Here is a 46,845-nt window from a genome sequence, read left to right on the forward strand (position 1 = left end):
GGCGGGCGGCCGGGTTGGCGCCTTCGGCCAGCAGCTCGGCGGCGATTTCGCGGGTATCCCAGGTGCGCACGCCGCGGGCCTCGGCAGCGGCGACCAGCGGATCGTTGCCGCCCATCAGGCCGGTGCCGCGCACCCAGCCGATCTGAGCGTGCACCAGGCCCACGCGGTTGGCCCAGGCCGGTTCGCGGCGCCAACGGTTTGCGACGGCATCGAGGGCCGCTTTGGCCTCGCCGTAGGCGCCGTCGCCGCCGAAGCGCCCGCGGTTGGGGCTGCCCGGTAAGACGACGTGGACGTGCTCCGAGATCTCGGCGGTGTCGGCGATGAGCCGCTCCACCGACCACAGCAGCAGGCGCATCTGGCGCTCGCTGCCCGCGCCCGCCTCGGCCAGGGTGCCGGCCACGCGCGGCGCGGCGAACGGGAAGAGCAGGGTCGGCGTCAGCGCCGGCTTCACCAGGCGCACCTCGGCGCCGACGGTGCGGGTGTGCTCGCGGCCCACCCAGTCGGCCAGGGCGTCGACATCGGCAAACGATGCCACATTACACGGCACGACCCACAGCGCCGCCTGGCCGCGGGCGTGGTCGCGGTAGAGGCGGGTAAAAAAGTCCAGGCGCGCCTGGTCCAGCCGGGAGCTGGTCGCCACGACGGTCGCCCCGCCCCGCAGCAGCTCGGCGGTGATGGCCGCGGCAATGGAGCCCGGCGCGGCGCCGGTTATCAGCGCGCAGTCGGCGGCGTAGTCGAGGCCGGCCGGGTCCGTCCGGGCCGCGGCGGCGAGCTCCGGGTAACCGGCGTACTCGGCGATGCGGGCGACCTCCTCGCCGGTCGCCGTCACATCGCCGCGGCCCTGAGCGGCGTCCTCGCGCGCCGAGGCCCAGCGGTCGTCGAGCAGGAGTGCCCGCGCCGGGTCGAAGGCTGGGCGCACGAAGTCGGCCCAGCCCGCGCCCAGCTCGCGGTCGACGGCTTGGGCGAGTTCGCGCGCGTTTTCGCCTCCCGCGCCGACACCATCATCCTGGCCCTCCGTGCTGGCTGCCTCCGGATCCAGCCGCTCGACGAGGTCGCGGGCGTTGGCGGTTAAGGCATCGGTGAGCTCGCGCAGGGCGGCCGGGTCAGCGGTGGCAGCCGCGGCCGCGGCCGGTTCCGGCAGCTGGGTGGTGATTCCGGCGGTGTGGACGGCGGCATCGATAGCCGCGTCGAGGCCGGCGGGCAGGCTGGCTAGCTCGCCGCCACGCAGGGAGGCGCCGGGGCGGGTGCCGTCGACCAGGTGGGCGAGCACGCGGTCCAGCCAGCCGGGGCCCAAGCCCCAGCGGCCGCGCACGCGTTCGGAAACATACGAGGTCGGCTGCGCGGCCGGGCCGGTGAGATCGCGCAGGCAGGCCTCCACCTGCGGGTGGAGCACCGGCCCGAAGGCCTGGTAGCCGCGGGCCTGCCGGTCGACTAGCTCGCCCAGGCTGGCCAGGTCGAGGTCGGCGGCGCCATCGATGGCGGCAATCCCCAGTTCGGTCGAGATATCCAGCAGCAGCTGGTTGCGCCTGGACGACTGGCCCTCCACCAGGGACTCGATGGTGTCTTCCGGCCGCAGCTGGTCGAGGCGCACCTTGGTCCAGGCGGCCACCAGCAGGCGGAGGGCGTCGCTGGCCAGCAGCGGCCGGTCCGCCGGAGTGTCTGTGGCGGCCGGCTGCTCTGGTGCGGTCGCCGGCGCGGCTACCGGCTCCGGCTCCGTCTCGGGCTCCGGTTCTAGTTCCGGCTCCGGTTCCGGTGCGGGCTCGGGGTCGGCATCGGTGGCAAAGACGACAGCCTGGTCGCGCTCGGCATTGAGAACCTCCACCCGTGCCGCGCCCGGGTGCTGGCGCAGCATATTGGCCAGGGTGGGCGCGCTGGCCACGCCGATTTCGACAAAGCGCTCAACTCCCAGCGGCCCCAGCGCCAAATCCTGGGTCTCGATCCAGCGCACCGGGGAGGCGAACTGCCAGGCCAAAAGCTCCACCAGAAGGGTGCGGCCGCGCTGCTGGGCCGGCTGCGTGCGGGCCACGGACAGCCACGGCGAGTCCACGACCTCCTCCATGGCCTGGATGAACTCCTCGCCCAGGTCGAAGGGGCGGGCCACCAGGTTGGGGATGTAGCGGCCGATCAGCCGGTCCAGGTCTATATCCGCCGGGATGAGCTGGTCCAGGTGCCGGCGGAAATCGTCCACCCCGTCGCGCAGGCGGGAGGAGTGGAAGGGCACGTCCGCGCCGGGGATGAGGACGAAGGCGCGCTCGCCGCGGGAGGCGGCATCGGCTTCCAGGGCGCGCAGCCCGGCGCGCGTGCCCGCCACGGCGTACTGCTTGCCCTTGACGTTGTAGTTGACGATCTCCAGGAACTCGCCCGTAATCGCCGACAGCTGGCCGACGTAGTCGAAGACGTCCGTGTCCGACATGCCCATCTTGTGCGGGCGCAGCGCCGCCAGCCCGTAGTTGGAGTTGCCGTCGCCGTCCCGCGGGACAAGACGGTGCATGGTCAGCCCGCGCTGGTAGACGATCTCGATGACCGCCTCCACCGAGAGCACGTCCGCGAAGGCGGCCAACGCGTTGTACTCGCCCACCGAGTGCCCCGCGAAGAAGGCGTGCTCGGCCAGCACCCCGGCCTCGCGCAGCTGGGCGACCTGCGCGCAGCCCAGCGTGGCCATGGCCACCTGGGTGAACTGGGTCAGGTACAGCACCCCGTCGGGGTGGGAGAAGCTTTCGCCGGCCACCTGCACCTCGTGCGGGTTGCGGCGCACGATGTCCAGGATGGAAAAGCCCAGCGCCTGCCGGGTATGTGCGTCGGCGCGGTCCCAGACCGCGCGCGCGGCCGGGGACGCGGCATAAGCTGCCATCCCTATGCCGGGCGACTGGATGCCCTGCCCGGGGAAGGCGTACCACGTCACCGGTGCGGCCAGCTGGGCGGTCGCCTCCAGCACGGGAATGCCGCCCACGGTGGCGGTGACGGTGCGCACTTCCCCGCCGGCGGCCTGCCCGGTCCGCGCGGTGGAAAACTCCACGGTCTGCCCCGGCAGGACCGGGGCCAGCAGGCGCGCGTGCCAGCCCACGATGTTCTCCCCGGCGGCCAGCTGCGCCAGCGCCGAGGTCCACATGCCGTGGACAATCGGGCCTTGGGGCAGGCCTGCCGCCCGCGCCAGGTTCTCGTCGGTGTGGATGGGGTTGAAGTCGCCGGTGACCTGGGCGAAAGGCCGCATGCTCTCCGGCGCGATAACCGCCACCTGGCCGCGGCTTAATAGCGGGGTCGGGCGGGCGGCCGGGTCCGTGACGTCCAATGCCGGCAGCTCGTCGGCCCCAGCCGTGCCGGGGATGAGGAAGCGCTCGGTCAGCGTTGCCAGGTGCTGGTGCCCGCTCACGATGCCGACGTGAACCTCCAGCACCCGTCCCCGCGCGGTGGCCAGGTCACGGGTCAGGTGGGCCTTGGCGCTGACCTGCGCGCCGTGCTGCGGAAGCTCGGAGTGCAGGCGCACCGCGTGCTCCAGGTGTACCAGCCGCAGCAGCCCCTCGACGGCGTCGGTGTCCGCGATGACCGCGAAGATGGCCGGCCAGGCCGGCCCCACCAGCGCGTCGGCGGCCGGACCGGAGGCGCCAGCCGGGCCGCTCTCGTCCGACAGGTAGCCCGCGGTCACGGTCTGGTAGTCCACGGTGTTCAGCGTCGTCGACCACGCCGCCGCCCCGCCGACAACCTCGGGCAGCTGCCCGCCGGCGGCCCGGCGCGCCAGCTCCCGCATGGCCCCACCAGCCGAATCCGCGCCCACGACGGGCACGGTCGCCGCCTCCGGCAGCGCCACCGTAACTCCCAGGCCGGGCACGCGGAATCCCCCGTCGAGACCTGCTTCCAGGCCCAGCCGGCGCGCCGGGTTGGCCACCGGGTGGCCAGCCCAGTCCCAGGCCGGCGCGGACAGGATGCGCTCGCGCTCGCTCGCCGCGGGGCAGGTGAACTCCGCGCGGGCGGCCGCGGCGGCCACGAACCGCCCCAGCAGCTCGGCGACCGGCTCGTCCACGCGATCAATCCCGGCCACGGAGCGCGGCGACGGGATGATGGAGACGGCATCTGCCGGGTAGCGGGCATCGTGGGCCTGCCACAGCGAATCCGTGCGCCACCACCAGCGCACGTCCTCGTCGATGACCGGCACGAAGTTGGCGGGCTTGCCGGGGCCTTTGAGGAGATCGATAAACCAGGCGGCATCGGTAGCGCTCACGTGCTGGGTGTCGGCCTGCGGGTAGGTCGCCAGCAGGTCGGCCAGGTTTCCGACGTCCAGCTCGCCGGCGGGCAGCTGGGAGGCGAACTCGCCGTGGTCGGCGGGGTGCAGGCGGGCCTCGGCGCGCAGGAGCATCTGTGCGAAGCGGGCGCGCCAGGAGTCGTCCGCCCACTCGCCGCGGTGGGACAGCTCGAGGTAGCGCTCCAGCCAGCGCCGGTAGGTCAGGCTGGTCAGGTCCCCGAAATATGGCTTGCAGGTGGCGTCCAAGGCGCTAATGATTTCAGCGCGGTGGGCGCGGACGGCATCGGCGTCGCCGGCCACGGCGTCCAGCAGCCGGCCGGCCTGGGCAAAGGAATTGTCCACCTCGTGGATGTCGGCGCCCAGCTGCGAGCGGCCCGAAGACATGCCGGCGCGGGCGGTGCCGGCCGCGATGAAGCCCTCTGTACCGGCGGCTGCGACGAGGGCGCGCTTGACAGCCGGGGACGTGGTCGCCTCCCGAGTGGCCATGGCGGCGGTGCCGACCAGGATGGCGTCGACCGGCATGTCCGGACGCCCGTAGGCGCGCGCCCACTCGCCGGTCAGGTAGTCCGCACCGCGCTCCGGCGTGCCGATGCCGCCGCCGACGGCCAAGTAGACGTTCTCCGCGGCGCGGATGCGCGCGTAGGTGGCCAGCAGCAGCTCGTCTAGGTCCTCCCAGGAGTGGTGCCCACCGGCCAGGCCGCCCTCCAGCTGCATGATGACGGGGGCGGGGGCCACCGCGCGCGCGATCTCCAGCACCTTATCGACGTGGTGCACCGCGCCGGGCTTGAAGGCCACCCAGGGGATGTTGCCCTCCCGCAGGCTCCGGTAAAGCTCCACCGCCTCGTCCAGCGGCGGGATGCCCGCCGAGCACACGATGCCGTTGACCGGCGCCCCGTTCGCCCGCGCGGTGGGCACCTGCCGCTTGCCCGCCACCTGGTGGCGCCATTGTCGGGGGTTGAGGTAGAGCGCGTTGAACTGCGCGTTCACGCCCGGGGCGAGGTGCTCGCGCAGGTAGTCGAGGTTGTCCCCGAGCAGTTGGTCCGTGACCTGCCCGCCGCCGGCGAGCTCGGCCCAGTACCCGGCGTTGGCCGCGGCCGCCACGATGGCCGGGTCCACCGTGGTAGGCGTCATGCCGGCCAGTAGCACGGCCTGGTAGCCGGTCAGGCGGGTAAAGCGGGTCACCAGCTCGCCGCCCGCAGTGATGCGCGGGGCGAAATCGCGGTACGGGCGGGGCGGGGCCAGCTGGTGACCGGGGTCGATAAGGCGGGCCTGCCCTTCCGCGGTGCCGACCGCGAGCACCCCGATGCCGCGCCCCTCCACGATCTTCTCGGTCAGGGGGCGCACGCCTTCTTCCGGGCCGATCTCCAGGATCCACCGCGCGCCGGCGTCGACGAGGCGGCCGACCTGCGCCGGCCAGTCGATGACGTCGGTGAGCACCGCGCGGGCGGCCCGCTCGGCCAAGCCCGTGTCCAGGCCCACCTGCTGGGCCCAGTCCACGACCTGCTCCACGGCCTCACTCATGCGCGGGTGGTGGAAGGCCGCGGCCACCTTGAGCGGGCGCGCCTCTACCCCCAGGGCGCGGGCGACGGCGAGGTTGTCGGCGGGCGGGCCGGACAGGACGGCATCGCGGGCGCTGTTGTGCAGGCCGATGACCGTGTCCGCGCCGGTTTCGCGGAGGGCGGCGGCGATGTCGTGCGGGTCCGCGTTGATAGCGACCATGGGGGCCGCGGCGCGGTCGCGGACCAGGCCGTAGCGCCGCGCCGTGTGCGTCATCGCCGCGCCGATGAGCTGGGCTATAGCCAGCATCTCCGCGCGGCCGGCGGTGCCGTCCAGGCCGTCCAGCGCGAATTCGGCCAGCCGGCCTTGGGAGTGGCCGGCGACGGCGACGGCATCGTTAAGCTCCAGGCCCTGGGCGGCCAGGGCGTCGAGCAGGTTCAGCTGTGCCAGGAAGATGCCGGGCACGGAAACCTCGGGGGCGCTGAGATCCCAGGCCGGCGGCTGCTGCGCCCAGTCGAAGGGGTGGAAGCCGCGTGGGCGCCGACCGGCCAGCTCGGCGGCCAGCGGCTCCAGGATCTGCGCGGCCTGGTCCACCGTGGCGCGCAGGTCGGCGCCGGCGCCGCGTAACGAGTCGGCCCAAGAAAAACCCTGTCCCGAAAAGGACAGGGCGAAAGGTTCACGAGGATTCACGGTGAGCTGCTCCTTTTACAGGTTGGTGCTCACCTAAGGCTAGTGGAGATTCCGGCGCGCCGGAAAAACAAACTCACTAGTCGTCGTTGCGCCACTCCCCGTGCTTGTCGCGCAGCGCCTGGAAGGCGTCGCGGACGGAGTGGATACCGTTCTCGTTGGCCCAGTCGGCGGCCTGACCGCGCACGTCGCTGGTACTCGGCAGGCTGGGCTTTTGGGCAGGGCTGGCGGAGCTGGTCTCCCGCTCCGGGTTGCTGCGGGTGCGCGGGCGTTGGCTGGAAGAAGACTTGTTCGGCTTGTCCAGGCTGTCCAGGGCGTGGTTGCTCATCAGCACGTCGCGCATTCCCTCGAAAAGATCCCCCATGCCGGCCGGGTTGGACGGCATGTAGAGCACGGAGGCGTTGCCGTTGGAGGAAACGTCCACCATGGCGTCCAGGTACTGGGAGACCAGCATGAGGGCCTCGGGGGATTCCTCGACGCCGGCGTTGCGCAGCATCTCGTACTGGGCCGCGATGCCCTCGACGATCTCCTTGCGCTGGTCGGCCACGCCGCGGCCCTGCAGCTTGCGGGCCTCGGCCGCGCCCTCGGCTTCCTTGACCACGCGGATTTTTTCGGCCTCCGCCTGGGCCACGGCGGCCTCCCGCTCGCGCTGGGCGGCGTTGATGGAGTTCATGGATTCGCGCACACGCTCGTCCGGGCGGATGTCGGTGACCAGGGTATTGACGAAGTGCCAGCCATAGGCCGCCATGTTGTCACGCAGGGACTCGGCCACGTTCTGGGCGATGGTGTCCTTGGAGGAAAAGGAGTCATCCAAGTTCATGTTCGCCACGGAGGAACGCACGTTGTCCTGGACGTAGGCCACGATCTGCTGGTCCGGGCTGGACAGGGTGTAGTAGGCCTCGCGCTCGCGGCCCTGGACGACCTGGTACTGGACCGCCACGGGGATCTGGACGAAGACGTTGTCCTTGGTCTTGGTCTCCACCATCACGTCGAGCTGGCGGACCTGCAGGTTAATCTTTTCGCGTACCCGGTCGACGAAGGGGACCTTGAAATGCAGACCCGCATGCGCCACCCCCTGGTACTTGCCCAGCCGCTCCAGGATGGCGGCCTCCTTGGTGCGGACGATGAAGTATCCGTCGAACAACGTCAGAATGACGATGAGGACGATGATGCCAATTAGGAGTAGCGTGCTCACGCGCGGCCTTTCTGCTTTCGGTTCGGGTTTTCGGAGCTGTTTTCGGAGAATTCTATTGCACCGATCAACTCTCAGTCTGGCACATTCGCCGCCGATGCGCGAGGGAGCCCCGCCCAGCGCGTACGCCGCGCACAGCCGGGGCTGCCCTACCCGGATGGGGTGTGGCTCCGCAATGGATGAACTCAACGTCCACTCGACGGAGGGCTTTGACATGATCGAGTCCATCACCCCGGGCGAGAACGACAAGCAGGTCGTCATCAAATTCAAGCAGACCTACCCGTGGTGGCAGGACACGTACTCCTTCCTGCTGCCGCCGCAGGTCGACTCGGCCGGCGAGTTCGACGCGACCGGCTGGCCTCCATACACTCCAACGACCTGGACTACGAGGAGGACCTGCCGGGACTCCTTCGGCGAGCTCATCTCCTTCGATCCGGAAAAGGCCAAGCAGCTGCTCGACGATGCCGGCTGGGCCCCAGGCTCCGACGGCACCCGCGAGAAGGACGGCCAGCCGCTGGCCCTGCGCTACGTGCTCACCTGCGACGGCCCGGGGATCAAGGCGGAGGCTTCCGCCACCCAGAAGGCCAACCAGTTGGAGAAGGAGGCGCTGGCCAACTTCGGTGCCAAGTCCCTGGGCAGCGTCGAGGTCGAAAACGTCGGCTACGTCAGAGAATAGTAACCTAGCCACCCGCAAACGCCGAACACCCGCCCGCTGCCTCCTAGAGACTAGGAGAGCTAGCGAGCGGGTGTTTGCGGGTTATAAGGGAATTAGTAGACCGTGAAGCCTTTGGCTCGGAAGACGTCGCGGATAGCTTCGACATCCTCTGCAGCCGGGGGCTTGGTGTCTTCCAATGTGTAGGGATAACCCAGCTCACGCCACTTGTCGGCGCCCATGTTATGGAACGGAAGGACCTCAACGCGTTCCACGTTGTTGGGCCACCGTGCCACGATGTTGGCGACGTTCTGGACGTTTTCTGGGCTATCCGTCAGGTCGGGGACGACCACAAAGCGGATCCACACCGGCTTGTTTGCTGCCGAGAGCCGGTCACCGAAATCGATGGTCGGCTGCAGTTCACGCCGCGTGACTTCTTTGTAAGTCTTCTCATCGCCTGCCTTGACATCCAGCAGAACCAGGTCGATGTTGTCCAGGTCCTCGTCGCGCACGCGCGCCCCGAGGAAACCGGAGGTATCGATGGTGGTGTGGATGCCGGCATCATGCACTTCCTTGAGCACCCGGCGGGTGAACGCCGTCTGGAACAGCGCCTCCCCACCGGAGATGGTCAACCCGCCGCCGGAGGCGTCGAAGATGGGCTTGTAGCGCTTGACGCGCTTGACCACGTCTTCGACTTTCTCCAGAGAACCGGTCTTCATCTCGAAGGTGTCAGGATTGTGGCAGTACTGGCAGCGGAGCGGGCAACCGGACATGAACATGGTCATGCGGGTACCCGGACCGTCGACCGAGGTCACCAGTTCCCACGAGTGCACCAAGCCGACGTCGCCAGTGCGGCGGGCTTCCATGAGCTCGGGGCGGGTGATTTGGTCGAGTTCGTTGTCCCCACCCAGGCCCGCGGCGACGCCGCGAACCTTTTCGCCTTCTTCTGGTTGGAGGGTAACAACACCAGTAACGCCATCAGCCATGGTTTTTTACGAACCCTGGTGGAAGGTGCGGGAGATGACGTCCAGCTGCTGTTCCTTGGTCAGCTTGACGAAGTTGACGGCGTAGCCGGAGACGCGAACGGTCAGGTTCGGGTACTTCTCCGGGTGCTCAACTGCGTCCTCCAGAGTGGACTTGTCCAGCACGTTGATGTTGGCGTGGTACAGGCCGGAATCCATGTTGTGCTCTGCACGACGGGACTTCATTGCCTCGAGACGCTGATCGAAAGTCGGGGTTGCCATGATGATTTCTCCTTCTACGAGATTCGGGTTTGGGTGGTCTTACTTGTCCATGATGAAGCCGGCGTCCAGGACGCCCACCAGGTTGGTGATGCGCTCATCCGGGGTACGGCCCAGGCCAGACGGCGTGATGGTGTTGGTCAGCGAGATGCCGTCCAACGCATCCTTGTAGTCCAGCTTACCGACGGACAGCATGGATGCGACCATGCCGTGGCTGTCGGCGCCGTTCTCCGGGTTTGCGCCCGGCGCGAACGGGGTGCCGGCCTCGTGGCCTGACGGGAAGGCGCCAGTGGCCTTGCCGTAGACCACGTTCGAGGTGATGGTCAGCACCGACTGGGTCGGGATGGCGTTGCGGTACATCGGGATGGCCTTAATCTTTTCCATCACGGTGTGGACGATGGTTGCGGCGATGTCGTCGGCGCGGTCGTCGTCGTTGCCGTAGACCGGGAACTCGCCCTCGGTCTTGTAGTCCACAATCAGGCCGGACTCATCCCGGACCGGGGTGACCTTGGCGTACTTGATGGCGGACAGGGAGTCGGCGACAATCGACAGGCCGGCGATACCGCAGCCCATCGAGCGCACGATGTCGGAGTCGTGCAGGGCCATCTCGATGGCCTCGTAGGCGTACTTGTCGTGGCTGTAGTGGATGATGTTCAGGGCCTCGACGTAGGTGCCGACGACCCAGTCAAGCATCTCCTCGTACTTCTGCCAGACCTCATCGAAGTCCAGCGGCTCGTCGCCCTGGATGGCCTCATAGCCGTCCACGACCTGCTTGCCGCTGACCTCGTCGCGGCCGCCGTTGATGGCGTACAGCAGGGCCTTGGCGGCGTTGACGCGGGCGCCGAAGAACTGCATCTGCTTGCCGACGCGCATCGGGGACACGCAGCACGCAATGGCGGCGTCGTCGCCCCACTGCTCACGAATCTGGCGGTCGGACTCGTACTGGATGGACGAGGTCTCAATCGAGATGTGGGCGCAGAAATTCTTGTAGCCTTCCGGCAACTTCGGGTCCCAGAAGATGGTGATGTTCGGCTCCGGGGACGGCCCCAGGTTAATGAGGGTCTGGAGCAGACGGAAGGAGGTCTTGGTGACCAGCGGGCGACCGTCGTCACCGAAGCCGGCGTCGGACCAGGTGGCCCAGTACGGGTCGCCGGAGAAGATCTGGTCGTAGTCCTCGGTGCGCAGGAAGCGGACGATGCGCAGCTTCATGACCAGCGCGTCGATGATTTCCTGAGCGTCTTCCTCGGTGATGGTGCCGTTGGCCAAGTCGCGCTCGAAGTAGCAGTCGAAGAACGCGGACAGGCGGCCGATGGACATGGCGGCGCCGTCCTGGGACTTGATGGAGCCCAGGTAGCCGAAGTAGGTCCACTGAACAGCTTCCTGCGCGGTGGTAGCCGGGCCGGAGATATCGAAGCCGTACTGCTCGGCCATGACCTTCAGCTTCTTCAGAGCCTTGATCTGCTCGGAGTGCTCCTCGCGGAAGCGAGCCCAGTGCTCGGAAAAGCCGGCGTCGGCGACGGAGTCGCGGGAAGCCTGCTTTTCCTCGATGAGGTAGTCAACACCGTAGAGGGCCACACGGCGGTAATCGCCGATGATGCGGCCGCGGCCGTAGGCGTCCGGCAGGCCCGTAATGATGTGGGAGGAACGGGCAGCGCGGATGCGCGGGGTGTAGATATCGAAGACGCCGTCGTTGTGGGTCTTGCGGTAGCGGGTGAAGATCTTCTCGACCTCCGGGTCCACTTCCTTACCCGCTTCCTTGATGGCCTGCTTGACCATGCGCCAGCCACCGAACGGCATCATGGCGCGCTTCAGCGGGGTATCGGTCTGCAGGCCGACGATGACGTTGTCATCCTCGGAGATGTAGCCGGCCGGGAAGGCGTCGATGTCGGACGGGGTGTGGGTGTCGACGTCGAAAACGCGCTGCTTGCGCTCGACGGACAGGTACTTGTCTTCCAAGTGCTGGAAGGTGCGCTTGGTCTTTTCGGTCGGGCCGGCCAGGAAGGACGAATCCCCTTCGTAGGGGGTGTAGTTGCGCTGGATGAAGTCGCGCACGTCAATGCCCTCAGTCCACGGGCCGGTCTCAAAACCCTTCCAGGCATCAAACTTGAGGTCTTGGGTTGCGGTGGTCACTGTCGGTGACTCCCTTCTGTGTCTATAAGTTCCCTTATATCTTGGGGCGCGCTCGCCATTCCCAATTCCCAATCCACCTTGTAACCTGTATATTTTCTCGGGTTTCGATGGCCTTGAGCTTCTCTAGCGGCAAGCCCCGTTGAGTCCCAGTGTAGGGGTTTGTTAGGTGGTTACTCCAACCCAGAAAGTGTGCAATGGCCCACACATCTGATGTCTGACTCTAGTGCGCTGCTCAGGCATTTTTAGTAAAACGTCCGTCCGGTTTAAGCTTCGGCAGCCGGCCGGAATTCTGGTCATAACCGGAGGATTTTGCTGCGGTTTCCCGAAATCTGCGCCGCCCTTCTACGCTTGAGGGGTACGAATTAGACCCCTTTTTTGCTTCGCCCCACACTGGAGGACTTCGTGGCTGCCCAAACTAGCACCCAGCCCAAGCGCACACACCCCGTCGACCAAGTTCCGGCCCCCGGCAAACTCGCCGCACTCGGCCTACAGCACGTTCTCGCCTTCTACGCCGGGGCGGTCATCGTCCCGCTGCTGATCGCGGGCTCGCTCAACCTGGATACCGCCACCACCATCCACCTCATCAACGCGGATCTGCTCACCTGCGGTATCGCGACCATTATCCAGTCGGTCGGCATCGGCAAGCACGTGGGTGTGCGGCTGCCCATCGTCCAGGGCGTGACCACCACTGCGGTCGCGCCGATCATCGCCATCGGCCTGGGCGCGACCGACGGGCAGGGCGGTGTCGCCTCCCTGCCGGTCATCTACGGCTCCATCATCGTCGCGGGCCTGTTCACCTTCTTCATGGCGCCGCTGTTCGGCCGCTTCCTCCGCTACTTCCCGCCGGTGGTCACCGGCACCGTCCTGCTCGTGATGGGTACGTCCCTGCTGGCCGTCTCCGCCAACGACTTCACCAACTACGCCGAGGGCGCACCGTTAGCCCGTGACCTCTGGTACGGCTTCGGCACCCTGGCCGTCATCGTCCTCGTCCAGCGCTTCTTCCGCGGCTTCCTGGGCACCCTGTCGGTGCTACTGGGCCTAGTGCTGGGCACGGGCGTCGCCCTTGTGGCCGGCGATGCGAGCTTCGCGGAAGTGGGCGAGGCCGATGCTTTCGGCATTACGACCCCGTTTTATTTCGGCATGCCGCAGTTCGACCTAGTCGCCATCTTCTCCCTGCTGATCGTCATGGTGATCACCATGGTGGAGACCACCGGCGACGTCTTCGCCACTGGCGAGATCGTCAAAAAGCGCATCCGCCGTGCCGACGTCCAGGCCGCGCTGCGCGCCGACGGCGTGTCCACCGTCATCGGCGGCGTGATGAACTCCTTCCCCTACACCTGCTTCGCCCAAAACGTCGGCCTGGTCCGCCTGACCGGCGTGAAGTCCCGCTGGGTGGCCGTGGCCGCCGCCGGATTCATGATCGTGCTGGGCCTGCTGCCCAAGGCCGGCGCCGTGGTCGCGGCGATTCCAGCGCCGGTGCTGGGCGGGGCATCGTTAGCGCTGTTCGCCAACGTCGCCTGGGTGGGCCTGCAGACCATCGCCAAGGCCGATATCAACGACGGGCGCAACGCCGTCATCGTGACCACCGCCCTGGGTCTGGCCATGCTCGTGACCTTCAAACCGGACATCGCCGCGGTCTTCCCGGAGTGGTCGCAGACCTTCGTCTCCTCGGGCATGTCCATCGGCGCCATCACCGCCATCGGGCTGAACCTGCTGTTCTTCCACACGGGCCGCTCCCGCGGCGGGGACGTCGCCCGCACCGGCGGCACGGGCGTTTCCCTGGACGAGCTCAACGCCATGGACCGCGACGACTTCGTGGCGACCCTGCGCCCGCTGTTTAACAACGAGACCTGGCCGCTGGAGACCACCTGGGAGTCCCGCCCCTTCGACAACGTCGGGCAGCTGCGCGAGGCCATCCAGGTCGCCGTGCTTACCGCCGACGTCGAGCGGCGCGAACAGCTCATCCACGACTACCCCGCCATGGACGAGCTCCTGCTGGCCGACGACGAGGGCGCCGCGGCGATCTCCGCCGACCGCGGCTCCCTGGGCCTCGGCGAGCTCGACGACGTCCAGACCGAGCAGATCACCCAGCTCGCCGCCGATTACCGCGAGCGCTTCGGCATGCCGTTCGTGGCCTACCTGGACACCAACGACACCTTCGAGCGTGTCCTCGACGCCGGCGTGCGCCGCCTGGCCAACTCCGCGCCCCAAGAGCACCGCGTGGCGCTGAGCGAAATCGTCGAAATCGCCGGCGACCGCTTCGACATCCTGCTGGCCGACGCTAACCCCATCCGCTCGGCGTGGGACCGGAAATTCACCGAGGTGGAGTAGGAAGACACAAAAATGCCGAGGTCCCTGCTGCGATGACCTCGGCATTTTTAGCCTGGTGCGCCCGGTGAGACTTGAACTCACACGTCCTTCGGACACTAGAACCTAAATCTAGCGCGTCTGCCAATTCCGCCACGGGCGCTTAACGCGATTGATACTACCGGATGGATTCCGGCGGGTTCTAATCGGGGCGGTGGGCGTTTTCGCTCACTACTGACTTTGGCGCCCCGCTGCCAGTGGGTAGGCTAGGACTCGTGAGCACGCAAGAAACCGGCAAGCGCCAGAGGATCCGAGTACGGTGGTGGCATATTGTCCTCATCGCCGTGCTCGTGGTCGCCTTCTTCGCGCTCGCCTACTGGCAGTGGACCCGCTTCCAGTCCGGTTCCGGCACCTTCCAGAACCTGGGCTACGCCCTCCAGTGGCCACTGTTCGCGGCGTTTGTCATCTACGCCTACCGGACCGCGCTGCGCAGCGAGAACGAACGCATCGCCGCCGAAAACGAGGCGGAGGACCTCGACGGTTTCGCCTACGAGGCCCCGGAGGTCACCAAGACCAAGCCGACCACCATCGACGAGGACTTCCTGCCCAGCCGGCCCCAGCTAGACGTCGAGGAATTCAACGAGCTTAACCGCCCGCGCCGCGGACATCACGAGGTCAACCCCGACCTCGACCGCTAAGGCCTGTCCGGCACAACCATTGAAAGCTAAGCTAGATTACCGCTATGACTTCTGAGAACACTTCTGCTTCCACCGCGCCGAAGCGCATCCACCCGGCCCGCCAGGCCCGCGTGCGCACCGCGCTGACCCTGTTCACCGTCGCCGCGACGGTCACCGGTATCTTCCTGCTGGTGCTGACCACGCGCATGGTGCTGGAATACATCGTCGGCATGGACATGCCCGAGTGGGCCACCCACATCGCCCAGATCCACGGCGCCTTCTACGTTTTGTACCTGCTGTCCATCCTGAACCTGGCGCCGAAGGCCCTGTGGCCGCCGATGAAGTGGTTCACCACGGCCCTGGCCGGCACCATCCCGTTCTTCTCTTTCTACATGGAGGTCAAGCGCCGCCGCGAGGTGCAGCGCGACTTCCAGCTCTAGCCTGGTGCGCTAGTTTTTCTGCAACGCCGCTACCACGTCAACCAGCTGCCGCAGCGCCTGGCCCCGGTGGGAGACGGCGTTTTTCTCTTCCGGGGTCATCTGCGCGGCGGAGCGCTCCTCGCCGTTTGGCTGGAAGAGCGGGTCGTAGCCGAAGCCGCCCTCCCCGCGCGGGGCAGTCAGCACGCGCCCGGGCCAGCGGCCTTCTACCACGTGTTCCTGCCCGGCCGGGGTGACCAGCGCGCACACGGAGATGAACGCCGCGCTGCGGTGCTCCTCCGGTACGTGGGCCAGCTGCCCCAGCAGGAGCTCGTTATTGGCGGCGTCGTCGCCGTGGCGGCCGGACCAGCGCGCCGAGAGCACGCCGGGCATGCCGTTGAGCTCGTCGACGGCCAGGCCGGAATCATCCGCCACGCACGGCAGGCCGGTGGCTTTCGCGCCCGCGCGGGCCTTGATCAGCGCGTTGTCGGCGCAGGTGCGCCCGTCCTCGACCGGCTCCGGGTAGGGCTCGGCCTCACTGAGCGGGATCAGCTCCACGCCCTCGATGCCGGCCTCGGCCAGGATGGTGTGCAGCTCCTTGAGCTTCTTGGGGTTGTTCGAGGCGACCAGCAGCTGCATTAGTCCCACCCCAGGGCCGCGCGCTGCGCGGCGATGAGCTCGGAGCAGCCCTTCTGGGCTACGTCCAGCATCTGGTTGAGCTCGTCGCGGCCAAACAGCCCGTGTTCACCGGTGCCTTGGATTTCCACGAAGTCGCCGCTTTCCTGCATGACCACGTTCAGATCCACCTCGGCGCGGGAGTCTTCCTCGTACGGCAGGTCGAGGCAGATCTGGCCGTCGATGATGCCCACGGAAACCGCCGCGATGGGGTCCAGCAGCGGCTCGCCCGGCACGGCGCCGCGCTCCTTGAGAGCGGCCACGGCATCGGCCAGCGCGACGTAGGCGCCGGTGATCGAGGCGGTGCGGGTGCCGCCGTCGGCCTGCAGGACGTCGCAGTCGAGCTGGATGGTGTTCTCCCCCAGCTCGCTCAGATCCACCGCGGCGCGCAGCGAGCGGCCCACCAGGCGCGAGATTTCGTGCGTGCGACCCTTGACCTTGCCCTTCATGGACTCGCGCGGCATGCGCTCGTGGGTGGCGGACGGCAGCATGGCGTACTCGGCCGTCAGCCAGCCCTCGCCGGAATCCCGCTTGAAGCGGGGCACGCCGGTTTCCACCGAGGCGGTGCACATCACGCGGGTGTTACCAAACTCGACCAGCACCGAGCCCGCCGGGTTGGTGGTGAAATTGCGGGTAATTCGCACGGTGCGCAGCTCGTCGAGGCCACGGCCGTCTGCTCGTTGAAAATCAGTCATGCTCCCCAGGCTACCCGCCGCGCCCGGGCTAGAGTTCGATGACCATCCCGGGCTTGCCGAGAACTAATTCTCCGTCGAATTCGGCGCGGGCGGCCGCCACCGTCTCCGCGGCATCACCCCACGGCTGCAGGTGCACCAGCACGAGGGTGCTCACGCCCGCCAGCTGCGCCAGACGGCCGGCCTCCGCGCCGGACATGTGCATCTTTTCCGCCTTGCCCTCGGAGCTAGCTCCCCAGGCGGCCTCTGCTAACAAGACGTCCGCGTCCTGCGCCAGCGGCACCAGCTTGGCATCAAAGGCGGTGTCCGCGGTATACGCGATGATCTTGCCGGTCTCAGTGTGCCGCAAGCGCAGGCCGTAGGTCTCGACCGGGTGGATGGTGCGGTACGGGGTGATGGCGACGTCGTCGACGCGCTGCTCCACCCCGTCCTCCCAGGGGCTGAACGCGAAGGTATCCGACATATCGTCCACGCCGTCCGGCTGACCGTCGGAGGACAGGCGCCCCAGGTGCAGCGGCGCGTAGCTGGGGCCGAAGCAGAAGTTGCGGCCCTTGGCCGGCGCATAAGGGTGGAAGCGGCGCCAGACCATCAGGGAGGGAAAGTCCATGCAGTGGTCGGCGTGGAGGTGGGTGAGCGCCACGTGGGCGTCACAGGGATCCTGGACGTCCTGCAAAGCGGCCAGCGTACCGGGGCCCAAATCCATGACGATGGACGGCGCATCCGGGAAAGACACGAGGTAGCCGGAGGCCGGATTCCCGGAAGTGGGCACGCTTCCGGAGCATCCCAAGATGGTCAACTTCATGCATTCATGGTGTCACGAATGGGCCCACAGTGGGGCGATTTGTGGCCATTTCGGGGAGAAAATCAACCCGAGTGGGAAATGTGGTTGAATTCACCGACTCCCGGCCCCAGGAAGCGGGAGGCGAGGTTTTCAAAGATCTCCATGTCGCCGGTGGACTCGAACACGCGCGTGGCCGGGTTGTCCACGGGCGCGAGCAGGTCGCGCTCGGTAAGCACCTTGAGAACGTCCTTGGCGGTCTCCTCCGCGGAGCTAACCAGCGTGACCTCGTCTCCCACGGCCAGTTGGATAACCCCCGAAAGGTGCGGGTAGTGCGTGCAGCCGAGCACCAAGGTGTCGACGCCGGCGGCCTGCATGGGTTCCAGGTAACCCTCGGCAATGCCCAGGATCTGGCGGCCCGAGGTAATCCCGCGCTCCACAAACGGCACGAAGTCGGGGCAGGCCACGGCGGTGGCCTGCACGTCCGGGTGCACGGCGAAAAGGTCCTGGTAGACGCCGGACTTGATGGTGCCCTCGGTGCCGATGACGCCGATCTTGTGGTTGCGGGTGGTGGCGATGGCACGGCGCACGGCCGGGCGGATGACCTCGACGACCGGCACGTCGTAGCGCTCGCGGGCGTCGTGTAGGAAGGCGGCCGTGGCGGTATTGCAGGCCACCACGATCATCTTGCAGCCGCGGGCGACCAGCTCGTCGGCGATGTTGATGGACAGCGCGCGGACCTCCGCGATGGGGCGCGGGCCGTAGGGGCCGTGCAGCGTGTCGCCGATGTAGAGCAGCGACTCGTGCGGCAGCTGATCGATGATGGTGCGCGCGACCGTCAGGCCGCCCACCCCGGAATCGAAAATCCCGATGGGGGCGGTCGGTCCGGGCTGCGGTTTATCAGCTAGTTCAGTCACGCCGAACTATTTTACGCTGCGGCGCATAATCTGCTTCGACGTGTCGTCGGAGGTGATAGTCATACCAGCCACGATGCCGCCGATGGCCCCGAACAGGTGGCCCTGCCAGGACACGCCCTCGTAGATGGGCAACACGCCCCAGACCAGGCCGGAATAGGCAACGCCCAGGACCACGCCGAGGACGATCTGGATGAGCGAGCGGTTGAAGATACCGCGGACCAGCAGGTAGGCCAGCCAGCCGTAGACCAGGCTGGAGGCACCGATGTGGTTGGTGCCGGGCCCGCCCAGCAGCCACGTGCCGAGACCGCCGATGAGCACCACCAGCAGGGTGACCTCCCACCAGGCCTTCCGCCCGGAAAGGCCGATGAGGAAGCAGAACACGGCCCCAGGCAGCGAGTTGCCGATGAGGTGCTCCCAGTCGGCGTGCAGTAGCGGGGCGGTGACGATGCCCCAGATGCCGTTGAAGTCCAGCGGGTGGATGCCGTAGTAGCTCAATTGTCCGCCGAAGATGACGTAGTTGATGATGTGGATGCCCCAGAGCACCACCAGGTAGCCAATGGCAAAGACCAGGCCGGTGCGCAAGCGCCCGGCGCGCGTGTAATTCACCGAGTCGCCTCGGTTAGTCTGGGGCTTGCGCATGCCAGCGCCCCCGGCCAGCTGGAGGGGCCCGCCCGTGGGCCCGAAATTCGCCGGGCCGGTCTGCCCCCGACTACGGTCCGGCCGGGACGAATACGGTCCAGTGGAATATGTCATAGTGCACTTCAGCTTAGCGCAGCAGGGAAGAATACGCGGGGTAGCCGAAGCCGTCCCTGGCCGCGCAGACGGCAGAGACGATGGCGGCTTCGACGGCATCGGCAGCCAGCGCCGTCAGCCGGGCCAGGACCCCGTCCCCCACCGGTGCGGATGCGGCCGCGGCCTGCCCCGACCCCGCGGTGGAGACGCCAAACAAGGTGTCCCCGTCCAGCGGCGAGTGGGCCGGGCGCACCGCGCGGGCGATGCCGTCGTGGCCGGCCAGCGCCAGCCGCTTGGCCTGCGCCTTGAAAAGCGGCGCGTTAGTGTAGACCACCCCGATGGTGGTGTTCAGGCCGGCGGCTGGGTCGGGCAGTTTGGCGAAGGCCGCGCTGTCGATGCCGGGGCTGCCTGGCGCGCCGAACAGTAATCCGGTGGCCGCGTCGACTACCTGGCCGACCGGGTTGGCCGCCACGATGGCGCCGACGTGATAGCCGGTATCCGCCGACTCCAGCTGCGCCCGGCCCAACCCGCCGCGCAGCTTGCCGGCGGTGGCGCCGCAGCCGGCCCCGACACTGCCCTGGGCCGGATCGTCGCCGGCCAGAGCAGCGCGGATGGCCGCGGCCCCGTCGTCGGCAGTGGGCAGCGTCGGGCCCACTGCCAGGTCGAAGATGACGGCCGCCGGCACGATGGGCACGCGCGGGCCGGGCTCGTCCTCGCCGAAGACGGCGAATCCCAGCCCATCCTGCGCCAGCTGCCGCATGGCCCCGTCCGCGGCCGCCAGGCCGAAGGCGGAACCACCCGCCAGCACGATGGCGTGGACCCGCTGGACGGTGTTGTGCGGGGCCAAAAGGTCGGTCTCCCGCGTGCCCGGGCCGCCGCCGCGCACGTCGACGCCGGCCACTGCCCCGGCGGGCCCGAAATAAACCGCGGTGACCCCGGTATCCCCGCGACTGACGTGGCCGACGCTGAGCATTAGGACATCAGCGCCCGCAGCAGCGAGTCCTGGTTGAAGGCCAGCCACTCGACGAGCGCGTCGCGGTCCGTGACCGCGGCATCCGGGCCGCTGAAATCCCCCGCGGCCACGAACAGGCGCAAATCGTTGAGCCCGGCGACGAACTGGTGGGCCTCTTCCTCCGTAATGCTCAGTTCCACGGAGCCAGTCGGCCCCAGCGCGGAGTTGATGGCCTGCAGGTTAGCCAGCTTGGCGCGGGCGATGTCGTTTTCGTGCAGGCTGCGCATCAGGGAGGCGTCGCCGTCGAATTCCTCGTCGCCGTCGGCCATGAAATCCGGGAACAGGCGCGCCAGGGACGGATCCTCCGGGGCGTCCTTGTGGCCGGAGGGCATGTCCATCATCTCTGCCAGCTCGTCCTTCGGCGCGGACTGCGCGCGCTGGATGATGGCCTCGGCCACCGTCGAGGTCAGGTTGCCTAGGACCTCGCGCTCCATCGGGTCGAGGACGGCGTGAAAGCGCACGGGGCGCATGAGCGATTTCTTCTTCTTCCACTCTTGCATGGGTTTTCTTCTCCGCCTCCTAGCCGGCTTGCTGCATGGTGGCCCACAGGCCCGCGATCTGCAGCTTTTTCACGTCGGCTTCGATCTTGTCGCGCTCACCGGAGGAGACAGCCGCCTTGCCCTCGGTGTGCACCTGCATCATCAACTCGTTGGCCCGCTTCTTGTCGTAGCCCAGCACGGTTTGGAAGACGTAGGAGACGTAGCTCATCAGGTTGACCGGGTCGTCCCAGACAATGCACATCCAGGGCAGGTTTTCGCTGGTGGCCACGTCCACCTGAAGGTCCTCGTCCAGTTCCGGGGTAGCCATGGGCGAGCCCATGTAAATGGGGGAAATTCTGGCAGTCATACCTTATAGCCTAACCAATTTCACTAGTGCGCAAGTTTCCTGGCAGGTAACCTGTGCCTCAACTAGCCATGTAGCCTAATCCATCCATGGTTCTTCCATACTGAAGCAGTTTAGCTTTAGTGCTTGCCAGCCCCAGCCTCCCGGGCGGAAAGGACAGCATGTCACAGCCTCCCCTGCTCACACGGTTAATCAACGACGTGCGCGCCGGCCGCTTCCCAGCCGATTTGCCCGGCGTGGCCCGCGCGGTCATCACCTTCGTCACCCTCGCCGCCACTGTCGGCGTGGCCATCGCTTCCCTGGTCTCCAGCCCCGGCGGGACGGGCTCGTCCGAGTCTCCCGGCAACGGCTCCTCCACCACGGAACCGGACCCGTCCTCCCCGGAAGAGCAGGTCCGGTTGATCCAGCTGGAGCAGGAGGTGGGCACCGCGCTGAACCAGTGGCGCCTCGATAACGGGCTGCCGCCGGGGCTGCCGTGGCCCGACCGCCAGGGCGCGGCGCGCGAGCAGGCCCGCCAGAACGCGGCGGCCGGGAAGGAATCCCCTTCGCCGGAGAACATCTCGCAGCTGCAGGTCAACCTGCCGGCCGACGGCGCCACCGGCTACGCGGTCGTGGAGAAGCTACGCGCCTCCCGCCCGCACCTCGAGGTGGTCTTAAACCCGGCCAATACCTTCCAGGCGGTCGCCGCCGAAATCGGCCACGGCCGCGTCTGGGTGGTCATCCAATTTGAAGAATAAACACCCCCGTCACGCGGCTGTGACGTACACTTCACGATGTGAACGATAGCTCGAATATCACCGCCTCCACTGCCTTACTCACCGACATGTACGAGCTGACCATGCTCCAGGCAGCCCTGCGAGACGGCAGTGCCCACCGCCAAGTCACCTGCGAAGTTTTCTCCCGACGCCTGCCGAACGAGCGCCGCTACGGCGTCGTCGCTGGCACGCCGCGCGTCATCGCGGCCATCCAGAACTTCCGCTTCACCGAGCAGCAGCTGGCCCACCTCGACTTCCTCGACGATGAGACCAAGGACTACCTGCGCAACTACCGCTTTAGCGGCCAGGTGGACGGCTACCGCGAGGGTGAGCTCTACTTCCCGAATTCACCGCTGCTGACCGTGCGCGGCACCTTCGCCGAGTGCATCGTGCTGGAGACCGTCATCTTGTCCATCATGAACGCCGACTCCGCCGTCGCCTCCGCGGCCGCCCGCATGGTCACCGCCGCGGACGGGCGCCCCATCCTGGAGATGGGCGCGCGCCGCACGCACGAATACGGCGCGGTCACCGCCGCCCGCGCGGCCTACCTGGCCGGCTTCGTCGCCACCTCCAACCTGGAGGCCGGCTTCCGCTACGACATCCCGGTCTCCGGCACGGCCGCGCACGCGTGGACGCTGGCACACGTCAACGAGGACGGCAGCGCCAACGAGAAGGCCGCCTTCGCCACCCAGATCGACGTCTTGGGCGCGGGCACGACCCTGCTGGTTGATACCTACGACATCACCCAGGGCGTTATCAACGCCGTGGAGGTCGCCGGCAAGGAACTCGGCGGCGTGCGCATCGACTCCGGCGACTTGGGCGCGGTCACCCGCCGGGTCCGCAAGCAGCTCGATGACCTGGGCAATAACGAGACCAAGATCGTGGTCTCTTCCGACCTGGACGAGTTCGCCATCGCGGGCCTGCGCGGCGATCCGGTGGACGTCTACGGCGTGGGCACCTCCGTGGTCACCGGCTCGGGCGCCCCGACGGCCGGGCTGGTCTACAAGGTCGTGGAGGTCGACGGCCACCCGGTGGCCAAGCGCTCTTCTTCCAAGGAATCCATCGGCGGCGCCAAGCAGGCGCTGCGCACCTACCGCTCCACCGGTGTGGCGGTCGAAGAGGTCGTCTTCCCCTACACGGACACCACCGCCCCAGACGTCGGCGGGCTGGAGACCCAACAGCTGACCATCCCGCTCATGCGCGACGGCCAGGCCGTCGACGACATCCCGGACCTGGACGCCTCCCGCGCCCACCTGGCCGCGGCCATCGGCACGCTGCCCTGGGAGGGCCTGGCCCTGTCCCGCGGCGAGCCGGCCGTGCCCACCCGGGCGATCGGGTTGCTGCCGCCGCACCAGTCCTAGGCCGGTAGACTAACCGGGGTGACAAACGCCCCGCACGACCCAGCAGACCCCGCCGACCCCGTCGACCCCGACAGCGAGTCTTATCGCGAGCCGCTCAACCACTCCACCGAGGAGCTGCTGTCCTCGGCTGTCGAGGCCCTGGGCGGCACCCGGCGCGACGGCCAGATCCGCATGGCGGGTGCGGTGACCAAGGCCCTCGATAGCCAGCGGCATCTGGCCGTGCAGGCCGGCACCGGCACGGGTAAGTCCCTGGCGTACCTGGTCCCGGCCATCCGGCACGCGCACAACACCGGCTCCACCGTGGTGGTCTCCACCGCGACGCTGGCCCTGCAGCGCCAGCTGGTCCAGCGCGACCTGCCCCGCCTGGTCGACGCGCTCGAGCCCATCATGCAGCGCAAGCCCACCTTCGCCATCATGAAGGGCCGCTCGAACTACCTGTGCCTGAACAAGGTGGCGCGGGCCGGGTCCCTGGCCGAGGCGGAGTCCGGCCTCTTCGAGGAAACCGAGGCCACGGGCCTAGGAGCCCAGGTCGCGCGCCTCTACGACTGGGCGGATGAGACCGACACCGGCGACCGCGAGGACCTAGACCGCGGGGTCAGCGACCTCGCCTGGCGCCAGGTCTCGGTGACGGCCAACGAGTGTCTGGGCGCTACCCGCTGCCCGCACGGCGCGAACTGCTTCGCGGAGGCGGCCCGGCACGCTGCGGCCCAGGTGGACGTGGTGGTGACGAACCACGCGCTGCTGGCTATCGATGCCGTCTCCCAGGCCACCATCCTGCCCGAGCACTCGGCCGTCATCATCGACGAGGCCCACGAGCTGGACGGCCGCATCACCTCCGTGTCCACGGCCGAGCTGACCGCCCGCGGCCTCAAGATGGCGGCCAACCGCGTCAAGGCGCTGGGCTCAAACGGGAAGGAAACCCGCCTTTCCGAACAGGCCGACGAGTTCAATATCCTGCTGGACGAGTACTCCCCGGGCCGCTGGGTGGACCTGCCGGATGACGCCAAGTCCCAGTTGTCTTCCCTGGCGAACACGGTCGAGGACATCAAGTCCACCATCAGCCGCGCCCCCGACAACGAGCAGGCCCAGGACCCGGAGAAATATGCCGAGCGCCAGAACCTGACCAACCACCTGGGCTCGATCGTGGAGACCGTCGCGCGGCTGCTCGACGTCTTCGCGACCGGGGATCCGGCCGCGCACGAGGACGTCGTCTGGCTGGATCGCGACAGCCGCAACGGGGCGAACACCCTGGCGGTGGCGCCGCTGTCCATCTCGGAAATGCTCCACGACAACCTCTTCGCCGAGCAGACCGTCGTGCTGACCTCCGCGACCCTGGCTTTGGGCGGGCGCTTCGACGCGATGGCCGCCCAGTGGGGCCTGCCGCAGGGAACCTGGGACTCGCTGGACGTCGGCACGCCTTTCGATCCGGCCAAGTCCGGGATCTTGTACACCGCCGCGGGCCTGCCCCAGCCCGGCCGCGACGGCCTGGCCCCGGCCACGCTCGACGAGCTGCGCCAGCTTATCACCGCCGCCGGCGGGCGCACCCTGGGGCTGTTTTCTTCCCGCCGGGCCGCCCAGCAGGCCGCCGAGGAGTTGCGCCCGAAGCTGCCCTTCGAGGTTTTCCTCCAGGGCGAGGATTCTATCGGCGCGCTGGTGGATAAGTTCAGCAAGCAGGAAAACTCCTGTCTGTTCGGCACGCTGACCCTCTGGCAGGGCGTGGACGTGCCCGGGCCGGCGTGTTCGCTGGTGGTCATCGATCGCATCCCCTTCCCGCGGCCCGATAGCCCCCTGATGCAGGCCCGCACAGAGGCCGCCAAGGCCGCCGGTCGCAACGGCTTCATGGAGGTCTCGGCCACCCACGCTGCCCTCCTCATGGCGCAAGGCGCCGGCCGCCTACTGCGCGCAACTAACGACCGGGGCGTCGTCGCGGTGCTCGACCCCCGCCTGGAGACCAAGCGCTACGGCGGCTTCCTGCGCGCCTCCATGCCGCCCTTCTGGTCCACCACGCGCCTAGAAACCGTGCTAGGCGCCCTCCGGCGGCTCGTAGACAGCCGCTAGAGGCGACCCGGCCAACCCTCATAGCCAACCGGGGCTACTGGGCGCCTAGCGGGCGCCACAGCGCGCAGACCGTGGCCGAATCCGGCGCGATCTCGGTGAACCCGGCGTCGACGACCACCACCGCCCCGGGTTCTTTCTCGGCGCGCTCGAAGGTGGCGTGGTCGACCTCGCGCACACTCAAGGCGAAGCCGGCCTGCTTCCACTCCCACGCCGCCTGGGTATCCAGGATCGCGGCCAGCAGCATGGAGCCGTGGCCCACCTGGGCGGCGGCCTTGCCGGCGCTCATGCCCAGGGAGGTGTCCACGTAGATAACCGGGGCATCGCCTAACGGCTCCCCCGGATGGTCAGCGGGCAAGTCCGTGTGGCCAATCTGCAGCTTACCGATGAGCGGATCCACCTCGTTGACCGCCGAGGGCACAAACGCGCGCGCCACGTCGACCGTCACACCGGGCAGGGCCTGCACGTCGTTCCAGGCCTTGTTGCGGCTGCGGCGGGCGACCTTGCGGATGCGGTGGCCGTACCAGCGCCCCAGGGCCGCTGCGAAGACGGTATCGCCGCCGGCCCGCTCGTCCAGGCAGACGGACACGACCGCCCGCGCGGCCGCTTCCAGCACGCGGTGGCGGGCCGGGGTGTCCTGCTTGGGCAGGTTCAGCGCGATCTGCATGGCCTGGACCGTCTCCGGCTGGTCGGGGTCTTCCTTATCGCGGTGCCAGTCCCGCGAACTACAGGACTCTTTGAGCCGCTGGTGCGCGGTGCCAAAGGAGGCATCGATAGCCTGCTCGGCGCCCATGACCTAGTCCTCCTCGATCTCGGTGGACGGGATGCCCAGCAGCTGCAGGACCTCGTCCAGGTACGGGTGGTTGACCTGGGCGTCGGCCACCTCCTTAAGCGCCGGCTTTGCGTTAAAGGCAATGCCCAGGCCCGCCGCGCTCAGCATGTCGATATCGTTGGCCCCGTCGCCGACCGCGACGGTCTGTGACATGGGCACGCTACAGTCCGCGGCGAATTCGCGCAGGTATTCCGCCTTCGCGGCGCGGTCGACGATCTTCCCGGTCACCTCGCCGGTAAGCTTCCCGTCGCGGACCTCCAGGGTGTTGGCCCACACGTAGTCCAGATACAGCTTTCGGGCGAGCGGCTCGAGGACCTTGGTAAAACCTCCGGAGACCACCGCGACTTTAAAACCCAGGCGCTTCAGCGTGGCCACCGTGGTGCGCGCGCCCGGGGTGAGCTCGATATCTTCGGCGACCTCGGCCAGCACGGACTCGTCCAACCCGCCCAGGGCCTTGACGCGCTCCCGCAGGGACTCGGCGAAGTCGAGCTCGCCGCGCATGGCCCGCTCCGTGACCGCGGCGACCTCTGCCTCGCGGCCGGCGCGGGCCGCCAGCATCTCGATGACCTCGCCCTTAATCAGCGTCGAGTCGCAGTCGAAGCAGACCAGGCGCTTGGCGCGGCGGTGCAGGCCCGCCTCCTCTATGGCAAGGTCGATGCCCAGGCGCCCGGCCAACTCGGCAAGCCGGGCCCGCAGCGCGCACGCGTCGCCGCCCACGGTCACGTCCAGCTCCAAGCCGGTCAGGGGCTGCTGGGACAGGCCGCGGATGCGGTCGATGTTGGTGTCGAAGTTGGCCAGCTCTTGCGCCAGCGCAGCCATCTGTTCGGCGCTCACCGTCGCCCCCATGATGACCACGACGTGGGTCGAGCGCGGCCGCGGAGTACGCCCCGTTCCCACCTCGACGCTAACGGTGTGCTGGTAGATGCTCAGCGTGTTGCGCAGCCCGGCCTCGGCTTTCTCCACTAGGTGCGGGTCTAGGCGCCCGTAGGCGGCCAGCGTGATGCGGCCGGAGAAGATGGCCTGCTCCACGTCCACCAGCTCCACCCCGACGGCGGCCAGCACGCGGAAGAAGGCCGCCGATACCCCGGGCTTGTCCAGGCCCGAGGTCGTAATCACTACGTCCTTTAATGCTTGATTATCCACAGCTTTTATCCTGCCACAGCAGGATGCGGCCGCGGTCACAGCCCCCGAGCTGCCCGCCGCGACGCGGTTAAGGATCGCCAAAAGCCACCTTCTACGGCCCCGGTAAGAACCGGACCTAGAAGGTGGCTTGGTTGGCAGGAGGGTTCAGCGCCTCGTTGACACTACTTAGTGTCCGCGCCGATGTGCGCCTCGGAGCGCATGCGCTCAACCATGTGCGGGTAGTGCAGCTCGAACGCCGGGCGCTCGGAGCGGATACGCGGCAGCGAGTTGAAGTTGTGGCGCGGCGGCGGGCAGGTGGTGGCCCACTCGAGGGAGTTGCCGTAGCCCCACGGATCGTCGACGGTGACGATCTCGCCGTAGCGCCAGGACTTGAACACGTTCCAAATCAGCGGGATGACGGAGGCACCCAGCACGAAGGAGAAGATGGTCGAGATCTGGTTGTAGATGGTGAAGCCGTCGGACTCCAGGTAGTCGGCGTAACGACGCGGCATACCCATGTTGCCGACCCAGTGCTGGACCAAGAAGGTGCCGTGGAAGCCGATGAAGGTCAGCCAGAAGTGAATCTTGCCCAGACGCTCATCCAGCATGCGGCCCGTCATCTTCGGGAACCAGAAGTACAGACCCGCGAAGGCGGAGAAGACCACGGTACCGAACAGGGTGTAGTGGAAGTGAGCAATCAGGAAGTAGGATTCAGCCAGGTGGAAGTCCAGTGCCGGGGAGGCCAGCATGACGCCGGTCATACCACCGAAGAGGAAGGTGGCCATGAAGCCCATGGCGAAGATCATCGGGGTATCCCAGGTGATGTGGCCCTTCCACAGGGTGCCGACCCAGTTGAAGAACTTCATACCGGTCGGGACCGCAATCAGGAACGTCATGAACGAGAAGAACGGCAGCAGGACCGCGCCGGTGACGAACATGTGGTGAGCCCAGACAGCCATCGACAGCGCACCGATGGACAGGGTGGCGAAGATGAGGCCGACATAGCCGAAGACCGGCTTGCGGGCGAAGACCGGGACGACCTCGGAGACGATTCCGAAGAACGGCAGGGCCAGAACGTAGACTTCCGGGTGGCCGAAGAACCAGAACAGGTGCTGCCACAGGATGCCGCCGCCGTTAGCGGAGTCGAAGATGTGGCCGCCCAGCTTGCGGTCGTAGAGAACGCCCAGTGCCGCAGCCAGCAGCAGCGGGAAGATCATCAGGGCCACCACGGAAGCGGTGAAGATGGTCCAGGTGAACACCGGCATGCGGAACATGGTCATGCCCGGCGCACGCAGGGTCAGCACGGTGGTAACCATGTTGATGGCGGAAGCAACGGTACCGACACCGGTAGCGCCGACGCCGACGATCCACATGTCAGCTCCGATGCCCGGGGTGTGGACGGAGTCCGCCAGCGGCAGGTACATGGTCCAGCCGAAGTCGGCAGCGCCGCCCGGGGTCAAAAAGCCTGCCAGCATGACGACACCACCGATGGTGGTGATCCAGAAGCCGAAGGCGTTCAGACGCGGGAAGGCCACATCCGGCGCACCAATCTGCAGGGGCAGGATGTAGTTAGCAAAGCCCCAGACAACCGGGGTTGCGAACAGCAGCAGCATCACAGTGCCGTGCATGGTGAACAGCTGGTTGAACTGCTCGTTGGACAGGAACTGCAGACCCGGCGTGAACAGCTCAGCGCGGATCAGCAGTGCCATCAGGCCACCAAGGAAGAAGAAGCTGAACGACATGATCAGGTACATGATGCCCAGCTGCTTGTGGTCAGTGGTGGTCAACATCATCCAGGCCTTGGAGCCGGTCTTAGCGTGCCCCGTCGGCTCTGGACGTGAAGGCTGGACGTAATCGTCCAACCGTGGCGCCACAGCGGTCATTTATATCCTCCTGACTAGCAAGCGCTTGCCAGCTTTATGCCATACAAGCGCTTAAAAGTTTTACACCGCCTAATCCTAGGCCAACTCCACCCCACTTTGCCAGCCGTTTCTAAGACTCGAATTCGCAGCTGAGTGGCCTGGTGTGACTCGTGTGGCGGCATTGTCGCAGCAAATTGGGCCTATTTTTTGTCAGCCCGGAACCCGCCCGTGAGCGAACGTGGTGTAGCCCACAATTTTTCCCGGGCCAGACCCGCTTCGCCGCCGGTGCAGAGACGAAAATACACCCCCGTGATACGTCATCCTTTCGGTTGACGTATCGGACGGGGGTGTCGGGAACTGAGAAGCTTCTTAGAAGTCCCAGTCGTCGTCGGTGGTCTCCTCCGCCTTGCCGATGACGTAGGAGGAGCCGGAACCGGAGAAGAAGTCGTGGTTCTCGTCCGCGTTCGGCGACAGCGAGGACAGGATGGACGGCGACACGCGGGTCTCGTCCGCCGGGAAGAGGCCCTCGTAGCCCAGGTTGTTGAGGGCCTTGTTGGCGTTGTAGCGCAGGAAGCGCTTGACGTCTTCGGTCCAGCCCAGCTCGTCGTAGAGATCCTCGGTGTAGTCGATCTCGTTGTCGTAGAGATCGTAGAGCAGGTCGAAGGTGTATTCCTTCAGCTCCTGCTGCTTGGCCTCGTCCAGCTTGCGCACGCCCTGTTGGTACTTATAGCCGATGTAGTAGCCGTGGACGGCCTCGTCGCGGATAATGAGGCGGATGATGTCGGCGGTGTTCGTCAGCTTGGCGCGGGACGAGAAGTACATCGGCAGGTAGAAGCCGGAGTAGAACAGAAAGGACTCCAGCAGCGTGGAGGCGACTTTCTTCTTCAGCGGGTCGTCGCCCTCGTAGTAGGACATGACGATCTTGGCCTTCTTCTGGAGGTTCTCGTTCTCCTCGGACCAGCGGAAGGCGTCATTGATCATGGGGGTAGACGCCAGCGTCATAAAGATATTGGAATAGGACTTCGCGTGCACCGATTCCATGAAGGCGATGTTGGTGTAGACCGCCTCCTCGTGCAGGGTGACGGCGTCGTCCAGCAAGCTGACCGCGCCGACGGTGCCCTGGATGGTATCCAGCAGCGTCAGGCCGGTGAAGACCCGCATGGTGGTCTCCTGCTCCTTGTCTGTGAGCGTCTTCCAGCTCGGGATGTCGTTGGAGACCGGGATCTTTTCCGGCAGCCAGAAGTTACCCGTCAGCCGGTCCCAGACCTCGAGGTCCTTTTCGTCCGGAATAGTATTCCAGTTGATTGCCTTAACCGGCTGGTCATGGCCGGAAACATACGCATCGTACTCGTGAGACAACGCAGGTGACCTACCTTCATGGATCGGGGAGTATTACAACCCACCACGATACCCGAGTAGGCCCCGTAATTCCCCGCTGGGCGTCCTAACCTCGGGCTGCGGCCGGTTACCCCTACAAAATAACAATCAGGTCTAGTCCGCCCACAAGCGTTAACGCATCCTTGTAGCCAGCGATAATATCCACGTAAGCGCCTGCTGCCGGGCTCATTACCGCCAGGATTACACCATCGTACCGTGCTCCTGTCCCGCCTTTTCCAACTAATTCCCCAGTCCACGCGCAAGGATTCCAGATTTTGCTTGCCCCTACCTCCCAGCACCCCACTCCCCTACTGAGCTCCGTCCTCGATCAGATAGGCGCCGAGATCATCAACGGCACCATTACCACCGGCCAGACCTTTACCCTGCTGGATATCTGCGCCCGCTTCGATATCTCCCGGACCGTCGCCCGGGAGACCATGCGCGCGCTCGAGCAGATGGGGCTGGTGGCCTCCTCCCGGCGCGTGGGGATCACGGTGCTGCCGATGACCGAGTGGGCAGTCTACGACCAGGCCATCATCAACTGGCGGCTGCAGTCCGAGCGCACGCGCGCCGATCAGCTCGGCTCGCTCAACCAGCTGCGCCTAGCCGTCGAGCCCATCGCCGCCCGCCTGGCCGCCCGGCGCGCTACCGCCGAGGAATGCGCCGAGCTGGCCGCCCTCGCCCGCCGGCTTACCGAGCTGGAGACCTCCCCGCCCTCGCGCGTCGGCGAAGAGCTGGCCACCGACCTGCGCTTCCACACCATGATCCTGCATGCCTCCGGCAACGAGATGTTCGCCGCGCTCGCGCCGTCGCTGCTGTCCATCTTCAAAGGCAAGTCCGTCTTCGGCTCCCCCAAGCGCGACCCGGTCGCCGGTACCACGCAGCTCCACCACGAGCTCGCCGCTGCCATCCGGGACCGCGACCCGGACCGCGCCGAGCACCTCTCGCGCATCATCCTGGACGAAAACCGCGCCAGCTCCCACCGCGACTGGTAAGCGCCAGGTTTAAAGGGCGAGGAAAGAAAAAGAAAGGCCCGAGGGAATCACGGCGATTCCCTCGGGCCCTCTGGCGCTACCGGCGGTCAGCGCGGGCTGCAGCTAGAGCATGCAGGACACGCAGCCTTCGACCTCGGTGCCTTCCAGCGCCATCTGGCGCAGGCGGATGTAGTACAGGGTCTTAATGCCCTTGCTCCAGGCGTAGATCTGGGCCTTGTTGATGTCACGGGTGGTGACCGTGTCCTTGAAGAACAGGGTCAGCGACAGGCCCTGATCCACGTACTTCGTGGCGACCGCGTAGGTGTCGATGATCTTCTCGTAGCCGATCTCGTAGGAGTCCTTGAAGTACTCCAGGTTGTCGTTGTCCATGTGCGGCGCCGGGTAATAGACGCGGCCAATCTTGCCTTCCTTACGGATCTCGATCTTGGAGGCGATCGGGTGGATGGACGACGTCGAGTTGTTGATGTAGGAGATGGAACCCGTCGGCGGCACGGCCTGCAGGTTCCGGTTGTACAGGCCGTCGCGGGCGACGTCCTGCTTGAGCTGCTCCCACTCCTCGGCGGACGGCGTGTGGATGGTCGAGTTTGCGAAAAGCTCCTTGACGCGCTCGGTCTGCGGCTGGAATTCCGCTGGATCGTAGCGGTCGAAGAACTCGCCGGTCGCGTACTCGGACTGCGGGAACTCCGCGAAGGCCTCGCCGCGCTCCTGCGCGATCTTCAGGGAGGCGCGCAGGGAGGCATAAAGCACCGCCGCAAAGTAGGCGTTGGTGAAGTCCAGGGCCTCCTCGGAGCCGTATTCGATGTGCTCGCGCCCCAAGAAGCCGTGCAGGTTCATCTGGCCCAGGCCGATGGCGTGGGACCGATCATTGCCCTGGCGCACGGACGGCACGGAGTCGATAGCCGTCATGTCCGCGACCGCGGTCAGGCCGCGGATGGCGGTCTCGACGGTCTGGGCGAAGTTGTCCGAGTCCATCGTCATGGCGATGTTCAGCGAACCCAGGTTGCAGGAGATATCGTTGCCCAGGGTGCGGTAGGTAAGGTCCGTGTTAAACTCCGACGGGGAGTTGACCTGCAGGATCTCCGAGCACAGGTTGGACATGTTGATCCGGCCCGTCTTGACCGGGTTGGCCCGGTTCACGGTGTCCTCGAACATGATGTAGGGGTAGCCGGACTCGAACTGGATCTCCGCGATGGTCTGGAAGAAGTGACGGGCGTTAATCTTCTTCTTCCGGATGCGCGGATCCTCGACCATTTCCTCGTAGTGTTCGGTCACGGAGATATCCCCGAAGGCCTTGCCATAGACGCGCTCTACGTCGTACGGCGAAAAGAGGTACATGTCGTCGTTGCGCTTGGCCAGCTCGAAAGTGATGTCCGGGATGACCACGCCGAGCGAGAGGGTCTTGATGCGGATCTTCTCGTCCGCGTTCTCGCGCTTGGTGTCCAGGAAGTTCAGGATGTCCGGATGGTGGGCGTTCAGGTAGACCGCGCCCGCGCCCTGGCGGGCGCCCAGCTGGTTAGCGTAGGAGAAGGAGTCCTCCAGCAGCTTCATAACCGGGATGACGCCGGAAGACTGGTTCTCGATGTGTTTGATCGGCGCACCGGACTCGCGGATATTCGACAGCAACAGCGCGACGCCGCCGCCGCGCTTGGACAGCTGCAGGGCCGAGTTGATGGAGCGTCCGATGGACTCCATGTTGTCCTCGATGCGCAGCAAGAAGCAGGACACCAGTTCGCCGCGCTGGGCCTTGCCGGCGTTCAGGAAGGTCGGGGTGGCCGGCTGGAAACGACCGGTCATGATTTCGTCGACGATCTTGCCGGCAAAATCGACGTCGCCGTCGGCCAAGAACAGGGCGGTCATGGCCACGCGGTCCTCGAAGCGCTCGAGGTAGCGGCGGCCGTCGAAGGTCTTCAGCGTGTAGCTGGTGTAGTACTTGTACGCGCCCAGGAAGGACTTGAAACGGAACTTGAAGGCATAAGCCCGCTTGAACAGGTCCTTGATGTCGGAAAACTCGTACTTCTCAATGACCGTCGGGTCATAATACTGGTTGTCCACCAGGTAGCCGATCTTTTCTTCCAGGTCGTGGAAGTAGACGGTGTTCTGGTTGACGTGCTGCAGGAAGAACTGATTGGCAGCCTCACGGTCCTGGTGGAACTGAATCTTGCCGTCTTCGTCGTACAGGTTCAACAGCGCGTTCAACGCGTGATAATCGAGTTTTTCTTCCGGCTTAACCGGCTCTGCCACAGTCTTTCCCAACTGGTTATCCACGGCTGCACTCAGGCCTTTCATCTACTACGTAATGCGCGGGCCGGCGAAGGCGGTTGGCCAGCCGCGTCCCCGCAAGGTAAGACGCGACTGCCAACCGCCCAAGCTAGCCCACGCGATATTTCATGTTTTCAAGTCTATCTGTCCGGCCGCTTCCCCGCGGCCGACTTTTGTTGATTGTCCTATGCGCTCAGGCCGGGCTCCAGCCCTAGCTGCTGCGCATTCGCTAGCAAACCGCCGCGGCAGATCTCCACGTCGTCGGAGCTGCCGAGTAGTTCGAAGCGGTAGACGTACGGCACCTTGCATTTGGCGGAGATAACATCCCCGGCCTTCCCGAAGTCGGTGCCGAAGTTACTGTTGCCTCCCGCGATAACCGCACGGATGAGGCTCCGGTTATGCTCATCGTTTAAGAAACGGATGACCTGCCGGGGAACCGGGCGGGAGTTTTGGTGGTTGATGGACGCTCCCCCGCCGTAGGTCGGGCAGACCAAGACGTAGGGCTCGTTGACAATCAGCGGCTCATCGTTCAGCCGCAGCGGAATACGCGCATTGGGGAAGCCCAGCTTCTCCACGAAGCGGCGCGTATTTTCCGTGGCGGAAGAAAAATACACGACCAACATGGATGTTCCCTGCCCCTAGTTACGCGGTGGCGGCGAGGGTTGCCAGTTCCTTGATGCGGTCCGGGCGGAAGCCGGACCAGTGCTCACCATCAGCTTCCACGACGGGGGCGGAGACATACCCCAGGGCCATGACGTAGTCACGGGCCTCGTCGTCGAGGGAGATATCTACGGACTCGTAGTCCAGGCCGGCACGGTCCAGCGCCTTCTTGGTGGCGTTGCACTGCATGCAGGCGGGCTTGGTGTAGAGCTTGATAGACATGGTGGCAGGTTCCTTAATCCGTTTCGGGGAGGCAGATTCCTTCTTCTCCGGCTTGGCCGCAGAGCGCGTTGCGCGCTCTTCGACGCCCTCTCAAGGCGGCGCCTAGGCCCGCCGGAGCAACACCGACAACACTATACTTTGGGGCAAGTACCCGCAACAGACACAATATCTTGTGCTCCCGCGCGGGATATCCGCAGGACATCCGCAGCTCAAGCCCCACATCTAGGCCGGTGCTCACCAACGACGTAACTACACCGTTGGCATTTCCGCAGGACGAGCCGTTCCATTGTGACAGAATTCACTTACAAGGGTGTAATTACCCCGTAACGCAGAAAGCCGCTCCCCGTGCTGCACTGTTGGTGCGACGGGGAGCGGCTTTCGCGCGTCCGGTTTAGACTAGCCCTGGCGAGCCTTGAAACGCGGATCCTTCTTGTTGATCACGAAGACCTTGCCGTGGCGGCGAATAACCTGGGCGCCCGGCTTCTTCTTCAGCGACCGAAGCGACTTGCGGACCTTCATCGGGCGCTCCTTTCTGAATGCGCAATAAAAATGCGGTTGAATCTATAACAAAGAACGTGCTGAGCAACCTCAGCACTGACACGGGGAAACACTTTACCGTACGTTGCCCCAGACCCCAAAATTCATTCCTGGGGTTGGTAGCGCCGCCGTAGGTCGGCAGAGACCTCTTCGAGGCTGCGCCCCATGGTCTCCGGCACCAGCCCCCGGGTATAGCCGATGGCCACGAGCCCCAGACAGCCGAAGAGCGCAAAGGCCCACGGGCCGGTCAGCCACTCCACCAGCGGAAGGAAGTATTGCGCCACGGCCCAGTTGGTCGCCCACAGGCTGAGCCCGGCAATACCCATGCCGATGCCGCGGATGCCCACTGGCACCAGCTCCGAAATCAGCAGCCACGTGGTGGGCGAGACCGCCGCCTGCTGGAAGGCGATGAAGCTAGCCATCAGCACCAGCGACAGGCCGGCGAAGAGCACCGAGCCCTCCGCCCGCGCGTAGACCACAGCCAGGGCGAACAGGGAGACCACGTTGCCACTCAGGCCGATGAGCAGGAGGCGCTTGCGGCCTACTCGGTCGACCACCTTGAGGCCCACCCAGCACGCCGCCACGGAGACCGCGCCGATGACCATGGAGGTATAGACCGAGTTCTGGGTGGAAATCCCCACCTGGTTCATCATCGTCGGCGCGAAATAAACAATCGCGTTCACGCCGGTAATCTGCTGGGTCAGGCCCATCAGCATGGCCAGCAGGACGGTCACCTGCAGCCAGCGCGCGGACTTCAGCCGCGAAAACTCGCTGCCGTCGGTCTGGTGGTGCTGACTGTCGGCGACCTCGTCCAGCTCCAGCCCGACCCGGCTGGCCACCCGGCGGGCGTCCTCGATGCGGCCGCGGGCGACCAACCAGACGGGAGTATCCGGCAGGAACCACATGCCCAGCGCGAGCGCCGCGCCCGGGATGGCCGCGGCCGCCAGCATCAGGTGCCAGCTGCCCAGCCCCGCCAGCGCGGAGTTGACCAGGTAGGCCAGCAGCTGCCCCACCACGATCATCAGGGTATTGAGCGAGACCAGCTTGCCGCGCACGGCCGTGGGCACCATCTCCGAGATATACATGGGCGAGACGACGGAGACCGCGCCGACCGCCAGGCCCAGGAAGGCCCGCGCGGCCGCCAGCATCATCACCGATCCGGACAGTGCACACCAAATGGAGCCCACCACGAAGACGACGCCGCCCAGGATGAGCGTCCGCCGCCGCCCCAGGGATTCCGCCACGCGGCCGGCGCTGAGCGCACCGATGGCGGCACCGATGAGCAGCGCCGAGGTCACCCAGCCCTCCTCGTGGGCGTTCATTCCGAACTGGGGGGAAATAAACAGCAACGCACCGCTCATCACGCCGGTGTCGTAGCCGAAGAGCAAGCCGCCCAGCGCCGCTACCGTCGCCACCGTTTTAATATAAGAACTTTGCTTCACGTCCCACATTGTCGCACTCCACTACGATGAAGCACATGTCACCAGATCCGAACCCCACCCAGTCCGAAATCATAAAAGCCCTGCACACCCGGCCCTTAATCGATCCAGCAAAGGAGGTCAAGCAGCGCGTCGACTTCCTGGTTAATTACCTCGAGACCACCCGCGCGGCAGGCTACGTCCTAGGAATTTCGGGCGGCCAGGACTCCACCCTGGCCGGCCGGCTGGCCCAGCTGGCCTGCGAGCAGGTCGACGGCGCGGCCTTCTGGGCCGTGCGCCTGCCCTACGGCCAGCAGGCCGACGAGGACGACGCCCAGGTGGCCCTGGACTTCATCCAGCCCGATCACCGCTTGGACTTAGACATCGCCCCGGCTACCGATGCCCTCTCCGCCGCCGCGGCCGATTCCTTGGGCCAGGACGCGCTCGGCGACTTCAACCGCGGCAACGTCAAGGCCCGCCTGCGTATGGTCGCCCAGTACGCCGTGGCCGGCGAGAAGAACCTCTTGGTAATCGGCACCGACCACGCCGCGGAAAACGTCACCGGATTCTTCACCAAATGGGGCGACGGTGCAGCGGATCTCCTCCCGCTCGCCGGCCTCAACAAGCGGCAGGGCGCGCAACTGCTAGTACACCTCGGCGCGCCGCGCTCGACCTGGGCCAAGGTGCCCACCGCCGATCTGGAAGACAACAAGCCGGGCCTGCCGGACGAGGAGGCGCTGGGCGTTAGCTATTCCGACATCGACGACTACCTGGAGGGCAAGCCGGTCCCCTCCGCGGCCGCCGCCACCATCGAGCGCCTCTGGCGCGCCGGCGCACACAAGCGCCAGATGCCGCAGGGCCCTAGCCCGCTATAGCTCCTCCCCCGCGCGCCTAGTAGCGCTCGAGCACGCCGCGCGCGGCCGCGACCAGCGGGCGCTGGTAGGCCCGCCCGTGGGTCATGGCGTGCACCGCCAGCGGGTGCAGCTGGTGCAGGTCGAAGTCGACCTTCGGATCGCCATAGCCGGCCAGAATCTCGTCGAAGTACGGGGCGCCGAAAAGCTCCAACATCGCCAGGTCCGTGTGCGGATGCCCACCGTGGGCCGCCGGGTCGATGACCACAGCGCCGCCCTCGCTAAACAGCAGGTTGCCGGCCCACAGGTCGCCGTGAATGCGGGCGGGTTCCACGTCGAAGTCGGTCGCGGCGATGGCCTGGCAGGCCCGCTCCACCGTGTCCAGGTCACCGGCGGAAAGGCCCGCCCCGCGGGCGAAGGGCAGCACACGCTGCTGGGCGTAGAAGGTGCCCCACGAATCACTCGGGATGCAGTCCTGTACGACGCGGCCGATGAAGTTCTTGCCCTCCCAGCCCGCAGGCGGGCAGCCAAAGGCCTCGGCCCCGGCGGCATGGATCCGGCGCAGGCGCCGGCCGAATTCGCGCGCCGCCTCCGCCGTGGGGGCGACCGGTTCCACCCGCTCGGTGCGCAGGTAGCTCTGCCCTACCTCGACGACCTCCACGACGGCCTCTGGCACCGCCTGGTGCAGCCAGCGCAGGCCCGCGGCCTCCGCCCCGGCTTGATCGGGTTGGGCAACGTCCTTGGTAAAAGTAGCCATCCCACCATCCTAACCAAATCTCACCCCGGCGAACCGAGCGCGCGGGCAGACACAGCAAAACCCGGGCCAACTGAGCTGAACCCGGGTTTTAAAAATTGGTGGAGCTAACGGGATTCGAACCCGTGACCCCCACACTGCCAGTGTGGTGCGCTACCAGCTGCGCCATAGCCCCGCATGCCGTGCATTAGACACCGTGCGGTATCTAGTGCGGCAACTCGTATTAATCTACACGCTGGCGAAGGCGCGAACCAAATCGCCAGCGTGAGCTAATTTTTCTCCGGCCGAGCCTACTTGGCTACCTGGTCGACCCAGGCGCCCAGATCAGAGGTCAGCTCCAGCTCTTCACCGTCGACGAAGATGCGCGGGGAGGACACGGAACCGGAGTCCTTCTCCAGCTTGTGATAGTTGGCGGCGGCAAATTCCTGGCCGGTGCTCAGATCCATGCCCTTGATCTTGTCTACGGCGTCGCCGGAGGCGTCGAAAGCCTTGGCGGCGTCAGCCATTTCCTCGGCGCCCCACTGGCGGGCGACATCCTGCTGGTCCTCGAGCAAGACCTTGCGCAGGTTCCAGTAGGCGTGGACGTCGCCGTCTTCCGCCAGAGCGCGGGCCGCGGTGGCCGCCTGGGTGGAGTAGCCGTCAAGCTTTTCCGGATCGTCCTCGCCGTCCATGAAGTTCAGGGTGCGGATGTGGACGACCATCTTGCCGTCCTCGATGGCCTGGGCCATCTTTTCGTCAGAGGCGACTGCCAGCTCCGCGCAGTGCGGGCAAGAGAAGTCCTCGTACAGGTCGACAACCGGGGCATCGTCCTTGGTGTTGGCGGACTTGAGTACCACGGAGTGGTCCTCGTACTGCATATCCAGGTTGACGTCGACGGCGCGGTCGGCCAGCTCATCGGTCTTCGCGCTCTGGCCGTTCCAGATGATGTAGCCGATAACGACGGCGACGATGACCAGCAGGGCTACCAGGCCCCACAGGAACCCAGACTTGCCGCTGGCGTTCGGGTCCGTGACTTTCCGAGAATTACTCACTTACTCCACTCATCCTTGGTTTAGGGTTGTTTGCGGTCTTTGCACCTGGGAATAGCCTACCCAAGCAAGCCTTAGGGGTAAATTGCGAACCTCTTGAACGGACGCACCCAAATCCAGACCATGAGCACGAGGAAGAAGAGATCGCGCCCCAGGGTCTTGACGTAGTCCATGACTTGGTCAGTGTTGGCCGGATCGACTTCGAAACAGCCGCAGTCGATGTCCAGTCCACGGGCCCAGGCTTGGCCAATGCCGATCATGAATAGCACCAGCACGATGATGCCCACCTTGGCTGCCGAGCGCATGAACAGGCCCAGAAGCAGCAGGACACCGCCGGCGATTTCCAGCGGGCCAATGAGATAGGCCAAGTAGTGCGACCATTCCGGCGTGAAGATCTGATAAGCCTCGATGGTCTGGGTCATCGTAAAGTGCTTGTTGAGTTTCTCCACACCTGCGGCGATCCAGATATACGCCATGAAGAAGCGCGCGAAGGCGCTAACGAGGTCGAGAATCAGGCTTTTATCGAGTTTCTTCACGCTTGAACAGTTTACACATTACTCGGCGCTGCTCAATGCGTCCTTGACCACATCGACAGCCTCTTTCAGAACTTGTTCCAGGTGTTTTTCACCCAGGAAGGACTCCGCGTAGATCTTGTACTTGTCCTCCGTACCCGAGGGGCGCGCGGCGAACCAGGCGTTTTCGGTGACCACCTTGAGCCCACCCAGGGCCGCTCCGTTGCCCGGAGCCTCGGTGAGGTTGGCGCGGATGTCCTCCCCGGCCAGCTGCGTCGCCGTGACCGCGTCCGGACTAAGCCCCTTGAGGACGGCCTTGACGGCGCGGTCGGCGGGCTCGTCGATGCGCGCGTAGGCGGAGCTGCCCAGCTGTTCAGTCAGCTCCTGGTAGCGCTGGGACGGCGACTGCCCGGTCACCGCCTGAATCTCGGCAGCGAGCAGGTTCATGATGATGCCGTCTTTGTCGGTGGTCCAGGTGCTGCCGTCGAAGCAGAGGAAGGACGCGCCGGCGGATTCCTCGCCGCCGAAGGCTAGGGAGGCGTCCTGCAGCCCCGGCACGAACCACTTGAAGCCGACGGGGACCTCCACCAGCTCCCGTCCCAGGCGGCCCGCCACCCGGTCAATGAGCGAGGAGGACACCGCGGTCTTGCCGATCCCGGCACCTTCCCAGTCGGGACGGTGCGAAAAGAGGTAGTCCACGGCCACCGCGAGGTAGTGGTTGGGGTCCATCAGCCCGGCGTCCGAGGTGACGATTCCGTGCCGGTCCGCGTCCGCGTCGTTGCCGGTGGCGATGTCGTAGGTCTCCCGGTTGGCAATCAGCGAGGCCATCGCCGCCGGGGAGGAGCAGTCCATCCGGATCTGGCCGTCCTTGTCCAGGGTCATAAACCCGAAGGTGGCGTCCACGTGCGGGTTGACCACGGTCAGCTGCAGCCCGTAGCGCCGGGCGATCTCCGGCCAGTAGTCCACCGCCGCCCCGCCCATCGGGTCCGCGCCAATGCGCACGCCCGCCTTGGCGATGGTCCGCAGGTCCACCACTTTGTCGAGGTCGTCGACGTAGGAGCCCAGGAAGTCGTAGGTCGCCAGGCCCGGGTCCGTGCCCCCGGCAACGTCGGCTCGTTCGACGCCCTCGAGGCCGGCGCGCAGGTAGCCGTTGGCGCGGTCGGCTATCCAGTCGGTCGCCGCGGAGTCGGCCGGGCCACCCGTCGGCGGGTTGTACTTAAAGCCGCCGTCGCGCGGCGGGTTGTGGGACGGGGTGACCACAATGCCGTCGCTGCCCGGGTGGGTGACGATGGCGCGGGAGACCGCCGGGGTCGGGGTGTAGCCGCCGCGGGCATCGACCCGCACGTCCACCCCGCGGGCGACGAGGACCTGCAGCGCCGAGACCATCGCCGGCTCGGACAACGCGTGGGTATCCCGGCCGATAAACAGCGGGCCGGCGATACCGTGTTCGGTGCGGTAGTCCACGATGGCCTGGGTGATAGCCCAGATATGCCATTCGTTAAACGCCGCGTCCAGGCTGCTGCCACGGTGGCCGGAGGTGCCAAAGACCACCTCCTGGCCCGGGGTGTGGACGTCGGGGCGGAGCGCATAGTAGGAGGTCACCATGTGGGCGATGTCGTCGCGGTCTTCCGGGCGGGCCGGCTGTCCGGCGCGGGGGTGGGCCATGGCGGGTTCCTCTCGTCGCGGTTTAGGGAGGCCAGTGCTGGCACGGGCCCTTGCGACTTCATTGTCGCCCGCGCGGCCGCGGCGCGCAGCGTGAGCACACCTGCCTTTTACCCCCGCCGCACAAATTTGTTGTCATTTAGGTCACAAATCAGTGTGGCGGCGGGTACATTCCAAGAATGGACTCGTTACAGAATTTGCTCGACTCGGTGGGCTCCGTCGTCTGGGGCCCGTTCTTCCTTATCCCCCTGCTGCTGTTGACCGGCCTCTTTTTGACCATCCGAATGGGTGGCCTGCAGTTTCGCGCCCTCGGCCGTTCCCTGCGCGCGGTGTTCAGCCGCGACGACTCGGATGATTCCACCGACGGTGATATTACGAACTACCAGGCGCTGACCACGGCGCTGGCCGCCACCGTGGGTGTCGGCAACATCGTGGGTGTGGCCACGGCCCTGTCCATCGGCGGGCCGGGCGCCCTGTTCTGGATCTGGGTCACCGGCCTGGTCGGCATGATCACCAAGTACACGGAGGCCTATTTGGGCGTCCGTTTCCGCGTCACCGACGGCCGCGGGGAGCAAATCGGCGGCCCGCAGATCTACCTCAAGCGCGGCATCCGCGGGCCCCTGGGCAAGATCCTCGGCGTGGCCTTCGCCATCTTCGCGGTCTTCGCCTCCTTCGGCATCGGCAACCTCACACAGGGAAACGCCATCGCTTCCAACATGGAGTCCACCTTCGGCATCGACCCGGTCGCCTCGGGCGCCATCATGTTCGTCGCCATCGGCGCGGTGCTGCTCGGCGGCATCCAGGCCATCGGCCGCATTACCTCCGCCTTCGTGCCGCTGATGATCATCATCTACGTGGTCGGCGGGATCATCGTGCTCATCACCAACGCCGGGGCGCTACCGGAGGCCCTGGCCACGGTCTTCATCGACGCCTTCACCGGCACCTCGGCGGCCGGCGGCTTCACCGGCGCCGGCATCATCATGGTCATCCAGTTCGGTGTCGCCCGCGGCATCTTCTCCAACGAGTCCGGCATGGGTTCCGCCGCGATTGCCGCCGCGGCCGCCAAGACCCCGCACCCGGCCCGCCAGGCTTTCGTATCCATGACCCAGACCTTCATCGACACCCTCGTCGTGGTCTCCATCACCGGCCTGGCCATCGTGGTGACCGGCACCTGGGACGAAGGTCGCGAGAACGCCGCCACCATGACTGCCGACGCCTTCTCCGTCGGCCTGCCCGGCCACTGGGGCGGCACCATCGTCTCCCTGTCCATCATCTTCTTCGCCTTCTCGACCATCGTGGCGTGGTCCTACTACGGCGAGCGCGCGCTGGCCTCCCTGGTGGGCACCATCGCTACCCTGCCCTACCGCATGTTCTTCACCGTCGTCGTCTTCGTCGGCGCCGTCACTGAGCTGGATCTGGTCTGGTCCTTCTCCGACCTGGCTAACGGCCTGATGGCGGTGCCCAACCTCATCGGCCTGCTCATCCTCTCCGGGCTGGTGGCTCGCGAGACCAAGGCCTACCTCAAGTTCGATCCGGGCCTAAACCGCCCGTTCACCGAGGTGCGTGAGTTCACCGAAGCCCAAGGGATGGACTGGAAGTAGCCGTCTTGCCGCGGCTAGCACTAGCATAGGAGACTATGCGCGAAGCTCTGATTGTCGGCGCCGGGGCTGCCTTGGGCGCTGTTGCCCGGGTCGGGCTCATGGCGTTTTTTGCCCAGGCGTGGTGGCCGCTGCTGGCCATCAACGTTGCCGGCTCAGCGCTCATGGGGTATTACCGGCCCGGGCTTTTCTGGTCGACCGGGGTGCTCGGGGGATTTACCAGCTTCGCCACCTTCGCCCTGCTCAGCTCGGAGCTCAGCCCCGGCGCCGCGGCCGCCTACGTGGCGGCCACGCTGCTAGGCTGCGTCGGCGCGTACCTGGCCGGTGCGCACTTCGGGGGTGAGCGGTCATGACGGCGCTAAGCCTCAACACGCTGCTCATCCTCGCCGCGGTAGGGCTGGGCGCGTTTCTAGGGGGCATGTTGCGCTACGGCCTATCCCGCCTTATGCCAAGCCCGACCGGCACCTTCGCGGCGAATATCCTGGGCTCGCTCGCCCTGGGCCTGACCGTGGGGTTTTTCCGCCTGGGCGGCTGGGAGACCGGCCCATGGGGTTCCGTGGCCTATATGGGCCTGACCGGTGGCTTCGCCGGCGGGCTGTCCACCTGGTCCACTTTTGCGCGGGAGCTGGGAGACATGCTTAAGACCCGCCACTGGGGGCGGGCCTTGCGGTATGCGGCTATCACTGTAGCGATTGGCATCATCGCCGCGTGGCGCGGGGTGATCTGGGCCGAGCGAATTTGGTTCGGCTAGCGGCTTTAAGAGGAGATGGCCTCCAGCGGCGGGGTCTTCGCGGCCCGGCCGGCCGGCCAAAGGGCGGCGATCACGCCCACCACGCCGGAGCCGACCAACATGATGGCCAGCTGGCCCCACGGGACGGTGGCCTCGTCGAGGCCCTGGTCGGACATGACCTGGATGAAGGACCAGCCCAGCCCCAGGCCGATGAGGATGCCCATGACCGCGCCGAAGATGGCGATCTGGACCGCCTCCAGGGTGATCATGGTGCGGATCTGGCCGCGCTGGGTGCCAACGGCGCGCAGCATGCCGATCTCCTGGCGGCGCTCGATGACGCCTAGAGTCAGGGTGTTGACGATGCCGAGCACGGCGATGACCACGGCCAACGCCAGCAGCGCGTAGAGGATGGAGAGCATCTGATCGATGGCGCCGGCGGACTCGCTGGCGTATTCCTCGCCGGTGGCGACCTGGACGACCACGAGGTCCTTGACGGCCTCTTCCAGGTTGCTGCGCAGCTCCTCCAGATCGGTGCCCTCGGCGGCGTTGACGCCCACCATCTGGGTGGTCAACGCGTCCTGCGGGACCAGTTCCTCGACCAGGGCCTGGTTAATAGCGAAGCCCTGGATCATCTGGTTCGGCTCGAAGGTGCCGATGAGCTTGGCATCGACCGCCTCGCCGATGCCACCGGCCTTGGTCATCGGGTAGGTCTGCCCCACCTGCCAGCCGTGCTCGGCGGCGTAATCGGTGGTGGCGATGAAGCCGGGCTCGGCCTCGAAGTTGACGTTGCCTTCCGCCACGTCCAGCTGGAAGAGGTTTTCCGGGTTAGTGTCCATGACCATAGACTGCTGGAAGCGGGGGCCGTAGTCCAGGCTGGCCTGCCCATCGATGGCGACCGGCGCCATGGACAGCGAGAGCACTTCCCCTACCCCGTCGGCCTCGCGGGCCTTGTCGGCGGTATCATTCGGCGTCGGGAAGGAACCCGACTGCGGGCCGGCCAGGATATAGTCGGCCGAGAGCTTGTCATCCAGCACGTTGGAGATGGACGTCTTCATCGTCGCACCCAACATACCGATCGCGGTGACGAGCGCGATGCCCAGGATCAGTGCGAAGGCGGTCGCGGCCGTGCGGCGCGGGTTGCGCCGGGAGTTGGTCGCGGCCAGGCGGCCGATGGCCCCGAAGGGGGCACCGAAGACCTTGCCCAGAACCGGCACGATGGGCAGCGAGAACGCCGGGCCGGCGAGGAAGAAGCCCACGATGACAAAGAGGGCGCCCACGCCAACTAGGACGGCGCGCAGGGTAGTCTCGGCATCGATAAGCGCGCCCGTGGCCGCCAGGGCCGCGCCGAGCACCAGCACGAGGCCGCCGATGATGGTGCGCACCTTGAGCGAGGATCCGGCAGCGGACTCGGTGGTGCGCATCGCCTCGACCGGCTCCACCGCGCCCGCCCGCTGGGCCGGCATCCAGGCGGAGACCACCGTGACGATGGTGCCGAGCACCAGCGGGACCAGGATGGCGGAGGCGGACAGGCCCAGCGAGTCGTCCATCGGCATGCCCTGGCCGTTCATGACGGCCTTGATGATGGATACCAGGCCGATGCCCGCGACGACGCCCAGGGCGGAGCCGATGAGCCCCACGATGAGGGATTCCATGACCACCGAGCCGGTGATCTGGCCGCGGGAGGCGCCCAGGGCGCGCAGGAGCGCGAATTCCTTGGTCCGCTGAGCGACGATCATGGAGAAGGTGTTCGCGATGATGAAGGTGCCCACCAGCAGCGCGATGAGCCCGAAGGCGATGAGGAAGTAATTGACGAACTTCAGCGCCCCGGAGATGGTCTCGGACAACTCGTCGGCCAGCTTCTGGCCAGACTCGGCCTCGACCTCGTAGGTCGCGTTGAGGTGGTCGACCAGCTGGTCAGCGCTTACCCCCTCGGCCGCGGCCACGCGCAGCTGCTGGGAGTCACCGTAGGCCTCGTTGAAGCCCTCGGCGTCCATTGACAGGGTCAGCCCGGAGCCCTGCTCGATAGCCGGCTCAACGACGCCGGAGATAGTCATCCGGTCCTGCTTGTCCGGGTGGACCACGACGACCTCGTCGCCGATTCCGATGCCGAATTTCTCAGCCGCCCCGGAGTTGACGACGACCTCGTTGGTGCCCTGCGGGGCGTTGCCCTCGACGAGCTCCGCCGGCTGCCCCACCGTGTCCTCGGGCGCGTAATACGGCACCAGCGCGGAGGTACCACCCTGGGTCTGGAAGGCCTCGGAGTCGGAGTTGGCCACCACGACCGTCTGGCTCGACTCCATGTTGACGCCGCCGACTTGCGGGTCGTCCGCCAATTTCTGCCGCATCTCCGCGTTAAGAAGCGGGCCGCCCTCCTTCTGGGAGACGGCCGCGTCCACGCCGGTAAAAGAATTCGACACCGCGGAGTCGAACGTCGAGGACAGCGAGTTGGTAAACATGAACGAGCCCGCGATGAACGCGGTGCCCAGCACCACGGCCAACACCGTCAGGCCCAGCCGCAGCTTGTGGGCCAGGATATTGCGCAGGGACACCCTGCGCATGGTTTTGCTCTTGCCCATACTTAGCTCTCAATCTCCGCCATGATCTGGTGGATGGCCTCCATGGAGGGATCCTCCAGCTCGTGCACCAAGCGGCCGTCGGCCAGGAAGACGATCCGGTCTGCGTACGATGCCGCCTTGGCGTCGTGCGTAACGATGACGACGGTCTGCCCGTCCTGGTCGACACTGGTGCGCAGGATGTCCAGGACCTCGGCGGAAGAATTGGAGTCCAGGTTGCCGGTCGGCTCGTCGCCGAAGATAATTTCCGGGCGAGAGACCAGCGCGCGGGCGCAGGCCACACGCTGCTGCTGGCCGCCAGAGAGCTCAGCCGGGCGGTGCTCCAGGCGCTGCGCCAGGCCCAGGCGCGTGGTGATCTCATCGAACCACGCCTTGTCCACCTTCTTGCCGGCGAAATCCACCGGCAGGGTGATGTTTTCTGCCGCGGTCAGCGTCGGGACCAAATTGAAGGACTGGAAGATAAAGCCGAGGCGGTCGCGTCGCAGGGCAGTAATCTCCCTATCGCTAAGTTGCGACAGGTCCGTCTCCCCGATGAACGCCGCACCGCTGGTCGCCGAGTCCAGACCCGCCATGGTGTGCATCAGCGTGGACTTGCCGGAGCCCGACGGCCCCATAATGGCCGTGAATTCCTGCTGGCGGAAGTCGATGGTCACGTGATCCAGTGCGGTAACAGAAGTTTCCCCTTGGCCGTACTGCTTAAACAGCTCGATGGCCCGGGCTGCAACCGCCGGGGTCGACGCGCCGACGGGAGAAGCGGCAGAATGATTCATAATTTCACTTTCTTACCTGTAGATAACAACTATTACAGTTTAGCGTGCCAGACAACCTGTCGCATCACCACCCCTCAAAGCAATACAGACAACCGGGCACCCCGCCAGCTCGACAGACAACTCCGACTAAGACTCGCGAGAATAGACCCAAGGATCGAAAAAAGGAGGGCTCGCGGCCTGTGGCCGGGAACCCTCCCTTGGTTATTGAATTATGTGTTGTTGTTTGG

General features: G+C 66.3%; 38 protein-coding genes, 2 tRNA genes and 1 pseudogene. 12 read left to right on the forward strand and 29 right to left on the reverse strand.

Features of this window, described 5'->3' with window-relative positions:
- The coding region (locus HMPREF3067_RS10490) for a fatty acid synthase subunit beta domain-containing protein (protein ID WP_070769668.1) at positions 1–6,424 on the reverse strand (6,424 nt) is incomplete at its 3' end.
- Between the two features lie 76 nt (positions 6,425–6,500).
- The gene (locus tag HMPREF3067_RS10495) at positions 6,501–7,616 is read right to left on the reverse strand and encodes an SPFH domain-containing protein (RefSeq protein WP_070769669.1); all 1,116 of its coding nucleotides are present in this window, start codon (positions 7,614–7,616) and stop codon (positions 6,501–6,503) included.
- Between the two features lie 172 nt (positions 7,617–7,788).
- Here HMPREF3067_RS10495 and HMPREF3067_RS10500 point away from each other — a divergent pair, with 172 nt between their 5' ends.
- Positions 7,789–8,289 carry a hypothetical protein gene (locus HMPREF3067_RS10500; protein ID WP_070769670.1) on the forward strand — a complete coding sequence of 167 codons (501 nt, stop codon included), beginning with the start codon at positions 7,789–7,791 and terminating at the stop codon, positions 8,287–8,289.
- A gap of 92 nt (positions 8,290–8,381) precedes the next feature.
- Here the strand turns inward: HMPREF3067_RS10500 and pflA are convergent, their stop codons facing one another.
- A complete protein-coding gene (gene pflA, locus HMPREF3067_RS10505; RefSeq protein WP_070769671.1) occupies positions 8,382–9,251 on the reverse strand; it encodes a pyruvate formate-lyase-activating protein in 870 nt (289 codons plus the stop codon).
- 6 nt (positions 9,252–9,257) lie between these two features.
- Positions 9,258–11,636: pseudogene (pflB, locus tag HMPREF3067_RS10515) on the reverse strand (formate C-acetyltransferase).
- A 402-nt stretch (positions 11,637–12,038) separates the two neighbouring features.
- Here pflB and HMPREF3067_RS10520 point away from each other — a divergent pair.
- On the forward strand, positions 12,039–13,967 hold the full coding sequence (locus HMPREF3067_RS10520; protein WP_070769674.1) for a solute carrier family 23 protein: 1,929 nt from the start codon (positions 12,039–12,041) through the stop codon (positions 13,965–13,967).
- A 53-nt stretch (positions 13,968–14,020) separates the two neighbouring features.
- On the opposite strand, the gene HMPREF3067_RS10525 is transcribed toward HMPREF3067_RS10520, so the two are convergent.
- Positions 14,021–14,106, reverse strand: a tRNA-Leu gene (locus HMPREF3067_RS10525).
- A 112-nt stretch (positions 14,107–14,218) separates the two neighbouring features.
- On the opposite strand from HMPREF3067_RS10525, the gene HMPREF3067_RS10530 reads away from it, so the two are divergent.
- Entirely contained in the window at positions 14,219–14,641 is a 423-nt protein-coding gene (locus HMPREF3067_RS10530; protein ID WP_070769675.1) for a hypothetical protein, read from the forward strand.
- A gap of 44 nt (positions 14,642–14,685) precedes the next feature.
- Positions 14,686–15,060, forward strand: a complete 375-nt coding sequence (locus tag HMPREF3067_RS10535; protein ID WP_070769676.1) for a DUF3817 domain-containing protein — start codon at positions 14,686–14,688, stop codon at positions 15,058–15,060.
- A 9-nt stretch (positions 15,061–15,069) separates the two neighbouring features.
- On the opposite strand, the gene rdgB is transcribed toward HMPREF3067_RS10535, so the two are convergent.
- The 8 genes from rdgB to clpS form a co-directional block, all read right to left on the reverse strand.
- Positions 15,070–15,675, reverse strand: coding sequence for an RdgB/HAM1 family non-canonical purine NTP pyrophosphatase (rdgB, locus tag HMPREF3067_RS10540; protein ID WP_070769677.1), 606 nt, complete (start codon positions 15,673–15,675; stop codon positions 15,070–15,072).
- Complete coding sequence (gene rph, locus HMPREF3067_RS10545; protein ID WP_070769678.1) at positions 15,675–16,406, reverse strand: ribonuclease PH; 732 nt, start codon at positions 16,404–16,406, stop codon at positions 15,675–15,677. The genes rdgB and rph overlap by 1 nt, the downstream gene beginning before the upstream one ends.
- A gap of 28 nt (positions 16,407–16,434) precedes the next feature.
- Complete coding sequence (locus tag HMPREF3067_RS10550) at positions 16,435–17,205, reverse strand: MBL fold metallo-hydrolase (RefSeq protein ID WP_070769679.1); 771 nt, start codon at positions 17,203–17,205, stop codon at positions 16,435–16,437.
- Between the two features lie 62 nt (positions 17,206–17,267).
- Positions 17,268–18,098, reverse strand: a complete 831-nt coding sequence (gene murI, locus HMPREF3067_RS10555; protein WP_070769680.1) for a glutamate racemase — start codon at positions 18,096–18,098, stop codon at positions 17,268–17,270.
- A 6-nt stretch (positions 18,099–18,104) separates the two neighbouring features.
- Positions 18,105–18,737: a rhomboid family intramembrane serine protease gene (locus HMPREF3067_RS10560; RefSeq protein WP_070769681.1), complete on the reverse strand. Its 633-nt coding sequence runs from the start codon at positions 18,735–18,737 to the stop codon at positions 18,105–18,107.
- Between the two features lie 127 nt (positions 18,738–18,864).
- Positions 18,865–19,803: a P1 family peptidase gene (locus tag HMPREF3067_RS10565; RefSeq protein WP_070769682.1), complete on the reverse strand. Its 939-nt coding sequence runs from the start codon at positions 19,801–19,803 to the stop codon at positions 18,865–18,867.
- Positions 19,803–20,342, reverse strand: a complete 540-nt coding sequence (locus HMPREF3067_RS10570) for a DUF2017 domain-containing protein (protein ID WP_070769683.1) — start codon at positions 20,340–20,342, stop codon at positions 19,803–19,805. Before HMPREF3067_RS10570 ends, HMPREF3067_RS10565 begins: the two co-directional genes overlap by 1 nt.
- 19 nt (positions 20,343–20,361) lie before the next feature.
- Positions 20,362–20,661, reverse strand: a complete 300-nt coding sequence (gene clpS, locus HMPREF3067_RS10575) for an ATP-dependent Clp protease adapter ClpS (RefSeq protein ID WP_070769684.1) — start codon at positions 20,659–20,661, stop codon at positions 20,362–20,364.
- 185 nt (positions 20,662–20,846) lie between these two features.
- On the opposite strand from clpS, the gene HMPREF3067_RS10580 reads away from it, so the two are divergent.
- From HMPREF3067_RS10580 to HMPREF3067_RS10590, 3 genes are all read left to right on the forward strand, one after another.
- Positions 20,847–21,422 carry a CAP domain-containing protein gene (locus HMPREF3067_RS10580; protein WP_141759398.1) on the forward strand — a complete coding sequence of 192 codons (576 nt, stop codon included), beginning with the start codon at positions 20,847–20,849 and terminating at the stop codon, positions 21,420–21,422.
- A 38-nt stretch (positions 21,423–21,460) separates the two neighbouring features.
- Complete coding sequence (locus tag HMPREF3067_RS10585) at positions 21,461–22,801, forward strand: nicotinate phosphoribosyltransferase (protein ID WP_070769686.1); 1,341 nt, start codon at positions 21,461–21,463, stop codon at positions 22,799–22,801.
- Positions 22,802–22,915: 114 nt separating this feature from the next.
- Complete coding sequence (locus HMPREF3067_RS10590) at positions 22,916–24,859, forward strand: ATP-dependent DNA helicase (RefSeq protein WP_070769704.1); 1,944 nt, start codon at positions 22,916–22,918, stop codon at positions 24,857–24,859.
- A gap of 34 nt (positions 24,860–24,893) precedes the next feature.
- Here HMPREF3067_RS10590 and HMPREF3067_RS10595 read toward each other — a convergent pair whose 3' ends face one another.
- From HMPREF3067_RS10595 to nrdF, 4 genes are all read right to left on the reverse strand, one after another.
- Complete coding sequence (locus HMPREF3067_RS10595) at positions 24,894–25,649, reverse strand: peptidyl-tRNA hydrolase (protein WP_070769687.1); 756 nt, start codon at positions 25,647–25,649, stop codon at positions 24,894–24,896.
- A 3-nt stretch (positions 25,650–25,652) separates the two neighbouring features.
- Complete coding sequence (serB, locus tag HMPREF3067_RS10600; RefSeq protein ID WP_070769705.1) at positions 25,653–26,840, reverse strand: phosphoserine phosphatase SerB; 1,188 nt, start codon at positions 26,838–26,840, stop codon at positions 25,653–25,655.
- Positions 26,841–26,992: 152 nt separating this feature from the next.
- Positions 26,993–28,693 (reverse strand): aa3-type cytochrome oxidase subunit I, encoded by a 1,701-nt coding sequence (gene ctaD / locus HMPREF3067_RS10605; RefSeq protein WP_070769688.1) that lies wholly within the window; start codon positions 28,691–28,693, stop codon positions 26,993–26,995.
- Between the two features lie 348 nt (positions 28,694–29,041).
- Entirely contained in the window at positions 29,042–30,031 is a 990-nt protein-coding gene (nrdF, locus tag HMPREF3067_RS10610) for a class 1b ribonucleoside-diphosphate reductase subunit beta (protein WP_070769689.1), read from the reverse strand.
- Between the two features lie 293 nt (positions 30,032–30,324).
- Between nrdF and HMPREF3067_RS10615 the strand changes: the two genes are divergently transcribed.
- A complete protein-coding gene (locus HMPREF3067_RS10615; RefSeq protein ID WP_083319282.1) occupies positions 30,325–31,044 on the forward strand; it encodes a FadR/GntR family transcriptional regulator in 720 nt (239 codons plus the stop codon).
- 102 nt (positions 31,045–31,146) lie between these two features.
- Here HMPREF3067_RS10615 and nrdE read toward each other — a convergent pair whose 3' ends face one another.
- From nrdE to HMPREF3067_RS10640, 5 genes are all read right to left on the reverse strand, one after another.
- Positions 31,147–33,309, reverse strand: a complete 2,163-nt coding sequence (gene nrdE, locus HMPREF3067_RS10620; protein WP_141759400.1) for a class 1b ribonucleoside-diphosphate reductase subunit alpha — start codon at positions 33,307–33,309, stop codon at positions 31,147–31,149.
- 179 nt (positions 33,310–33,488) lie between these two features.
- The gene (gene nrdI / locus HMPREF3067_RS10625) at positions 33,489–33,926 is read right to left on the reverse strand and encodes a class Ib ribonucleoside-diphosphate reductase assembly flavoprotein NrdI (protein ID WP_070769692.1); all 438 of its coding nucleotides are present in this window, start codon (positions 33,924–33,926) and stop codon (positions 33,489–33,491) included.
- A gap of 19 nt (positions 33,927–33,945) precedes the next feature.
- The gene (gene nrdH, locus HMPREF3067_RS10630; RefSeq protein WP_070769693.1) at positions 33,946–34,185 is read right to left on the reverse strand and encodes a glutaredoxin-like protein NrdH; all 240 of its coding nucleotides are present in this window, start codon (positions 34,183–34,185) and stop codon (positions 33,946–33,948) included.
- 396 nt (positions 34,186–34,581) lie between these two features.
- Positions 34,582–34,704, reverse strand: coding sequence for a type B 50S ribosomal protein L36 (ykgO, locus tag HMPREF3067_RS10635; RefSeq protein ID WP_003847162.1), 123 nt, complete (start codon positions 34,702–34,704; stop codon positions 34,582–34,584).
- Positions 34,705–34,826: 122 nt separating this feature from the next.
- Complete coding sequence (locus HMPREF3067_RS10640) at positions 34,827–36,164, reverse strand: sugar porter family MFS transporter (RefSeq protein WP_070769706.1); 1,338 nt, start codon at positions 36,162–36,164, stop codon at positions 34,827–34,829.
- A 26-nt stretch (positions 36,165–36,190) separates the two neighbouring features.
- Between HMPREF3067_RS10640 and nadE the strand changes: the two genes are divergently transcribed.
- A complete protein-coding gene (gene nadE / locus HMPREF3067_RS10645; protein ID WP_070769694.1) occupies positions 36,191–37,015 on the forward strand; it encodes an ammonia-dependent NAD(+) synthetase in 825 nt (274 codons plus the stop codon).
- Between the two features lie 16 nt (positions 37,016–37,031).
- Here nadE and HMPREF3067_RS10650 read toward each other — a convergent pair whose 3' ends face one another.
- The 5 genes from HMPREF3067_RS10650 to pgm all read right to left on the reverse strand — a co-directional run bounded on the left by HMPREF3067_RS10650 (position 37,032) and on the right by pgm (position 40,950).
- Positions 37,032–37,748 (reverse strand): fructosamine kinase family protein, encoded by a 717-nt coding sequence (locus HMPREF3067_RS10650; RefSeq protein ID WP_070769695.1) that lies wholly within the window; start codon positions 37,746–37,748, stop codon positions 37,032–37,034.
- A gap of 96 nt (positions 37,749–37,844) precedes the next feature.
- Positions 37,845–37,920, reverse strand: a tRNA-Ala gene (locus tag HMPREF3067_RS10655).
- Between the two features lie 115 nt (positions 37,921–38,035).
- The gene (locus HMPREF3067_RS10660) at positions 38,036–38,776 is read right to left on the reverse strand and encodes a thioredoxin domain-containing protein (RefSeq protein WP_070769696.1); all 741 of its coding nucleotides are present in this window, start codon (positions 38,774–38,776) and stop codon (positions 38,036–38,038) included.
- Between the two features lie 71 nt (positions 38,777–38,847).
- Positions 38,848–39,309, reverse strand: a complete 462-nt coding sequence (locus HMPREF3067_RS10665) for a MauE/DoxX family redox-associated membrane protein (RefSeq protein WP_070769697.1) — start codon at positions 39,307–39,309, stop codon at positions 38,848–38,850.
- A gap of 18 nt (positions 39,310–39,327) precedes the next feature.
- The gene (pgm, locus tag HMPREF3067_RS10670; protein WP_070769698.1) at positions 39,328–40,950 is read right to left on the reverse strand and encodes a phosphoglucomutase (alpha-D-glucose-1,6-bisphosphate-dependent); all 1,623 of its coding nucleotides are present in this window, start codon (positions 40,948–40,950) and stop codon (positions 39,328–39,330) included.
- Between the two features lie 176 nt (positions 40,951–41,126).
- On the opposite strand from pgm, the gene HMPREF3067_RS10675 reads away from it, so the two are divergent.
- From HMPREF3067_RS10675 to HMPREF3067_RS10685, 3 genes are read left to right on the forward strand one after another with little or no spacing between them, the layout of a single operon-like run.
- On the forward strand, positions 41,127–42,548 hold the full coding sequence (locus HMPREF3067_RS10675) for an alanine/glycine:cation symporter family protein (RefSeq protein ID WP_070769699.1): 1,422 nt from the start codon (positions 41,127–41,129) through the stop codon (positions 42,546–42,548).
- 35 nt (positions 42,549–42,583) lie between these two features.
- Positions 42,584–42,898: a fluoride efflux transporter family protein gene (locus HMPREF3067_RS10680; RefSeq protein WP_070769700.1), complete on the forward strand. Its 315-nt coding sequence runs from the start codon at positions 42,584–42,586 to the stop codon at positions 42,896–42,898.
- On the forward strand, positions 42,895–43,296 hold the full coding sequence (locus HMPREF3067_RS10685; protein ID WP_070769701.1) for a fluoride efflux transporter FluC: 402 nt from the start codon (positions 42,895–42,897) through the stop codon (positions 43,294–43,296). Before HMPREF3067_RS10680 ends, HMPREF3067_RS10685 begins: the two co-directional genes overlap by 4 nt.
- A gap of 5 nt (positions 43,297–43,301) precedes the next feature.
- Here the strand turns inward: HMPREF3067_RS10685 and HMPREF3067_RS10690 are convergent, their stop codons facing one another.
- Positions 43,302–45,851 carry an ABC transporter permease gene (locus tag HMPREF3067_RS10690; protein WP_070769702.1) on the reverse strand — a complete coding sequence of 850 codons (2,550 nt, stop codon included), beginning with the start codon at positions 45,849–45,851 and terminating at the stop codon, positions 43,302–43,304.
- Between the two features lie 2 nt (positions 45,852–45,853).
- Entirely contained in the window at positions 45,854–46,618 is a 765-nt protein-coding gene (locus HMPREF3067_RS10695; protein WP_070769703.1) for an ABC transporter ATP-binding protein, read from the reverse strand.
- Positions 46,619–46,845 lie beyond the last annotated feature (227 nt).

This window comes from Corynebacterium sp. HMSC04H06, assembly GCF_001815935.1.
Lineage (GTDB): Bacteria > Actinomycetota > Actinomycetes > Mycobacteriales > Mycobacteriaceae > Corynebacterium.

Coding starts and splice junctions, on each gene's coding strand:
- HMPREF3067_RS10680 (WP_070769700.1), top strand. CDS start 42,584: ATGCGCGAAGCTCTGATTGTCGGCGCCGGGGCTGCCTTGGGCGCTGTT.
- HMPREF3067_RS10675 (WP_070769699.1), top strand. CDS start 41,127: ATGGACTCGTTACAGAATTTGCTCGACTCGGTGGGCTCCGTCGTCTGG.
- HMPREF3067_RS10500 (WP_070769670.1), top strand. CDS start 7,789: ATGGATGAACTCAACGTCCACTCGACGGAGGGCTTTGACATGATCGAG.
- HMPREF3067_RS10595 (WP_070769687.1), bottom strand. CDS start 25,649: ATGGGCGCCGAGCAGGCTATCGATGCCTCCTTTGGCACCGCGCACCAG.
- HMPREF3067_RS10535 (WP_070769676.1), top strand. CDS start 14,686: ATGACTTCTGAGAACACTTCTGCTTCCACCGCGCCGAAGCGCATCCAC.
- clpS (WP_070769684.1), bottom strand. CDS start 20,661: ATGGGCTCGCCCATGGCTACCCCGGAACTGGACGAGGACCTTCAGGTG.
- HMPREF3067_RS10570 (WP_070769683.1), bottom strand. CDS start 20,342: ATGCAAGAGTGGAAGAAGAAGAAATCGCTCATGCGCCCCGTGCGCTTT.
- HMPREF3067_RS10550 (WP_070769679.1), bottom strand. CDS start 17,205: ATGAAGTTGACCATCTTGGGATGCTCCGGAAGCGTGCCCACTTCCGGG.
- pgm (WP_070769698.1), bottom strand. CDS start 40,950: ATGGCCCACCCCCGCGCCGGACAGCCGGCCCGCCCGGAAGACCGCGAC.
- HMPREF3067_RS10690 (WP_070769702.1), bottom strand. CDS start 45,851: ATGGGCAAGAGCAAAACCATGCGCAGGGTGTCCCTGCGCAATATCCTG.
- ykgO (WP_003847162.1), bottom strand. CDS start 34,704: ATGAAGGTCCGCAAGTCGCTTCGGTCGCTGAAGAAGAAGCCGGGCGCC.
- nrdH (WP_070769693.1), bottom strand. CDS start 34,185: ATGTCTATCAAGCTCTACACCAAGCCCGCCTGCATGCAGTGCAACGCC.
- HMPREF3067_RS10580 (WP_141759398.1), top strand. CDS start 20,847: ATGTCACAGCCTCCCCTGCTCACACGGTTAATCAACGACGTGCGCGCC.
- HMPREF3067_RS10560 (WP_070769681.1), bottom strand. CDS start 18,737: ATGCGCAAGCCCCAGACTAACCGAGGCGACTCGGTGAATTACACGCGC.
- HMPREF3067_RS10650 (WP_070769695.1), bottom strand. CDS start 37,748: ATGGCTACTTTTACCAAGGACGTTGCCCAACCCGATCAAGCCGGGGCG.
- rph (WP_070769678.1), bottom strand. CDS start 16,406: ATGACTGATTTTCAACGAGCAGACGGCCGTGGCCTCGACGAGCTGCGC.
- ctaD (WP_070769688.1), bottom strand. CDS start 28,693: ATGACCGCTGTGGCGCCACGGTTGGACGATTACGTCCAGCCTTCACGT.
- rdgB (WP_070769677.1), bottom strand. CDS start 15,675: ATGCAGCTGCTGGTCGCCTCGAACAACCCCAAGAAGCTCAAGGAGCTG.
- pflA (WP_070769671.1), bottom strand. CDS start 9,251: ATGGCTGATGGCGTTACTGGTGTTGTTACCCTCCAACCAGAAGAAGGC.
- nadE (WP_070769694.1), top strand. CDS start 36,191: ATGAAGCACATGTCACCAGATCCGAACCCCACCCAGTCCGAAATCATA.
- nrdI (WP_070769692.1), bottom strand. CDS start 33,926: ATGTTGGTCGTGTATTTTTCTTCCGCCACGGAAAATACGCGCCGCTTC.
- HMPREF3067_RS10685 (WP_070769701.1), top strand. CDS start 42,895: ATGACGGCGCTAAGCCTCAACACGCTGCTCATCCTCGCCGCGGTAGGG.
- HMPREF3067_RS10695 (WP_070769703.1), bottom strand. CDS start 46,618: ATGAATCATTCTGCCGCTTCTCCCGTCGGCGCGTCGACCCCGGCGGTT.
- HMPREF3067_RS10565 (WP_070769682.1), bottom strand. CDS start 19,803: ATGCTCAGCGTCGGCCACGTCAGTCGCGGGGATACCGGGGTCACCGCG.